The following is a 57,671-nucleotide window of genomic DNA, read 5'->3' on the forward strand; positions in this document are numbered from 1 at the left end:
GAGCACGGGCCACAACGCCGGGCCCCTCGTGGCCGGCGGCCTCGACGACGTCGTGATCGTCCGCACGAGCGCGCTGGACGATGTCAGCGTGGACCCCGAGCGCCGGGTCGTCCGCGTCGGCGGCGGCGCCGTCTGGCTGCCCGCCGTGAAGGCCGCGGCGGAGCACGGGCTGACGGTGCTGCATGGCTCGTCGGTCGACGTCGGCGTCGCCGGCTACACCCTCGGCGGTGGCATGGGCTGGTACGCCCGGAATCTCGGTCTCGCGGCCAACAGCATGACGGCGGTCGAGATCGTGCTGGCGAACGGCGCCCTCGTGCGAGCCGACGCCGACCACCACGCCGAGCTGTTCTGGGCGGTCCGCGGAGGCGGTGGCAACTTCGGCATCGTCACCGCGCTGGAGTTCCGCGCGTACGACTTCAGCACCGCGTACGCCGGCATGATGATGTGGGACGTCGCGATGGCTCCCCGTGTCCTCGACATGTGGCGGGCCTGGGCGCCCGTCGCCCCCGACGAGGTGACGACGTCGTTCCGCATCATGAGGATCCCCCCGGTCCCCGAGATGCCCGACTTCGTCCGAGGTCGCACGATCGTGGTCATCGACGGCGCGGTCATGGCGGACGACGAGCGGGCCGCCGACGTCCTGGCGCCCCTGCGGGCTCTCGAGCCGGAGCTCGACACGTTCGGCCGGGTCCCCACCGAGACCCTCGTGCACCTGCACATGGATCCGGAGGGCCCCGCGCCGGGCGTCATGCGCTCGACGATGCTGCGCGAGCTGGACGACGAAGGCGCGGAAGCGTTCCTCGCGCTGTTCGGCCCGGGCGTCGAGACGCCGCTCATGCTGGCCGAGCTGCGCCAGCTGGGTGGCGCCCTGGGCCGGCCCCACGAGGGAGGCGGCGTGCTGTCGCACCTCGAGGGCGAGTTCGCGTTCCTGTGCGGTGGCATGGCGCCGAGCCCGGAGATCGGTGCCGTGATCGCCTCCGCCGGCGAGCACGCGGTCGCGGCGCTGGAGCCGTGGTCGAACGGTCGGTCCTACCTCAACTTCGCCGAGCAGCCGACCGACGCGCGCAGCGCCTACGCGGCCGATGCGTGGCTCCGGCTGGCCGCGATCCGCTCGGCGGTCGACCCCGACGGCGTGTTCGTCGCGAACCACGCGATCCCGCGCCTGTACGAGAACGGGCAGCCCACCCGCTGATCCGGAGCCGTCCGCGGGGCGACCCGCCCTCCCCTCCCCCCACTTTTGGTACGGGATTCCGCGTCCCGGAACCCCGTGGCCGTAATCCTGTGCCAAAAGTTGGGGAGGACGGCGGCGGTATCCACAGGACGCTCCCGGGTGGTTCCATCGGCGGCGCAAGCCCAGCAGTCTCTCGCCATGGATCCTGTGCCCGACAACCTCCGCGGCCGTCCGTTCACGACTGCGCAGGCCGAGGCGGCAGGAGTCGGCCGCCGCCGCCTGTACGGGTCCGGGTTCCGTTCCCTGCACCCGGGCCGGGGCGTCTGGTGCCTCGCGGACGAGCCCCTGACCTTCCCCCTTCAGCTCGCCGCCGATCGGTTGATCCTGCCGCCCGACGCCGCGGTCAGCCACGTCACCGGGCTGCGGATCTACCTTCCCGAGGCTCTCGGATCGACCCCGATCAGCCCGCGCCACTGGTCGACCAACACGCCCCGGAAGGTCCGATCCGAGCACGTCGTCCTGCACCGGCGCCAAGAATCCCTCTGGACGCAGGAAGTCGACGCCGTCCCGATCCTCGGACCGGACCGGTGCCTCGTCGACGCCGCGATCTCGTTGCCGCTGGCCGACATCATCAGGATCGGCGACGCACTCATCAAGGAGGGCCTGACCGCCGCCGAGGCGTTCACCGAGTTCGCATGGAGCCGGCACCTGCATGGTGTTCGCCGCTCGCGCCTGAGTGCCTGGCGGATGCGCGCACGGGCGGACTCGTTCGCGGAGACCGACGCGCGTCTGGTGCTCAACGTCTGTGGCCTGCCGGAGCCCGAGGTCAACGGCGTGATCGTCGTGCCCGAACGGGTCGAACCGTGGCACGGCGATCTGGTGTTGCGGAAGTGGAAGATCGACGTGGAGTACGACGGTTGGCACCACGAGCGGTCGGCAGCGCAGCGCCGGGTCGACATCCTGCGCCGGGAGTCGCTCGAGGCCGCGGGCTGGCTCGTCGTTGTCCTCACCGCTGACGACCTGCGCAGCGTCACGACTCTCGTCGGGCGCGTATGGCGTGCGCTGGTCGGCCGTGGGTACGAGGGAATGCCGCCGACGTACAACCACGTCGAGCTCGAAGAGCTCCGGCGGGACCCCAAGCCGCCGAAGTGACCGGCTGGCGGCCACCCTCCTCCGTTGCCCCCGCGCGCGACCGCTCCTACCGCGACTTTTGGAACAGGATTTCGCCTCCGCCGGTCCCCTGAGCGAAATCCTGTTCCAAAAGTGGGGGTTAGCGCGGGAGAGAGGGAGCAGCAGGCCTAGAGCAGCTCGATCTTGTACGAGAGCTCCTCGCGACCGCCGGGCGGCAGGATGACGTTGCCCGGCTTGGCCTCGAACTGGCCGTCGAAGTCGTGCGGCGCCGGCAGTCCGCGCCACGGCTCGATGCACACGAAACGCGCGCCGGGGACCGACCACACGGTGATGCCGGTGAACCCCTCCCAGGTGAGCCGCAGCTGACGACCGGTGCCGGAGGAGTACACCAGTCCGCGGCTGGCGACCTCGGGCATGATCACGGCGCCGTCCTCGAACCAGGCGTCGTTGAGCGTCATGACGCGTTCCCAGGCGGGGTTGTCGAACCGGTCGTCGGTCAGCAGGTTGTCGACGACGCGGCGGAACGGGACGGTCTCGGGCTCGTCGAAGCGGATCTCGTGCATCGATCGCGGCTGGTCCTGCTCGAGCGGCCAGACGAACGCCGGGTGCGCGCCGAGCGAGAACGGCATGGGCTCGTCGCCACGGTTCTCAACGGTGTACTGGGTGGTCAGCGTGTGCCCCTCGGCGAGGTAGGTCACCGCGAGCGCGAAGTCGTACGGGTAGTGCTTGCGCGTCTCGTCGTCGGCGACCAACACGAAGGAGGCGCGGTCCTGCGCGCTGTCGACGGCGCTCCAGCCGCGGTCGCGGGCGAAGCCGTGCTGGGGCATCGGGAACGTCTGGTCGCCGACCTTGATCCGGTCGTCGGGCACCCGGCAGATCACCGGGAACAGGACCGGGGCGTGACGCTTCCACGGGTCGTCGCCCGACCAGAGGTACTCGTGGCCGTCGGCGTCGCGCAAGGACACCGGCTCGGCACCGTGGTGGTCGATGGTCGCCGAGACCTGGTCGCCGTGGACAACGAGGGAGGTCATGGGTCGACGGTAGTCAGACCTCGCAGTCGCCCGCACGCGGAGGGCACGATCGCGTCAGCCAGATCACACGGTCAGGCCTTCGATGGGCTGCCGAACCGCGAGCGCTTGCGAGCACCGGTCTCGGGCTCGTATCCGTAGCCGTACCCGTACCCGTAGCCGTACCCCGTGCTGCGACCGCGGCGCTTCTTGGGCTGCGGCGACATGGTGACGACGGTGCCGCACAGGCGGGCGTCCACGCTGGCCAGCCGCTCGATCGCCGAGGCGTACTGGTCGGTCGTGGTCGAGCCGTGCTTGATGACCATGATCGCGCCGTCGGTGGCGGCGGCCAGCGGCGCGGCGTCGGTGACGGGCAGCAGCGGCGGCGCGTCGATCAGGACGACGTCGTACTCCTGGCGCAGCCGGTCGAGCAGCTTGCCCATCTCGGGCGACTCCAGCAGCTCGGCGGGGTTCGGGGGGATCCGGCCCGAGGGCAGCAGGTGCAGCCGCTCGGTGACCTGCTGAATCGCGTCCTCAGGATCGACGCGGCCGAGCAGGATCGTGGTGATGCCAACGCTGCCCTCGAGCTTGAGGTACTCGGCCAGCTTCGGCCGGCGCAGGTCGGCCTCGATGAGCAGTACGCGCTGGCCGCTGTCGGCGATGACCTGGGCCAGGTTGGCGGCCGTGGTCGTCTTGCCCTCGGACGGAACGGCACTGGTGATGACGTAGCACTTGTGGTTGGTGCCGGCGTCGATGAACTGCAGGTTCGTCCGCAGCACGCGGAACGCCTCGACCCGCGGGTGGTGGCCCTTGAGCTCGCGGACGAGCGGGTCCTTGGCGACCTCGCGGTCGTAGTGGATGTCGCCCAACACGGGAACCTCACGACCCGAGACCGAGCTGATCGCGTCGCGCGAGGTGATGCGGTTGTCGGTCATCTCGCGCAGGACCGCCAGGCCGAAGCCGAGCAGCAGCCCCAGCACGAGCGCCAGGCCCAGGTTGCGCGTGGGATTGGGCGAGACGGGCGAGTCGGGGACGGTCGCGCGGTCGACGATGGAGGCCTTGACGGGCGCGTCCTGCTCGCCGTCGGGCGTCTCGAGCTCTCGGACGTAGCTGGTGAACGTCTCGGCGACGGTCTGGGTCAGCTCCTGCGCGCGCTCGGGCGAGGGATCGGTGACCGAGACGGAGAGGACCACGGTGTCCAGCTCGACACTCGTGGTCGTGCGGGCCATCAGATCCTGCGGGGTCTCCTCCAGCTTCAGCTTCTCGACGACACGGCTGGCGACCTCCTCACCCTTGATGAGGGTCGCGTAGGACTTCACGCGCTGCTGGCTGAACTGGCCGCCCTGCTGCAGCTCGCCGCCGGAGTCACCGGCGGGAGTCTTGACGAACATCCGGGCGGTCGACTCGTACTGGGGCGTGACCGAGAGCGTGTAGAAACCGGCGGCGACCACGGCCGTGACGCAGACGAACGCGATCATCAGCCAACGCTCCCGCGCGATGCGCAGGTAGTCCTTCACGTCCATGCGGGCCTCCGGTTTCGGGGAAGTGGGGCGAGGTCGGTGCATCGTCCTCGTCGTGGGGGCGCGGCAGTAGGCTCTCGACCGTGGAGCACCGGATCCTCGTCGTGTGTACGGCGAATGTGTGTCGCTCCCCCATGGTCGCAGCGATGCTGCGGCACCGCCTTGGCGGCCACGGCCCCACGGTCGAGAGCGCCGGCGTCCGGGCTCCCGAGGGACGTCCGATGGATCGGGACTCGGCTGCCCAGCTGACCAGCCGCGGGATCGAGGTGCCGTCCAGCACCGCTCGCCAGCTGACGGCCGAGATCGTGGCGGGGGCCGACCTGGTGCTGACCGCCACCCGCGCCCATCGCGCTGACGTGCTGGACCTGCATCCTCGATCGCTGCGCCGGACCTTCACGCTGCTGGAGTTCGCGGCCCTGGGCGATCTCGTGGATGCCACGGACCTGGCCGGCCTGGTCGCCGGGGCCGCCGGCGCACGGACGCAGGGTCCTCGCAGTGCCGACCTGCGCGATCCGATCGGTCATCCGGCCGAGGTCCATGCCGAGGTCGCCATCCTGGCCGAGACCGCGGTGGCGTCCATCGCGGCCCGGCTGAAGGCCCTCGGCGGTTAGCCCGAACGTCAGCGGCATGCGCTCGGCACCCGGAGGTCGTTGCTGGAGGTGTCGATGCCGGGCGTCTCGAAGTAGCGGCCATCGCCGTCGGCGCCGGGCGCCGTCTCGACCCGCCAGGTCACCGAGATCTCCTCTCCGGGCTTCACCACGAGGGTGCCGTACTGGACCGGCCGGTCCTTGTACGTGACGTCGCTCGAGGCGAGGGACTGCTCGGTGCCATCGATCGTGAACCCGGTGACCTTGCCGCCCTTGGGGGCCAGCAGCCGGTAGGTCAGTAGCTGGTTGCCCTTCTTGGTCCGGTCGCCCTTGCCGGTGATGTACCACGGCGCCTTCTGCGGATCGCCGCTGAACTGGTTGCGGAACGAGGTCGTCACGAGGATGGCCTGTCCGCGGTCGGCGGTGCAGGTGGTGGCCTTGACCCGGGTGTCGTAGCGCAGGTAGTACTGCATCTTGCCTTGACCCGAATCCGTGATGTAGAGGCCGACGTGCGGCGTGTCATCCAGTTGGGCGACGCGCCCGGCGACGGCCGTCCCGGCGACGACCTTCTGGCGGTCCTTGTCGCGGAACCACATCTGCAGGCGGCGCTCCGAGGCGGCGTCCGAAAGCGCGGAGACGATCTTCGTCCAGTCGCCGCGACCGTTCATGACGGCCTCGAACGTGCGGCCGGTCGCGTCCTCGAAGTACGCGTTCTGGTCGTCGGGGTTCTCGTACTCGAGGTAGACACCGTTGAGCAGGCGGTTGAGGGCCGTGTCGGCGGTCAGCTTCTCGCCGCCGTCGAGCTCGACCGCCCCGACACCCTGCAGGACGTATGACATCGCCACGGCGTCGAGGCTAATGACCCCGTCGATGTCGACGCCGTAGGCCTGCTCGCCACGATCGGCCCAGATCTGGGCCACCCGGGGAAAGTCGGGGTTGATGTTCGTGGACCGCACGTCGCGCCCCATCAGCGTGCCGAAAGCGGCCTGCTCGTCCTTGCTGAGCTCGGCGTCGGGCAGTCGCGTCCCGTCAGGGCGGCGGTTCAGCAGATCGGAGGACGACTGCTCACCCAAGGTGATCTTGCCGTTCTCGCTGCTCAACAGCACGTAGACGCCGCCCATCCCGCCGGTGGAGCGGATCTCGGCATTCGTCTGGAACACGAGCAGGTAGTTCTGCTCACCGCCGGCGCCCAGGGACGCCGGAGCCAGCTGCATGACGCGGCTGGCGGCATCGGCCGCACGGTCGGCCTGGTCGACCTGGCGCTGCAGGTCGAGCACCGGGCGCACGAGGGGTCCGAGGAGGCCCTCGGCATCGATCGAGCGGACTTCGGCCGCGTTGCGGTCGAGGACGTCACTGGCGGATGCCAGCGCGGGAGCCAGCGTGGCCAGCGCCTCGACGTCGATCTGTCCGTCCTTGGGCTTGAAGCTCTGGACGGAGAGCGACGAACCGGCTTCGACCAACGGCGGCAGTCCGCGCGCCGCGATGTCGTCGATGGACGCGGAGGTGGTCTGGACCGCCTCGACGTTGCGCCCCAGCCACGGCACCTTGGCCGCGAAGTCCCACATGCCACCGCTGCTGAGGCGGTGCGCCTCGGCCGTGTCGTCCTGGAGTCGCTCGAGCGAAGCGGCGGCGCCCTCGGCGTCGCCGGAAGCCAGCTGGTCCTTCAAGGCGACGGCCTGGTCCTGGGCGCGGAGCAGGCTGCTGGCAACCGTCCTGGCCTCGAGGGCGAAGGGCACCAGCGCAAACACGATGACGGCCAGGCCGAGGCCGATCAGTCCCCACAACAGCGGAGACCGCCACGTCATCCGAGAGAACATGGCGGTCATCCTAGGCACGGCGGTGGGCAGCGCCCACCGCCGTGCTCACGTGCTTCAGGAGGTCTTCCGACGACGGGCGGCCACAGCCACACCGCCACCGACGACCACGAGGCCGGCGCCCAGGGCGAGCAGCTGCCAGTTGTCGCCACCGGTGTCGGCCAGGGCGCCGTCGTTGGTGGTGGAGTCGTCGTTGGCGCCTGCGGCGTCGTCGCCCTCATTGGCGGCGTCGTCGTTGGCATTGTCGTCACCGTTGGCGTTGTCGTCGCCATCGGTGCCGTCACCCGCATCACCGGCCACGACGACCGTGAAGGTCTGCGTGGAGGTCTGGTCACGGACCGCGGCCAACGTGGCGTCAGCGCTATACGCGACGGGGCGGAAAGGGCCCTCGGTCGAGTAGTTGCAGATGACCGTGCCGGTGTACGTGCCCGGATCGGTGGGGGCGGTGAACGACGGGTCGTAGTCGAAGCCGACCGCGTTGGCGCCGTTCTGTCCGTTGAAGGTGGAGTTCCACGCGCACTCGACGTTGGACGTGAAGCTCACGGTGAAGGGCTCACCGGGCTCGGCGGCGGCAGCTCCGCCGTCCTGGACGATGGCCGGATCGCCATAGCCGTCCGACGAGGCGGGGCCCGTGAGAGCAAGCAGGATCATGGCTCCCATGGCGAGCACGAATGAGAATGGGCGGATCAAATTGGCGACCATGTTGGGGTTCCCTCCGAAGCGACATCAAGACGATGTACGACCATGAAAACAGAATCATCCGACGAATGTCGAACGGGGGGGACCCAGCGCACATAGCTACTTTTTAGTAACACTTGTCACACGCGTAACACAAGGTCTGATCAATCACAGTGGCCGTGGGACGCGTCCGGCGTGGTCCGAAAAGCGTCTTATCGTGGGGCGCGTGACAGCGGACGGACAGCAGGAGCGCCTCGCCACCGACCACGGGAGTCGTGCGCCCGCTTCCCGCTCCCTGCCCGACCGGTCGTTCGATGAACTGCGTCGTCGCCACCAGCGGCGCATCGCGGCGACCGACCTCATCGTGCTGCTGTTCGCCGTAGTGTTCTCCGAGCTCGTCTGGCTCGGAACGCAGGCGGACACGATCGCGGCCCGGTTCAACGTCGGCTACACCAAGTTCGGCGTACTGCTGACCCTGGCGTGGTGGTTCGGCCTGCGCCTGGGCCGCACCCGATCACGGACGGCACTGGGGTCCAGCCGGGAATATCAGCGAATCTTCCATGTCACGGTCACCATGTTCGGCGTCCTGGCGATCGCCGCCGTCCTGCTCAAGCTCGACCTGTCCCGCGGGTATCTCGCCATCGCGTTTCCGCTCGGCCTCGTGGGCCTGCTCTTCACGCGACGCGCTTGGCAGAAGTACCGCGAGCGCCAGTTCCGCCTGGGCCGCTACGTGCGTCACGTGATGGTCATCGGACAGGTCGAGTCCGCTCGCGAGATCGCCGGCTGGTTCTCGCGGAACCCGGTCTCGGGGCAGCGCGTCACCGGCGTCTGGCTGCCGGACCAGGAGATCAATCACGACTGGCTGCGGGTCGACGACAACTTCATCCCGGTCCTGGGGACCGCACGCTCGTTGAAGTCGGCGCTCGACATCGTCGAGGCCGATGTCGTGATCGTCTCGGATACTGAGCATCTGGGGCATCACGGGCTGCGAGACCTGACCTGGGAGCTCGAGGAGGCCGGCGTCGAGATGCTGCTGTCCCCGAACCTCCTCGCGGTGACGGGCTCGCGCATCCACATGCGCGAGGTCGGTGGGCTCCCGTTCGTCCACGTCCAGGAACCCAGGTACGCCGAGGCCGGCAACTGGCCCAAGCTGGTGTTCGACCGCGTCGGTGCCGCGCTGGTCCTGCTGCTGGCGTCGCCGGTCTTCCTCGTCACCGCGATCGGCGTGAAGCTGAGCAGCCCCGGCCCGGTGTTCTACCGCCAGGAGCGGATCGGTCGCGACGGGGAGCCGTTCCCGATGATCAAGTTCCGCTCGATGCGCCTGAACGCCGACGCCGAGCTGACGAGGCTGCTGGACGAGCAGGGCACCTCGGACTCGCCCCTGTTCAAGGTCGAGAACGACCCGCGCATCACCCGGATCGGCCACGTCATCCGCCGGTACTCGATCGACGAGCTGCCCCAGCTGCTCAACGTGCTGAAGGGCGAGATGAGCCTGGTCGGGCCACGCCCGCAACGCGAGGCGGAGGTCGCCCTGTACGAGGACAGCCACTGGCGCCGACTACGGGTGCGCCCCGGGATGACGGGCCTGTGGCAGGTCTCGGGTCGGTCGAACCTGACGTGGGACGAGGCGATCCAGTTGGACATGTACTACGTCGAGAACTGGTCCCTCATGGGCGACCTGCAGATCCTGACCCGCACCGTGCGGGCCGTACTGGCCAAGGAGGGCGCGGTCTGACACCGGACCCCGGCACCACGACGAAGCCCCGGTCCAGTGGACCGGGGCTTCGTTCGTGGCAGGGACGGATCAGGCGAACTTCTCGCCCTTCTCGGCCTTCTCGAGCAGCAGCGCGGGCGGGGTGAAGCGCTCGCCGTACTTCTCGGCCAGCTGCTGGGCGCGCTCGGCGAACGCCTTCACGCCGATCTCACCCGTGGCCGACTCGTAGCCGTTGACGTACTGCAGCGCACCACCGTGGACCGGCGGGAAGCCGATGCCGAAGATGGAGCCGATGTTGGCGTCGGCCACCTGGCGGATGACGCCCTCCTCGTAGCAGCGGATCGTCTCGACGGCCATGATGAACGTGAGGCGCTCCTCGATGTCCTCGAGCGGCACGTCCACGTCGTCCTTGACGAACAGGTTCCACAGCTCGGGCCACAGGAACTTCTTGCCGCCCTCGGGGTACTCGTAGAACCCGGCGCCGGCGGCCTTGCCCGGGCGACCGAGCTCGACCAGCTTGTTGACGACCTCGGACGCGGGCGTGACGGGCAGCTCCTTGCCCTCGGCGGCGGCGGCCTTGCGGGCCTCGCCCTCGATCTTCTGCTGCAGCGTCAGCGAGACCTCGTCGGACATTGCGAGCGGCTGGCCCGGGAAGCCGGCCAGCTGCGCGGCGCGCTCGATCGTGACCGGGTCGACGCCCTCGGCCAGCATCTCGACGCCCTCCATCACGAGCGTGCCGAACACGCGCGAGGTGAAGAAGCCGCGGCTGTCGTTGACGACGATCGGGATCTTGCGGATCTGCTTGGTGAAGTCGATCGCACGGGCCAGGGCCTCGTCCGACGTCTTCTCGCCCACGATGATCTCGACGAGCTGCATCTTGTCGACCGGGCTGAAGAAGTGGATGCCGATGAAGTCCTCGGGACGCTGGACGCCCTCGGCGAGGGTGGTGATCGGCAGCGTCGACGTGTTCGAGCCCAGCAGAGCGTCGCCGTTGACGATCGGCTCCAGCTCGGCGAAGACGCTGTGCTTGAGCTCGACCGACTCGAAGACGGCCTCGACGACGAAGTCGCAGCCCTTCAGGTCGGCATAGTCGGCGGTGGGCGTGATGCGAGCGAGGATCTGGTCCTTCTTCTCCTCGGTCAGGCGACCGCGGTCGACCTGCTTCTGCAGCAGGTTGACCGAGTAGCTCTTGCCCTTCTCGGCAGCCTCGATGCTGACGTCCTTGAGGACGACCTCGATGCCCGCGCGCGCCGCCTCGTAGGCGATGCCCGCGCCCATCATGCCGGCGCCCAGGATGGCGACCTTCTCGGCCTTGCGCTCGGCGATGCCCGCCGGACGCGAGCCGCCGGCGTTGATCGCGCCGAGGTCGAAGAAGAACGCCTGCGTCATGTTCTTGAACTGCTGACCGATCAACAGGTCGACCAGGTAGCGCGACTCGATCCGGCTGGCGGTGTCGAAGTCGACCTGCGAGCCCTCGACGGCAGCGCTCATGATGTGACGCGGGGCCTTGTAGGGCGCGCCCTTGAGCTGCTTCTTGAGGTTGGCCGGGAAGCTGGGCAGGAAGGCCGCCAGCTTGGGGTTGCTCGGGGTGCCGCCGGGGATCTTGTGTCCACCGCGGTCCCACGGCTGCGAGGCCGCTTCCTCGTTGCCGGCGTTGGCCTCGACCCAGGCGCGCGCCTTCGACAGCAGCTCGTCGGCCGGGACGATCTCGTCGATCAGGCCGACCTTGAGCGCCTTCTCGGGCTTCATGCGCTGGCCCTGCAGCAGGACGTTCATCAGCGCGTCCTGAATGCCGAACATGCGCACGGTGCGCGTGACGCCACCGCCGCCGGGCAGCAGGCCCAGCGACACCTCGGGCAGGCCGATCTCGTAGCGGCCCTCCGCGGCGATGCGGTGGTGGCAGGCGAGAGCGATCTCGAGGCCGCCACCGAGGGCGGCGCCGTTGATCGCCGCGACGACCGGCTTGCCGATCTTCTCGAGGCGGCGCAGCGTGGCCTTGATGGACTCGACGTTGTCGAAGAGCATCTGGGCGTCGGCCGGCGTGGCCTGCGTCATGAGCTTGAGGTCGCCGCCGGCGAAGAAGGTCTTCTTCGCGCTGGCGATGACGACGCCCAGAATCTCGTCGCCGTTGTCGGCGATCTCCTGGGCGAGACGGTCGACCGCGGCCTCCATGGAGGCGCGATAGGTCTCGTTCATCGTGTTGGCGCTCTGGTTCGGGTCGTCGATCGTCAGGGTGACGATGCCGTTCTCGACCTCGTAGCGCACCGCGTCGGTTGCAGTCATACGTATTCCTTCGTGGTCTCGGGTCGGTCGATCAGATGCGCTCGACGATGGTGGCGATGCCCATGCCACCGCCGATGCAGAGCGTGGCCATGCCGTAGCGCTTCTCGCGGCGCTCCAGCTCGTCGACGAGCGTGCCCAGGATCATCGCGCCGGTCGCACCCAGCGGGTGGCCCATCGCGATCGAGCCGCCGTTGACGTTGGTGCGGTCGTGCGGGAAGTCGTCGAGGTCGCGCATGAGCTTGAGCGCAACGGCGGCGAAGGCCTCGTTGATCTCGAGCAGATCGATGTCCTCGATCGACAGGCCGGCCTTGTCCAGCGCCTTGCGGCAGGCGGGGCCGGGGCCCGTCAGCATGATCGTCGGCTCGGAGCCGATGACCGCGGTGGAGACGATGCGGGCGCGCGGCTTGAGGCCGTGGCGCTCACCGGCGTTCTCGTTGCCGATCAGCACGAGCGAGGCGCCGTCGACGATGCCCGAGCTGTTGCCCGCGTGGTGGACGTGGTTGATCTTGTCCACGTTGACGTACTTCTGCAGCGCCACGGCGTCGAAGCCACCGAGGTCGCCGATGTCGGCGAACGAGGGCTTGAGCCCCGAGAGCGACTCGACGGTCGTGCCCTCGCGGACGAACTCGTCGTGGTCGAGGATCGTCAGGCCGCTGAGGTCGCGGACGGGGACGATCGACTTGTCGAAGTAGCCGTTGGCGATGGCCTTGGCGGCACGCGCCTGCGACTCGGCGGCGAAGGTGTCGACGTCCTCGCGGCTGTAGCCCTCGATCGTGGCGATCAGGTCGGCGCCGATGCCCTGCGGGGCGAAGCCGGTGTCGAGCGAGGTCTTGGGGTCCATCGCCCAGGCGCCGCCGTCAGAACCCATGGGCACGCGGCTCATGGACTCGACGCCGCCGGCGATGATCAGGTCCTCCCAGCCGGACTTCACGCGGGAAGCGGCCTGGTTGACGGACTCCAGGCCCGAGGCGCAGAAGCGGTTGAGCTGCACACCCGCGACCTGCTCGCCGAATCCGGCGGCCAGCACGGCGGTGCGGGAGATGTCGGCGCCCTGGTCGCCCACGGGCGACACGACGCCCAGGACGACGTCGTCGACCGCGTTGGGGTCGAGGTCAGGGTTGCGCACCTTGATCTCGTCGAGCAGTCCGGTGACCAGCGAGATCGGCTTGACCTCGTGGAGCGATCCGGTCTTCTTGCCGCGCCCGCGAGGGGTACGGATGGCGTCGTAGATGAATGCCTCGGTCATGGATGTCCTCACAACGGATGGAAGCGTTGGCGATGATTCTGACACCATTACTGTCAGAGTCGCCACATACCCCCAGTATTCCATCCGGTTGCGCGAATCCAAGCCCCTCGGGAAGAGCGGTTTCCCAAGCCTCAGGACCCGGCGAGCAGGCCCCACACCAGGACGCCCAGCACGGCGACGACGACCGGGATCAGCGTGCCCAGCAGCGGGACGCGCCACCGTGGATGCGCCGTCGCCGCACGCACCGCCACGAATCCGACGCAGGCGCCGGCCGTGTTGGCGGCGAGGTCGATCAGCGACGGGGTGCGATCGACCGGAGCGAGCCACTGCGCGAGCTCGATGACCACGGCGATCGACAACGCTGCCGCGACGGCGGCCCACACGCAGATGCGTGGCCACCAGAACGCCACGGCAAGCCCGACCGGAACGAAGAGGACGGCATTGGCCGAGACCTCCGCCGTCGCGACGACCTGCTCGGGCGTGAGGGTCACCAGGTCGGCGGCCCGTCGCGTGACGGACCAGTCGGCCAAGGACAGGCTGGCGTCCACGTGCCGAGGCCACAACCCGATCGTGGCCAACAGGGCCCCGTACACGGCAGCGAGCGCGATCGTCGGCGCGTGCACGCGGGTGGTGGCGTTCATCCCGTCCAGCGTAGGGATGCGTCCGACCCTGCGAGACGTGACGTTCGTCGCTGGGCGCGGTTGGCAGACCCATGGTCTGGCATTCCGGAGCCGTGGAACTTAGGTGTCGGCCCCAGTCAGGGCGAAGTACTTGCGACGTCGATCCTGACCACGTTCGGCGGGCTTCTCATGAACCATCCCGGTGAGTGACAGTTCTGCCAGAGCTCGCGAGACCTCATCGGGCCGCGCTCCCAGCGCACTGAGGCGTTCACTCTTGAGGAGTTCGGAGGGAGAGGCAGACTGCCGTTCATCCAGTTCGGACTTCACCGCCTCGACGACCCGCGACTTGCGTGTGGCGGCGAGCCCACCGGAGCCGTCGGGACCCAACACATCCGAGCGTGCAGCAAGCATCTCGGTGACCGCCCACATCACGCCCGCGAGGTAGGCGTGGCTCTGGTCGCTCTTCAGCATCTCCGTTGGTCGATTGAGCACGAGGCCGCCGTCCAACTGCTCACGCAGGGCGGCCACCGGCGGCATCGCCGCGCGAATGGCCCCGACGTCGGCCCGCGCAGCCAAGCGCGACAGGTCGATGAGCACATCGACAGCGGGACTGAGGTCGGCTTTTCCTTCCCTGGCGCGAACGACCAAAGCCTCCAGGAGAGACGAAAGATGCGCCACAGGACGAGTCACAGACAAGGCCAAACCCCCGGCGGATAGCAATAGTTGTCACAAGTTGTGTTCACCGTACCAGACCCCTTCGCGTTCCGTGAAGTTGAAGATCCACATTCCTGTGCCGTGTGCCGGGCCCGGCTTGACCTCTGGAAAGCGAAGGACGTCTGGCTCGTCGCGGTACGGACCCGAGAAGACGGCCTCGGCGCGCCCTCCAACAAACCGCTCGGGGTCGGGCTCCGAGCCCCACGCGACCGGGCCGTTCGCCATGATCGCCAAGCCCTGACTGCCAGTGCTGAGGCGTGCCATCACGTTGGCCATCGACTTGGTTTTCGCGCTCATGGTGGGAACGACGAGCAAGTTCACGCCGATGTCGATCAGGGCCTCCACCACCTCACTGTCCAAGGTGTCCAGACAAAGCAGCACGGCCAAGGCCCAGCGATCACTGGCGAAAATGCGAATCTCAGAAGACGTCGTGATCTGCTCCTGCAGTTCGCCGAGATGGGCACCATGCAGTTTCGTATGTGCGACGGCCTGCATGCCCATGCCCTCGCGAGGGAAGAGCATCCGAGCTTCGTTGGTGCAGGTGCTTCCTGGCCCCGTCTCGGTCACCACGCCCGCGATGATGAGCACCGGCTTGGAGAGCATGTCGCGCCCCTGGTCGCACAGGTAGTCCCACATTGATTCAGTGAGCGCGTATTCGTGAAGGACCACGAGGGATGCGCCAGATTGCGTTGCCTTCTCGACCATTCGCGCAATCCGTCGCGCCTGGCGTCGCGGGTCCCGCGGACCCAGGTTTCGATAGAACCTGTCGTCGGTGACGATGGCGTACTCGTCCAGCGTTAGCGTGGGCTCGAGTACGGCCACCACGAACTCATGCAGTTCATCGAGGGCGAAGAGTCGCCCGAACGCGTCCCAGTCCAGCACGAAGCGAAACCTGGAGTGCACGGGCCTGCCCAACGCGAGGTGCGGTGTGGCTTCAAGACCGCGGTGCGGATGACTGCTTGGTCGCGTGTTCATCTCGTGCACGTCGATCCCAGCAACCCCGGGTCGCACGAGTAGCGGATGGGCACCGTCAGGATCGATCTCGAAGTCGAGCTTCGCTCGATGGTGCGGCTCGAACGTCTCCCCCACGAGACCGTCGACCGCCAACGCGAGTGCATAGGCGGTGCGAACTGCCGCCATAGCCGGCGTCACAGCGTTCTCGCTGCGGGCCTGCTCCTGCGCCAGATCCCATAGCGTCGCGACGTGTTCCTTCGCCGCGACGGCAGAGAACCATGCGTCGGACCCCGGAGAGACCCCCGTTGACTCGTGGAGGCGCTCCATGGCGGTCGCGGTGACCTCGGTGATGGTTGACCACGGTTCACCCGGCCGAGAGTCCCAGTCGTCTGGCGCCGGCCGCCACTCGCGGCAGAATTGCAGAAGTTCTCGTTCCACTCGCACCCACGAGGTGCTCAGTAGGTCCAAGTCGCTCAGGTTCTCGAGCAACTCGCACAGCGCGGCCCATGCATCGGGATGACTCACTCCGGGGTTCCCTTCGTTCGATCACATTTCCCGAGAGACGTCGGCTCAGGCGCCGAGTGTCGAAAGACTGTCCCCTGCCACCGACACCGCGTCAAAGGTCATGGTTGACGTCAAGGAGACGCGCCTGCGCGGGCACCAGCCGATCGCCTCCGGACTAGTCTCGGCTTGTGAACGAGCCCGCCGAATCGATCGGCATCGAGCAACTCGCGGAGCGTGTCGGCATGTCCGTGCGCACCGTCCGCTTCTATGCGGGCCGCGGCCTGATCCCGCCGCCGCGCCGCGAGGGTCGCAACGGGTACTACGGGCGTGACCATCTGGCCCGGCTGGAGCTCGTGCGCGAACTGCAGTCCCACGGGTTCACGCTGCAGGCGATCGAGGGCTACCTCGAGAAGATCCCGGCCGACGCGAGCCCGGAGCAGGTCGCACTGCATCGGACCCTGCTGGCGCCGTGGATGCCGGAGCTGCCCGAGACCGTCGAGCGAGGCGCACTCGAGAAGCGCGCCGGCCGGGAGCTCTCCGACGACGACCTCGAGCTGCTCATCGCGCTGGGCGTCATCGAGCCGACACCCGACGAGGACGTCTTCCGTCTCGCGCCTGCGCACCTGGCGGTGGGGATGGGATTCCTGGATGCCGAGCTGCCCATCGATGCAGCGCACGGGGCGCGGAAGCTGATCCTCGCTCACGGGACAGCCTTGGCAGATGAGTTGACGGAGCTGTTCCGCAATCAGGTGTGGCCGCACCTGAAGTCCTCGGGCCAGCCACCCGAGATCATCACGGCGATGATCGAGCGCTTCAAGCCGTTGACGATCCAGGCATTGGTCACGGCGTACGAGCAGGCGGTGGATGAGCAGAAGCGCGAGACGGTCCGGCGGCGCAGCTGACTCGTGTCCGGGACGTGTATCCAGTCCCCGGCTGCCGCCCCGCGACCCGTATCCTCAGAAGCGCACGTTCTGGGGGGCAAGAACAGATTCGTCGTTGACCCCTTCGTACTCGTGACAGTCTCGACCGAGGGGAGTGACAGTGCCGCGGGATGCGACCGGAAGGACTCCCGAGAGGCCTCGCGTTCTGCACGTCGCGGAATCGTTCTCGGCAGGCGTGGGAGCCGCCATCGCCCAGTACGCGGACCGCATGCCCGAGTACGACCACCTGCTCGTCTACGCCGAGCGGGCCGAGTCGCCGATCGAACCCGCTTGGCTCGAGCGCTTCATCGCCGCTGAGCCCATGCGCACGGGCCACGTCTCGCGGATCCTGCAGATCGCGCGATTCCGGTCCCGTCATCGACCTCAGGTCATCCATCTGCACTCCTCGTTCGCCGGCGTCTACGGGCGACTGGCGGTGTCACGCCGCCGAGCGCGGATCGTCTTCACTCCCCACTGCTACGCGTTCGAACGACTCGACCTCAGCGCGGGAGTCCGAGGGGCGGTGCGACTCATCGAGAAGGGGCTCAGCCTCAACACGTCTGTCGTCGCGGCGTGTTCGAAGCACGAGTCAGAGCTCGCCGAGGACCTGGGCTTCAAGACTCATGCGGTGCATGTCCCGAGCATCGTCTCGCCACTGGACCGGGTGCTTCCGGAGAACCCCCCGGTCGTCGCCGCGAGCGGGCGCCTCTCTCCGCAGAAGGATCCTGCCTATTTCCTCGAGATCGCCCGGAGGTTCCGCCGCGAGCACCCGCGGTCCGACGCACGGTTCGAGTGGATCGGCAACACCGATCCTGCTTGGGACCGGGCGTTCGCCGACGCTGAAGTGAGCGTCACGGGATGGCTCCCACGTGAGGAAGCACGCGACAGGCTGGCGCGCGCAAGCGTCTACGTCCACTGCGCTCTGTGGGAGGGCTTCCCCGTCTCGATCCTCGACGCCGTCGATTCGGGCGTTCCCCTCGCTGTTCGCGACCTCCCCTACGCGCTCTCGGTCCCACGGGACAGCCTGTTCAGTGATCCCGAAGAGGCCGTCGCGCTCATTGCGCGGCAGCTCGCAGAGCCCGAGGACCAGCGTTCGAGCGTGCCGTGGAAGGAGTTCCTGGTCGCCCACTCAGCTGAGCGTCAGCGCCAGGGCCTCGAGGTGGCCTACGGGCCGATGGGCACGCCATCGTGAACCGAGTCCCCAGAATCGTCATCGCGAACGCGTACAGCCGCACCAACTCCGGGGACGGCCTGCTCGTCGATGAGTCCGCACGGCTGGCGCTGGAAGCGTTTCCGGACGCGGAGCTGAACCTGATCGCCATGGCTCCTTCGTCGTTTCCTGAGTACCCTCATGCGCTCAACCCGGTCGCGGGGCCGTCCGAGGACATGCCGTGGCATCGGGTCGCACGCGTCTTCCTCACGGGCCTTCCCCATCCCGCGGTTCGTGACCTCCTCCGCGACGCCGATCTCGTCCTTGCGGTCGGGGGCGGATACCTCCGGGCGAACACGCCGGTGGCCGCGCTCAAATCGCTCATCTCGCAGGCGAGTCAGGCACCCCGGGGGGATGCACCTCCCTACATCTATCTCCCGCAGAGCATCGGGCCGTTGCCGCCCAAGGGCCTGCACACGTCCTTCGAGCGCCTCACCCGCGCAGAGCGGGTCTACGTGCGCGACGACCGCTCGCTCGCCGAGTGCCTGGAGCACGGATTCCCGGCTGTGCGGGCCCCCGACCTGGCTGTCATGGCGATCGCCGATCGCTGGTCGGGTTCACCTCCTGACGGGCGGACCCTATCCCGGCCCGCGCGCATCGGCCTCGTTGCCCGGAGCCTTCCGGACCGGCACGGCTACGTCGACAAGGTCCGTCAGCTGGCATCGCTTCCCGGCGTCGAGCTTCTCGTCCAGAGTGCTGGGCGGGGCAACGACGACCCTTCCTTCTACGAGGCTCTCGGCCGGCCCGGCCCGCACCGCACCCTGCAGGAGGCTCTCGCGAGCGCGGATCATCCTGACGTGACCATTTCCGTGCGCATGCACGGGGCCCTGGAGTCCATTCTCGCCGGGATCCCGTCGGTGCATCTCAGCTATGAGCGCAAGGGGTGGGGGGCCTATGAGGACCTGGGCGTCGCCGAGTACGTCCACCATGCGTGGCGCTTCAACCCGGACGTCGTCATGGGACAGGCGCTCGAGATCGCTGCCGGCCCGCACCCCTTCTGGAAGCAGATCGAGGCCAGCATTCCTCGCCTACGTGTCGCCCGCGGCGCGTTGACACGCTCGATCCGCGAGGTGGCAACCCGGGGACGGGGGTCGTGAGGATGGCCGACACCTTCACCGGGAGGCTGAGCGGACGGCTCCTGCTGGGAGGCCTGCCTGCGGTGTTCGCCACCGGGCTGGCATCGTTCACGCCCCTGCTCGGTCTTGGCTATCTCAACGCCTCGACGTATCAGGTGTGGGCGCTCGCCTCGGTTCTCTTCACCGTCTTCCTGGTGTTCGACTTCGGCGCTCCAGTACTGGCGACAAAACTCGCGAGCGAGTCTTCGTTGACCCGTCGCGCGTTCTCCGCCCTGACCCTCCTTTCTGTTGCAGTCCCCATCGGCCTCGGACTCGTCGCGCTGATCCTGTGGCCGGCCTACGCACGAGCGGCCGACATCTCCGATTCCCTCACTGGCGAGTTCGTGGTGACCTTGGCATGGGTCACGGCCGGATCAGTGTTGCGAAGTGTCGGGTCGCTCTTCGCGGCGTCAGCACTCGGCGGCGACCGATTCTCAGCCCGCGCCCTGATCCTCGTGCTCGGATCGGCGACCCAGGCCATCGCGACGTTGGTTGCCCTCGAATCGGGTGCCGGGTTGCATTCGCTCGGGATCGGACTCTTCGCCGGTGGGGTCGTGCAGACGTTCGTCGGACTCGTCACCGAGTGTCGACATCTGGTCCCTGGCGTGGTGCAGGACAACCAAGTGATGGTCCTGATCGGACGTTTCTTTCGCGCGAAGTCTGCGACCGCGGTGCTCGGCCTGACGGTCACGCAGCTCGATCGGTGGGCTCTTGGACTCGTGGCCGCTTCACCGAGCTTCGTCGTCGCCTACGACGTGGCGGCGCGCGTGGGAATGATGCCCAAGATCGCGCTTCTGGCGTTGTCTGCCGGAACCGTCTCCGAAGTGAGCCGACTGAGGACACGCGATGCGGTGACCGACCTGTACCGGACTCTTCTGCGCGGAACGATGGCGCTGTCGATCCTTGGCGCGGTGGGCGCCGTTGCCGTGGTCGCGTGCATCAGCCTCTGGGGAGATGGCACCTCGTCCCTGGGTCTCGCGGTCTTGATCGCGATACCCGTCTGCCTCGGCCACGCGATTCACTGTTGGACCATTCCCGGCGTCAACACGGTCTCCGCGCTCGGAAGTCCCCGTTACGAGCTGCTCTACATGATTCCGCTCGGCGTACTCACGTTCGGTGTCTATCTTGTGGCAGCCGCGACGCACTCTGTGACTCTGTTCGTCATGGGCTGGTCATTGGTGCTGGGCGCCTCCTCGGCCATGTTCGCGTGGCGCACGCCGCGGTTCATCGCGTCTTCGTGGGAGGCGAGAAATGCGCGCTGAGCATGCCGCTGCCTCGTCGCGGAGTCGAGTCCTCACGATGATCGCTGCCGCCGCGGCGATCGGCACGCTCGCGATTCCGGGCAATTACACGGTGCTCCACCCGCGGTTCGCGCTGCTACTGCAGGTGTCGATTCTCGTCGGCGTCGCGCTCGTGGCGGTTGCGGCGATCCGCGGCGTCTCACATCCGGGTTGGCGCCGAGCCGCCTATCCGGCACTCGTGGCTCTCGTGGCGCTGTCTCTCACCGCAGCCGGATCATCCGAGCAGTTCCTCAGCAATCTGCAGACCGTCGCGCCGATCGTCGCGGGCATCGGCGTCGTCGGCGTCATCGGTGTCGAACGCGCCATCAAGACCCTCGGGCTGCTTTCCGTCGCCCTCATGGTGACTCTCGTGCTGGACGCCCTGACCGGCGCCTACCTCGTTCACCAGGTGTTCGGGCCGCCGCGCCACAGCACCGTCATCACGGCGGGGCTTCGTGCTCGAGGGTTCATCGGCCAACCCGTTCCAGCAGCTGTGTTCCAGGTGTCTGTCGCGGTTCTCGGACTGTTCTATGCCATGACGTGGTCCGGCGGACGCGCGTTCATGCTCCGAGGCGCCGCGATCGTCCTGGGCCTGGGCGGGGCTCTCCTCGCCGGAACGAGGTCCGCGCTGCTCCTGCTGGTGATCGGTCTCTTCATGCTGACCGTAGTGTCTGTCGTGCGACGCGGGTCGATCAGTCCAAGAACGGTCTCGACGCTCTCCTTCCTCCTCGCGGGCGGTGTCGCGATCAGCGCTGTCGTCCCCTCGTCGGCCTTCGGGCGGGTTCTCGAATTCGGGGAGCTCCGCGAGACGATCTCGTTCTCGAATCGACTGCGTGCTCTGGATTTCCTGGAGTACTGGACGCTAGAAACGGCACCCGACAAGGTCCTGGGTCACGGCGCGCGCTCACTGCAGACGAGGCTTCAGGACGGCACCATCAGCAATGGCATCTCGACGGTCGACAACATGTTCGTGACGGTCCTGTGGGACTTCGGCGTGCTCGGGGTGGCGGTGTGTCTCGTCGTCGCGTTCATGACGTTTCGAACTGTGTTCTCCCGCCGGAGTTCGCAGATGGAGCGAGCGGCTGCCGCGTCGCTGTCCATTCTTCTGTTGTCATCGCTCTTCTTCGACACCTTCTACACGACGCCTCTTGCGTTCGTCGCGGGCGCGCTCTGGGCGTGCCGTGGCAGCCGCGAGCTCAGTGAGACCGCACCGTCGACGGTCGATGGGGCTTCACGTGGCGCCGCCATCCCCACTTCCGCAGCTGGCTGAGTCGTCCCAGTCGCGTCGAGCGGAGTCTCGAACTCGTCCTGCCCGGAACGAGCACCCCCGCGAGAGTGACGAGAAGCAGATCCAGCCGCGCGAGATAGTCCAGCGCAACGGGCAGGTGCTTCGCCGTCAGGCGGATCGCGGCGTCCACGCGGGCGTCCTCGACCAGTCGCGAGTGACTCTCCTGGGACGACGCTGCCTCGTGCTCGATCCGTGCCGAGGGCACCGCACCCAGACGGCCTCCTGCAGACCTGAACCGGTACGAGAAGTCTGCATCCTCGCCGTACAGGAAGAAGTCCTCGTCGTACGGACCATGCTGGAGAAGCTCGCTCCTCAATCCGAAGGTCGCACCCCCACTGACCTTGCTCACGTCGACGATCTCGCGATCGCCGGACTCCCGCAGGAGTCGACGCTTCTCGCGCGATCTCCTCAACAGGCGGTGGGTCGAGCTCCACCAGAACATCAAGGCATCGATCTGCAGCCCCTGGTTCGGCGTCACCAACCAACCACACAGCACGGTGCCCGGCTCGTGCAGACGCACCAGTTCACCCAGTGCTCGAGGCGCGAGCGCGGCGTCCGGGTTGAGCAGCAGCACGTACTCGTTCGACGCTTCGGCGACACAGCGGTTCGCCGCAACCGCGAAGCCATCGTTCGCCGCCGGGATCCATCGGTCAGTGACGCCCTCGAAGGTGGACCTCAACGGCTCCGAGGAGGAGTTGTCGACCACGATGATCTCGATGTCGCAGCCGATGATCTCCTGCTCGGCGCGGATGGAAGCGAAGCATCGCTCCAGGAGTCGAGGGTCGGTGTCGTACACGACGACACCGACCGTCACGCCCGTCACGAGAGACCTTCCACTGCGCTGGGACCGGTTCTGATGAACCGCTCGACCGCCGTCTCATTCGTCGAATCGCGTGTCACGGAGATCCCTTCGCCGAACGCCGCCTCCCGGCACGTCACGTCTGTCAGTGCTCGCAGGACGCGCGCCAACTGCGATCCGTCATCGAACAACCACAGTGGTCCCTGTGCAGCCAGGTCCCGGTGCACGTCGATGCTGGAGGCGACCACCGGGCGACCACGCGCCCACGCCTCCCACACGACCATGGGATTCAGCTCCCACCGGCTGGGCAGCAGGACCGCGTCGGCGTCGTCGTACACCGACACCATGTCCGTTGAACGTCCCCTGTAGTTGACGCGAACCTGGGGGTGGTCCCATGCTTCCAGGGCTCGCACCACGTGCTCGAGCTCTCCGGTTCCGTAGACATCGAGGTCGAGCGGGACATCGACCTGCTCCAGAAGAGTCTGGAGCAGGTCCACGCCCTTCTGCTCCGCGAGTCTCCCGACGAACACGAGCTTGAGGCGCTCACGCGACACGGGCCGCGGTGGTGCGGTCGCGCTGAACGTGCTGGCGAGTGGGTTGGGATCGAAGCGCGCCTGCTCGGGCGAACAGAAGCCGAACTGAACCAGCTCGTCTCGCGCTCGTGGCGCCGGGGTGGTGACGAGGTCCGCCTGCTGGATAGCACGCCGGCAGAACATGTCCTCGACGCGGCCGCGAAGCCCGGCCCGATCGGTGCTGGGCAGCTGGTGGAAACTCGCAGCGAACTCCCGGTCTCGAAGCAACCGGGAGCAGGACATCCCCAGGACGACGTGGCTGCCGCGGATCAACGAGAAGACGCGTGAGCTCCTGCGCACTTCCTCTCGGATTCGCCAAGCAGCCGCGAGCACACCGCGAGCCGTGCGCGGAAGGTCGAACTCCTCGTAGCTGTCGGCAGCCTCGAGGACGTGCTCGTGATCTCGACACCCGCCGAACAGCACGACGAGCCGGATGGGAGTCGGGGAGGCGCGGTGGATGAGCTCCTCCAGGACCGCTTGGGCGCCTCCGCCCTCCAGCCACGGCACGACGACCAGGACGGGGGTCGGGCTCTCACCGTCCTCGCGACGCTTGTCGGACACACCCTCTCCGATCGAATGGGACTCGTGGTGCAGGCACCGGGCACGATACCCGGGGGCAGATCCCGCGGCGAACTCGTTGCGCCCCGTGGAGGTCTGCGGAGACGACCGGGGCCCGACGTCATGTGGCCGACCGGCAGACCGAGAGACGCGCGGACATCAGCATGACGTCCTCGGTGATGGCCGACAGGATGACCATCGATTTCGGAGCCGTTCTCGGCCGGATCGGGCATTCTCGTCCCCTACCCTTGCCCCATGAAGATCGGTGTCGCGGGTAGCGGTTACGTCGGACTCTCCAACGCCGTGGTGCTCGCGCAGCACCACGACGTGCACCTCGTCGACATCGACCAGGCCAAGGTCGACCTGGTCAACGCCCGCACCTCGCCGATCGAAGACGCGGAGCTCGAGGAGTACCTCGCCTCACGGACGCTGTCGCTGACCGCGACCCTCGACGCGAAGGCCGCCTACGCGGATGCCGACTACGTCGTCGTCGCGACGCCGACGGACTACGACCCCGTCTCGAACTACTTCAACACCTCGTCGGTCGAGTCGGTGGTCGAGATCGCGCTCTCGGTCAACCCGGACGCGAACATCGTCATCAAGTCGACCGTCCCCGTGGGGTTCACCGAAGGCCTCCGGGCGACTCACCCCGGCGCCTCGATCATGTTCTCGCCGGAGTTCCTGCGCGAGGGACGCGCGCTCCACGACAACCTGCACCCGTCACGCATCGTCGTCGGTGACGAGGCAGAGGTCGGCCGCACGTTCGCCGGCCTCCTCGCCGAGGGCGCTGAAGCGCAGGACGTTCCGGTCCTGCTGACCAGCTCGACCGCGGCCGAGGCCATCAAGCTGTTCGCCAACACGTACCTGGCGATGCGGGTTGCCTACTTCAACGAGCTCGACACCTACGCGGCCCTGAAGGGGATCGACGCAGCCCAGGTCATCGAGGGCGTCGGACTGGACCCGCGCATCGGCACGCACTACAACAACCCCAGCTTCGGCTACGGCGGCTACTGCCTGCCCAAGGACACCAAGCAACTGCAGGCCAACTACTCGGACGTCCCGCAGAACCTGATCAGCGCGATCGTCGACTCCAACACGACCCGCAAGGACTTCATCGCGACGGACATCCTCGCGCTGGACCCGAAGGTCGTGGGCATCTACCGGCTCATCATGAAGGCCGGATCGGACAACTACCGCGAGTCGTCCGTCCAGGGGATCATGAAGCGGCTCAAGGCGAAGGGCGTGGAGGTCATCGTCTATGAGCCCACGTTCGCCGAGGGCTCGTTCTTCAACTCCGAGGTCGTGACCGATCTCGACGACTTCAAGCAGCGCGCCGACGTGATCGTCGCCAACCGCAGGACCGAGAAGCTCGCGGACGTCAGCGAGAAGGTCTACACGCGCGACCTCTACGGTCGCGACTGACTCACGCCACGGCGGGGATGCGCACGCGCGCCAGCAGCAGCAGCTGGACGTCCTCGGGGCTCAGCCGGACAGCGGCGCGGACGGACCCGCGGTCGGCGGGGAGGTCGCCCAGCAGGACGTCCATCCCGTCCGAGAGCAGGACGCCGTCGCGGCCGTCGGCCAGCGTGCAGGCGACGAGGTGACTCGGGGCGCTCGGCGTGATCGTCGCGATCGCCATGACCAGGCGCGAGACCACGAGCGCCTCCGGCACGAAGGTGAACCGGCGCCAGCCGTCGGGGTCGACCGACTCCACCAGTGCCTCGGCGTCGCGGCGGAAGTAGCAGTGCACCGACGGGCCGCTGATCGCGGTGATGTCGTCGGCGGTCGTCTCGTACAGGCTGATCGGGGTGATGTCGCCGAGCGCGGCCAGCACCTCGGCCAGGCGCCCCCACAGCAGGCGACCGCCGGGACCGGGCAGGACCTGCTCACGGTCGAGGAACCGCGGGTCGCGCACCGAGCCCGGGATGAACTCGACACCCGGCGCGGCGACCACGTCTGGACTCGAAGCCTGCCACCAGGACGCCATCTGCATCACTCTCCCCTGCAGCGCGGAGTGCGCCGCTACACATGAGACCACGGAGGATGGAGAGTATGACGAGGTTTGAGGAGATTTGTGAGGCTGAGTTGAACTCAGGTTTTCCCTTCCGGTTTCCAGCCTGATCAGCGGTGGGTGACGCGGGCCAGGAAGTCGACGGTCGCGTCGAGGACCCTGCGGGCCTCGGGGCGCGTCAGGTCGAACTGGAACTCGTGGTTCAGCCCAGGGAAGCAGTGCGCCTCGTGCTCGACACCCAGTTCGCCCAGACGGTCGGCCAGCGCACGACCCTGCGCGCTCAGGGGATCGTCGTCGCCCCAGCTCAGCAGGGCCGGCGGGAACGCCGCTGTCGCGTGCTCCACGATCGAGGCCTGCTCGACGCGCGGATCGGTGAAGTCCTTCGTGCCCAGGTACGCCCAGCCCAGGGTGCGCACCAACCAGCCGCCGAACCCGGTCGCGCTCATCGAGGCCGGCGGGTCGTACGGGCCGCAGTGCAACAGCACCCCGCGCAGCTGATCGGTGTCGAGCACCGGCGCGATCCCGATCAGCTCGCCGTACTGCGGATCGGTGGCGACCAGCGCGACCTGCGCCGCGACGTGCGCTCCCGCGGAGTCGCCCGCCAGCACGATCCGGCTCGGGTCGATGCCCAACTCGTCGGCGTGCGCCTGCAGCCACGTGAGCGCCTGGCTCGCCTGGCGCACCGGGACCGGGAACCGGTGGCCCGGTGCCAGTGAGTAGTCCATGCCGACCGCAACGTAGCCGTGCTGGGCGAGCAGTCGCAGGTACGGCGCCGGCTGCGACTTGCCGCCGCCGACCCAGCCCCCTCCGTGCACCCACAGCACCGCGGGCAGCGGCTCGGTGGCGTCGGCGGGTGACCACACGTCGAGCAGCTCGTCCGGGCCGCTGCCGTAGGCGAGGTCCATCCGTCCCTTCACACCCGACGCCGACATGCCCTTGACCTCACCCGTGTCGGTGAGCGAGAAGAGCAGGTTGACGAGGTGGACACCCGGACGAGGGCTCACCTTCGACCACGCGAGGGCCGCACCACCGAGGACCGCAGCGATCAGGGAGGCGCGACGGGCCCACCGGCCCAGGGCTCGAACTGGTTGCACCCGTTGAGCCTACGTCGAACCTGATTCCTCGGACATCAGCGCATCTGACCACGGCGCCCGACTGCGAGATGGACAGTTCGCGACGAAGTGAGCACCAACGCACACCGCCTACGATCGGCTCATGACTGCCGACGCCCCCGCTGCGATCCAGACGGACTGCGTGAGCGGACTTCCCGTCCTGTCTGCCGGCAGGTCGTTCACGACTGCAGATGTGGCGAGCCTTCTCGACGCCGACTGGGAAACGCCGCCCTGCGGCACCCGCGACCTCATGACTCGTGTCGGTGGTTTCGGGTAGCCTTCGAAGCGCGACGGAGCATTACCTCCCGAGAAGTGAGCCCGATACCCGGCCGGACGACCGCGGTGTCGGACTTTGCGTTTCCCTAGACATCGACCACGTCCACGTGGCGCCGCACCATGGTTTTCATCTCGCCGCCGCGAGCCCAAGCACATCCCAGGGCGTCAGCGATCCACAGCAACGGCTCTTCATAACGGCGCTGGTGGTGATAACTGAACAGCGGGTGCTGATGGCCGGCCGACCGCGTACCCGCCATGATCCACGACCGATCCCGCTCGACGACCGAGTCGATCCTGTCCAGCACCACTCGCGAGATCCGGGCACCGCAGGCGTCCGATGCCAGACGCATCAAGCATCGCCGCCTCGAGTCCATCGCTCCATCGCCCTCTCGGGCCCGATAGATCGTGGCACGGAAGGGGATCGCGAGGATCGCGGATGACAGCACGCGCTCGAACCACCTCGCCCGTTCTCATCGCGACACAGATGACCAAGTAGTCCCCGGCTGTCGACTCATCGACGTACACGTGCCCGCCGTGTACGCCTTCCCAACTCACGCGGCAAACCTAGATCTCGCCACTGACGGACGCCTCGCGGTCGCGGCGCCGACGGCGGTGGAACTGCTGCGCTGAGCTCAGCTCGGCTCAGCGCCCAGGTGCACGACGAAGCCGCCGGGATCGCGCACCTGGGCGACGCGCTCGCCCCACGGCATGAGGTCGGGCTCGGCGATGCTGGTCGCGCCGGCCTCGACGGCACCTCTGTAGGAGGTGTCGACGTCGTCCACGTAGATCCACAGCGCGACGCCGACCGGCTCGGTGCGCAGATCCTCGTCGAGGGCGATGCCGAGCTCTGAGTCGCCGATGCGCAGTGCGACGTAGACGTCCCGGTCCCCGGCCGTGAAGGCGTAGGTCCGCTCGGCACCGAAGGCGCCGGCATAGAAGGACTCGAGACGGCCGAGGTCTCGCGTGGTCAGGATCGGGAAGCTCGTGCGTGCCCCCATGAGGTCACGATAGAGCTTCGCGCGTCAGATGCCGAGGGAGCGGCCGACGATCTCCTTCATGATCTCGGTCGTGCCGCCGTAGATCGTCTGGATGCGGGTGTCCAGGTACGCCTTGCTGATCGGGTACTCGCTCATGTAGCCGTAGCCGCCGTGCATCTGCACGCACGCGTCCGCGGTCTTCTTCTGCAGCTCGGTGGTCCACCACTTGCCCGCCGCGGCGTCCTCGATCGTGAGCGTGCCGGCGTTGAGCTCCTCGATGCTGCGGTCGACGAAGACCTGCGCGATGCGCTGCTCGGTCTCGAGCTCGGCCAGCGTGAAGCGCGTGTTCTGGAACGACCCGATCGGCTTGCCGAACGCCTTGCGGCTCTTCACGTACTCGAGCGTCATGTCGATCATCGTCCGGCAGGCGGCCGCGGCGACGACCGAGATCGTCAGGCGCTCCTGCGGCAGCTTCTCCATGAGGTGGATGAAGCCGTGGCCCTCGGTGCCCAACAGGTTCTCGACCGGGACGCGGACGTTGTCGAAGAACAGCTCGGCCGTGTCCTGGGCCTTGAGACCCATCTTGTCGAGATTGCGACCGCGCTCGAAGCCCTCCATGCCGCGCTCGACCACGATCAGCGAGACGCCCATCGCGCCGGCGTCGGGATCGGTCTTGCACGCCACGATGACGAGATCGGCGTTGATGCCGTTGCTGATGAACGTCTTGGAGCCGTTGACGACGTAGTGGTCGCCCTCGCGCACCGCGGTCGTCTTGATGCCCTGCAGGTCCGAGCCCGTGCCCGGCTCGGTCATCGCGATCGCGGTGATCATCTCGCCCGAGACGAACTTCGGCAGCCAGCGCTGCTTCTGCTCGTCCGTGGCGTAGCTGATCAGGTACGCCGAGACCAGGTCGGTGTGCAGGGCGAAGCCGACGCCGCTGGCGCCGACGCGAGTCAGCTCCTCCTGCAGCACGGCGTTGTAACGGAAGTCCGAGACGCCTCCGCCGCCGAACTCCTCGGGCATCATGAAGCCGAGGAGACCCAGCTCGCCGGCCCGCGTCCACACCTCACGGGGGACGATGCCGTCGTGCTCCCACTGCTCGTGGTGCGGGACGACCTCCTTCTCGAGGAAGGTTCGCACCGTCTCGCGGAACGAGTCGTGCTCTTGGTCGAACAGCGTGCGCTGCATTCAGTCCTCCTGCTGGATCGCGACTTTGTTCGCGATCAGGTCGTCGACGTTCTCGATGCCCCATGCGGTGAGGGCCTCGCGGGTACTGGCACCGGGCTTGTCGGGCGCGCGGTGGATGTTCGGCTCCGTCGCGGAGAACCGCGGCGCCGGAGCGGGCTGGGTGATGCCGAACTCGGACACGTACGTGCCCCGCGCGACGTTGTGCGGGTGCTCGTACGCCTCGTCGACGCTCATCACCGGCGCGACGCACGAGTCGGTGGACTCGAAGAGAACGACCCACTCGGCCTGGGTGCGCGTGAGGAACCAGGTCCGCAGCGTCTCGCGCAGCTCGGGCCAGTTCTTCGGGTCGTTGCGGTCGGGCAGCTCGCCGAGGCCGACGGAGGCGAAGACCTCCTGCATCGCGTACCAGAACTGTGGCTCGAGGCCGCCGACGCTCATCCACTGGCCGTCGGAGGTCTCGTAGACGTCGTAGAACGGGACGCCCGTGTCGAGCAGGTTCGAGCCGCGGCGCGGGGACCAGGCTCCGGACTGCTGCATGCTCACGACCATCGAGAGCAGGTGCGCGACGCCGTCGGTGATCGCGGCGTCGACGACCTGACCCTGGCCCGACTGGCGCGCGTGGGTCAGCGCGGCGAGCACGCCGGTGACGAGGTACATCGAGCCGCCCGCGAAGTCGCCGAGCAGGTTCAGCGGCACCTGCGGCGGGCCCTCGGCCCGACCGATCGGACCGAGGCCGCCCGCGACCGAGATGTAGTTGATGTCGTGGCCGGCCCGGTCGGCCAGCGGGCCGCTCTGGCCCCATCCCGTCATCCGCCCGTAGACCAGCTCCGGGTTGCGCTCCATGACGACGTCGGGGCCCAGGCCCAGCCGCTCCATGACGCCGGGCCGGAAGCCCTCGATGAAGATGTCGGCCCGCTCGACGAGGTCGAGCACGACGTCCACGCCGCCGGGCGCCTTGAGGTCGATCGCGACACTGGGCCGGTTGCGGCCCAGGACGTCGCGCTCGGGCGGGGCGACCTGCAGGGCGTTGCCGCCCGGTCGGTCGATCCGGATCACGTCGGCTCCGAGATCGGCCAGCAGCATGGCCGCGAACGGTCCCGGACCGATTCCCACCATTTCGACGACTCGCACCCCGACAAGGGGTCCTGTGGCCTGGCTCACGCGGCCCATTCTGACAGTAAGACTGTCAAGGTCGCAAGCATCCCTCGGATACGCGTCGGTCCCTGCCGCCCCGGACTTGGTCGCGCCATTCACAAGACCGCCCGCGCTGTGGCATGCTGCCATGTGACATGCCAAGTGTCACATCGTTCGAAGACGGTGTGCCGATCCCCGGGAGTCCGATGCTGAGCGAACTGGCATTCACGCGTCGCGGGCAGGGCGACCCACTCGTCCTGCTCCATGGCATCGGCCACCGGCACGCCGCCTTCGAACCCGTCCTCGACGAGCTCGCCCGTCACTACGACGTCATCGCCGCCGACCTGCCCGGACTGGGCGACTCGCCTCCACTGCCCGCCGGTGTCGGCTACAGCGCCGAGAACGTCGCGGCCGCCATCACCGAGAACTTCGCGCTGTGGGGCATCGACAAGCCGCACGTCGCCGGCAACTCGCTCGGTGGCCTGCTGTCGATCGCGTTGGCACAGCGCGGCGACGTGGCCTCGGCGACTGGCCTGTCCCCCGCCGGGTTCTTCCGCCCGTGGAGCCTCCTGCACGCCACGGTGACCCTGCTGCCGCTCAAGCTCGGCTCGTACCTGCCCGCCCCCGTCCTCAAGGCTGCCTCGAAGCTGACCCTGGGCCGATTCCTGATCGGCTTCACGCTCTACCACCGCCCCGGCCGCTACTCGCCCGAGCGCGTCTACGGCGACGCCCTCGCGATGAAGAAGGGCGCGGGCTTCTGGCGCTACTTCCTGCGGTGCTTCCCGCTGGGGTTCACCTCGCCCGAGTCCTTCCGCGGCTCGTGCCTCGTCCCGATCACCATCGCGTGGGGCGACAAGGACAAGATTCTCCACAAGTCGCAGGCCAAGCTGGCCGCCAAGCGCATGAAGGGCGTCGAGTTCGTGACCCTCAAGGACTGCGGCCACGTGCCGATGGGCGACTCCCCCGAGCAGGTCATCGCCGCAATCCGCGCCACGACGGCCCGGGCCGAGCAGGGCGCCTCCTCCGTCGCCTGACCCCTCGCCCCCACTTTTGGAGCAGTTTTACGCCGAAACCGGTCCGCGGGCCATAATCCCGCACCAAAAGTGGGGCGCCGGAGGGCCGACTCAGCGGTGGCGCGCGAGGAAGGCCGCGGTGCGCGGGTCGCGCGGCGCGGTGAACAGCTGCTCGGGCGGACCCGACTCCACGATGCGCCCGTCGGCCAGGAACACGATCCGGTCGGCGCACTCGCGCGCGAAGTCCATCTCGTGGGTGGCCATGACGATCGTGCGCCCCTCGTCGCGCAGGTCGCGGACCACGTCGAGCACCTCGGCCACCAGCAGCGGGTCGAGCGCCGAGGTGACCTCGTCGAGGAGCAGCAGGTCGGGGTCCATCGCGACGGCGCGAACGAGCGCGACCCGCTGCTGCTGGCCGCCGGAGAGCGAGTCGGGGTAGGCATGCGCCTTGGCCTCGAGGCCGACGCGCGACAGCAGCTCGAGGGCGCGCCGCTCGGCGTTCGCCTTGGCGAAGCCCTTCACCCGGCGCGGGCCGATCGTCAGGTTCTGCATCACCGTCATGTGCGGGAACAGGTTGAAGGCCTGGAAGACCATCGCGATCCGGGCGCGCGCGGCGTTCTCGTCGATCGCGGGATCGGTCAGCTCGAGGTCGCCCAGGTGGATGTCGCCGTCGTCCGTCAGCTCGAGCAGGTCGACGCACCGCAGCAGCGTGGACTTGCCCGACCCGGACGCGCCGATGAGGCACACGACCTCGCCCCGGTCGACGCTCAGGTCGATCCCGTCCAGGACGGTGTGGGCCCCGAACGCCTTGCGGACTCCTTCGATGCGCAGCATCAGCGGCCGCCTCCCTGCCGGCGCATCGACCGGATCGTCAGCCAGTCCGTGAACCGGGCCAGCGGGATCGTCACCACGATGAAGAACAGCGCGGCGACACACAGCGAGGTCACGTTGAACGTGTTCGCCTGGTAGACCGATGCCGCGCGCAGCGCCTCGACCAGCCCGATCGTCGAGACCAGCGCGGTGTCCTTCTGCAGCGACACGAAGTCGTTCATCAGCGGCGGCGTCACGTTGCGGACCGCCTGCGGCAGGATCACGCGCGTCATCGTCTGGCCGTAGCCCAGACCGAGCGCCCGCCCCGCCGCCCACTGCGTCGGGTGGATCGAGAGGATGCCGGCCCGCAGCACCTCGGCGACGTAGGCACCGTAGCTGAGGACGAGAGCGATCGTGCCCAGCCAGAACAGGCTGGTCGGGATCCCCGCCAGGCCGAGCGCCGGGAAGCCGAAGCCGACCAGCATCACCACCAGGATCGTCGGGATGCCCCGGAAGATGTCCGTGTAGGCGGCGGCCAGGAACTTGAAGGGCGCCATCGCCGGCGACGGGATCACGCGGATGACCGCGATCAGCAGCGCCAGCGGGAGCACCAGCAGCTCGACCGTGAGGAAGAGGCGCACGTTGAGCCAGAACGCGTCCAGGATCGCGGGGAACGACTCCCGCGCGTGGTAACCGCTGAAGTAGACCTCACGCACGCGCGGCCAGCCCGGCGCCTGGGTGATGAACCAGGCGGCCAGACCGAGCACGAGCACGCTCGAGACGGTGCCCGCGACCACGCGCCGCAGCGTGCGCTGGCGCCGGTAGGCGTTGCGCTGATGCTGGCGCGTGGAGACGGTGGGGCCGGAGCCCGTGCGTGAGGTCACCGGGTCACTTCAGGACGGGAACGTCCTGCGAGGTCGCCAGCCACTCCTGCTCGAGGTCGGCGAACGTGCCGTCCTCGGTCAGGGCGGTGACGGCCTCGTCGACGCACGGGGTCAGCTTGCTGTCCTTCTGCAGGAGCAGGCCGAATTCCTCGGGCTCGTCGCCCGCGTACTCGAACTGGCCGGCGATCTTCGCGCCGTCGATCTCGGCGGCGACGAGGTAGAACGCCGTCGGCAGGTCGGCGACGATGCCGTCGACCTGGCCGTTGGTCAGCGCGAGCGCGGCCTTGGTCGTGTCGTCGTAGACCAGCGGGGCGTCCTGCGTGCCGAGGCTCTCGATCGCCTTCAGCGAGGTCGTGCCGATCTGGGCGCCGAGGCTGGCGGTGGCGAAGTCCTCGAGGCTGTCGACGTCGGCGAACTTCGAGTCCTCCAGGACGATGATCGCCTGGTTGGCGGAGTAGTACGGCTTGCTGAAGTCGACCGCGTTCTTGCGCTCCGCGGTGATCGAGACCTGGTTGATGTCGAAGTCGAAGTTCTTCTTGCCCGGCTGGTACGCGGTGTTGAACGGGACCTTGGTCCAGACGACGTCGCCCTTCTCGAAGCCCATCTGCTCGGCGACGGCGTACGCGACGGCGGACTCGAAGCCCTTGCCGTTGCTGGGCTCGTTGTCGGCGAACCACGGCTCGAAGGCCGGGTCGTCGGTGCCGATCGTCAGCTTGCCGTCGGTCGTCAGCGGCAGCTGGTCGACCGCGCACTGCGAGGCCGAGGCGGTGGAGTCGGACTTCGCGTCGTCCGAGTCGTCGGCGGGCGCGCACGCGGCCGCGACGGAGAACATGAGCGCCAGGGGGACGGCGAGCAGGGATCGCTTCATGGGCACATCTTAAGTGGCGCGATTCTGCGCGCTTCATCGCTCCGCGCCTCGCGGCTCCCGCGCCCGCTACCGGGTGTTCGCCGCGCCCGCCGTCCCCTCCCCTCCCCACTTTTGGAGCGGGATTCCGCTCTGAGGGCCCATCAGGCCGCAATCCCGTTCCAAAAGTGGGGGAGATCGGACCGCCGAGGCACGCCGACTATGCGATTCGTTGCATATAAGGCCCCGAACGTTCTATCGTCCTCGCATGGCCCTCGACCACGCGATCCTCGTGTCCCTGCACGAGCGCGCCGCCAGCGGCTACGACCTGGCGCGCCGGTTCGACGCCTCGATCGGGTACTTCTGGCCGGCCAGTCACCAGCAGATCTACCGTGTCCTGGCGCGCATGCAGGAGGCCGGCTGGGTCGAGAGTACCCTGCAGGAGCAGGACGGCCGCCCGGACAAGAAGACCTACGCGATCACCCCCGACGGCGAGGCCGAGCTCGACCGCTGGGCCGCGGGAGCCACCGGCCGAGAGGCGATCCGCAGCGACTTCGCGGTGAAGCTGCGCGCCTTCCGCGACCCGGAGGCGATCGCGCTCGACACCCGCGCCAGGCGCGCCGACCACGTCGCGCGGCTCGCCGCCTACGAGGCTAGCGAGGCCCGCTTCTACCCGAACCCCCGGGCCCTCGAGGGGAACGACCTCGGCTCGTGGCTGGCGCTGCGCGGCGGCATCAGCACCGAGCGCCGTGGCATCGAGTGGTGCGACGAGATCCTCACTGCCCTCGAAGGGCGCGGATCCCGATGACGAGCACGATGATCCCCAACGTCATGGCGGTGACGATCAGCACGAGGTGCACCCAGAAGAACGCCTGGGGATCCTGCCACTTCTCGGGCCCACCCCAGGCGCGGTCGTCGTCGACGATGGCCTTGAAGAAGCGCGGCCAGATGACGACGTTGAACACCCCGGCCGCGATCAGCAGCCACGCAGCGAACTTTCCGATCACCCCACCAGTGTCCCAGTCGAGGAGAACCCACCCATGAAGGCCTTCCGAGATCTCGTCGAGAGCAGCATCGCCACCGGCAAGATGGTCGGCGTCGACAGTCTGCTCGCCGACGACGTCGTGTTCCGCAGCCCCGTCGCGTACAAGCCCTACCCCGGCAAGGCGATCACCACGGCGATCCTCAACGGCGTCTCGCGCGTGTTCGAGGACCTCCACTACGTCGGCTCGATCGAGGAGGAGAACCGCAGCGCGCTGCTGTTCGAGGCCAAGATCGGCGACGTCAGCATCCACGGCTGCGACTTCATCACCACCAACGACGAGGGCCTCATCGACGAGTTCACCGTCATGGTCCGGCCCATGTCCGGCGCGAAGGCGCTCATGGACGCGATGGCCGCACAGTTCCCGCAGATCGAGGCCGACGCCAAGGCGTACCTGGAGCAGCAGGCATGAGCGAGCGCCAGCGAGCGAAGGTGACTCCACGAATGCCGGCACTGCCAGACTGTGCCTTCTCCAAGGCGGTGCCGGCATGAGCGAGCGCCAGCGAGCGAAGGTGACTCCACGAATGCCGGCACTGCCAGATTGTGCTTTCTCCAAGGCGGTGCCGGCATGAGCCAGCACGAGCACCTGCTGAGCCCGCTCGACCTCGGGTTCACGACGCTGCGCAACCGCGTCGTGATGGGCTCGATGCACACCGGCCTGGAGGACCACGCGAAGGACCTGCCGAAGCTGGCGGCGTACTTCGCCGAGCGCGCCAAGGGCGGCGTCGCCCTCTCGATCACCGGCGGGTTCGCGCCCAGCTGGCGCGGGTGGCTGCTGCCGTTCGGCTCGGAGATGTCGCGCAAGCGACACGCCGACAAGCACCGTCTCGTCACCGACGCGGTCCACGAGCACGACGGCAAGATCGCGCTGCAGGTGCTGCACGCCGGCCGGTACGGCTACTCCCCGTTCAAGAAGGGGGTGTCGTCGGTGAAGTCGCCGATCACCCCGTTCAAGGTCTCGCCCATGTCCACGCGCGAGGTCGACCGCACGGTGAGCGACTTCGCGAGGTCGGCCGCGCTGGCCAAGCGCGCGGGCTACGACGGCGTCGAGATCATGGGCTCCGAGGGCTACCTGATCAACCAGTTCATCACCGCCCGGACGAACGACCGGACCGACGCATGGGGCGGCTCCGCCGAGAAGCGGATGCGGTTCCCGATCGAGATCGTCCGCCGCACGCGCGATCTCGTCGGCGAGGACTTCATCGTCCAGTACCGGATCAGCCTGCTCGACCTCGTCGACGACGCGCAGTCGTGGGACGAGACGGTCGAGCTGGCGCGGGCACTCGAGGCCGAAGGCGTCACGATCTTCAACACCGGCATCGGCTGGCACGAGGCGCGGATCCCGACGATCGTGACGAGCGTCCCGCGCAACGCGTTCGCGTGGGTGACGGCCAAGCTGCGCGCCGAGGTGTCGGTGCCGGTCGTCGCCTCGAACCGCATCAACTCCCCGGACGACGCCGAGCAGATCCTGGCGCGCGGCGACGCCGACCTGATCTCGATGGCCCGGCCGCTGCTGGCCGATCCCGACTTCGTCGTGAAGGCCGCCGCCGGCCGCGCCGACGAGATCAACACCTGCATCGCGTGCAACCAGGCGTGCCTGGACCACACGTTCAAGAATCAGCGGGCCAGCTGCATGCTCAACCCGCGTGCGGGTCACGAGACCGAGCTGGTGCTGCTGCCGACGCGCACCTCGAAGCGGATCGCCGTCGTGGGCGCGGGACCGGCCGGACTGGCCGCATCCGTCGAGCTCGCGGGCCGCGGTCACGAGGTCGAGCTGTTCGAGGCGCTGCCCGAGATCGGCGGCCAGTTCCGGCTCGCGATGCAGATCCCCGGCAAGGAGGACTTCGCCGAGACGATCCGCTACTACTCGGTGCTGCTCGAGCGGCGCGGCGTGAAGGTGAACCTGAACCGGTGGGCGTCCGTCGACGACCTGCGCGACTTCGACGAGGTCGTCCTCGCGTCGGGCGTCGAGCCGCGTGTGCCGGCGATTCCGGGCGTCGACCACCCGTCGGTCGTGACCTACCAGCAGCTGATCCGCGACCAGGTCGTCGCCGGCTCCCGCGTGGCCGTCCTCGGTGCCGGTGGCATCGGCTACGACGTGTCCGAGTTCCTGCTGCACGACCCGCACGAGTCACTCGAGCACTGGATGGAGCGCTGGGGCGTCACCGACCCGGCCGTCGAGCGCGGCGGGCTGACGACCAAGGTCCAGGCGCCGCCGCGGCGCTCGGTGACGCTGCTGCAGCGCAAGGCCTCGACCTTCGGCAAGGACCTGGGCAAGACGACCGGCTGGGTACATCGCACGACGCTGAAGGACTCGGGCGTCGAGTTCGTCGGCGGGGTCCGTTACGACCGGATCGACGACGCCGGCCTGCACGTGACGATCGGGGCCGACGGCGACTCGCCCGAGTCGGGCGTCATCGAGGCCGACACGATCGTGCTGTGCACCGGCCAGGAGTCCGTGCGCGACCTCGTCTCGCCCCTGGAGTCCGCCGGCGTCTCGGTGCACGTCATCGGCGGCGCCGACGTCGCCGCCGAGCTCGACGCGAAGCGCGCCATCCGGCAGGCGACCGAGCTGGCGGCGCGGCTCTGACGGTTTCCCCGGTTAAGTAGGTTCTCCCGCACTTCACGAGGGTTGCGATCCTCGTGAAGTGCGGGCAAACCTCGTTCAGTCGTCGTTCGCGACCTCTCGGTCCGAGCCCCGCGCAGTTCGTCAGCTCGGCCGAGCGTGTTGCCGCGCACAGCGCGACTGAGCGAGGTTTCCTGTCACTTCTCGAGGGTTGCGATCCTCGTGAAGTGACAGGAAACGCACTTAACCGGGGAAACTGTCACGCCCGGCGAGCAGAATGTCTCCATGGCCAAGCGGATCGTGCTGCTGCGAGCGGTGAACGTCGGGGGCTCGAAGCTGCCGATGGCGCAGTTGCGCGAGGTGGCCGAGCAGCTGGACGCGACCGACGTGTCCACGTTCATCGCGTCGGGGAACCTACTGTGCGACGTCGAGGATCCGGAGTCGTTCGATCGAGCGCTGGAGCAGGCGATCCAGGAGCGGTTCGGGTTCTTCCGCGAGGCGATCAGCCGCTCTCCCGAGGAGCTGCGCGAGGCCCGCGCTGCGCACCCGTTCGAGATCGACATCGAGACCCGGGCCAACCACATCTACTTCCTGCTGCGGCCGCCGTCGCCCGAGCAGGTGCAGGTGCTGCTCGGCCGCGGGCTTCCCGACCAGCTCGACGTCATCGGCCGCGACCTGCACATCCGCTATGCCGCGGGAGTCGCGAACACCAAGCTGACGCCCGCGCTGATCCTCAAGACGTTGGGCAGTCACGGAACCGGACGTAACCTCAACACTGTGGAGAAGTTGATCGAACTCGCCCATGAGTGACTGGTTCGACCGGCGCTGGCTCGTCCTGACCGGCGCCGGCGTCAGCACGGACTCGGGCATCCCCGACTACCGCGGCCCCGACGCCGTCCCGCGTCAGCCGATGACCTACCAGGACTTCCTCGCATCGCCGACGAACCGTCAGCGCTACTGGGCGCGTGCCCACCTCGGCTGGAGCCGGATCGGCAGCGTCGAGCCCAACCACACGCACCACTTCCTGGCCGATCGCCAGGACGAGCTGGTCGGGCTGATCACGCAGAACGTCGACGGACTGCACGAGAAGGCCGGGTCGCTCGACGTCGTCGACCTGCACGGGCGGCTCGACCGCGTCATCTGCCTCGACTGCGGCGACGTCACGGGCCGCTCCGAGATGGAGGCGAGGCTCGAGGCGTTCAACCCCGGCTGGACCGAGCAGGACGTCACGCTCAACCCCGATGGCGACGTCGAGCTCGAGGACACCGCCGACTTCGTCGTGGCACCATGCACCCAGTGCGGCGGCCGGCTCAAGCCCGACGTCGTGTTCTTCGGCGAGTCCGTGCCCAAGCCCAAGGTCAACCACTGCTTCGACCTGGTCGACCGGGCCGGCAAGGAGGACGCCGCACTGGTGGTCCTGGGCTCGTCGCTGCAGGTGATGAGCGGCCTGCGGTTCGTGCGGCGAGCCGCGAAGGACGGCGTCGAGGTCGTCATCATCAACCGGGGGCCCACCCGCGGGGACGAGCTGGCGGACGTACGGATCGACGACGGGGTGGCGGAGACGCTGCGGCGGCTCAGCGGGCACTGAGGTCCGCCGGAGCGACGGATCTTTCGACACTTGCGTCGCCAGAGCGACCGGAACGTCGAAAGATCCGTCCCCCTCGGCGGAACGTCAGCTGAGCTGGCGCAGGCGCACCGTCTCGGGCAGCGAGGCGAGCTCCTTGAGCACGTCCTCGCCGACCTCGGCCGAGACGTCGGTGACGACGTAGCCCAGCTCGCCACGGGTGGCCAGCTGCTGGCCCTCGATGTTGACGCCGTGGTCGCCCAGGATCGTGTTGATCGTGGCCAGCACGCCCGGCGCGTTGGTGTGCACGTGCGCGAGGCGGTGGCGGGCCGGGTCCGTGGGCAGGTTCAGCTCGGGGAACGTCACCGACAGGTTCGTCGTGCCGGCCTTGGCGTACGCGCGCAGCTTGGAGGCGACGAAGCGGCCGATGTCCTGCTGGGCCTCCTCGGTGGAGCCACCGACGTGCGGCGTCAGGATCACGTTCGGCACGCCACGCAGCTCGTTCTCGAACGGGTCGCCCTGAGCCTTCGGCTCGATCGGGAACACGTCGAGCGCGGCGCCGGCGATGTGGCCCGACTCGAGGTGCCGGCGCAGCGCCGCGGTGTCGACCGCGATGCCGCGCGACAGGTTGAGGAACAGCGAGCGCGGCTTCATCGCCTTCATCTGCTCGTCGCCGAACAGGCCCGCGTTGCCGGGACGGCCGTCGACGTGCAGCGACACGACGTCCGCGGTCGCCAGCAGCTCGTCGATCGTGGCGCACTTCTTGGCGTTGCCCAGCGCGAGCTTGTCGTCGATGTCGTAGAACACGACCGACAGGCCGAGCGCCTCGGCGATGACCGAGAGCTGGCTGCCGATGTTGCCGTAGCCGACGATGCCGAGCGTGCGGCCGCGCACCTCGTGGCTGCCGGCGGCCGACTTGTTCCAGACGCCGTCGTGCATCGCCGTGGACTTCTCGTGCAGGCGGCGCGCGAGCGAGATGATCTCGGCGATCGCCAGCTCTACCACGCTGCGCGTGTTGGAGTACGGCGCGTTGAAGACAGCGACGCCGTGGCGCTTCGTGGCCGCCAGGTCGATCTGGTTGGTGCCGATGCAGAAGGCGCCGATCGCCAGCAGGTCCGGCGCGTGCTGCAGCACCTTCTCGGTGATGTAGGTCGTCGAGCGGATGCCGAGCAGGTGAACGCCCTGGATCGCCTCGATCAGCTCGTCCTCGGTGAGCGCGGAGCTGCGCGTCTCGACCTGGTAGCCCTTGTTGCGCAGGAAATCGGCACCGTCGGTGTGGATGTTCTCGAGGAGCAGGACCTTCACGTCCTGGTCGTCGATCGTCGTCATCGGTGCGTGGACGTCAAGGTTCATGGTCATCATCGTCATCGTGTGTGGCCTCCGGGTCAGCGGTCGATCGGGCTGACGCGGGGCCCAGGCGAACGGTCCCGTAAGTCGTGCTGCCCGATCACTCCCTGGTGGTAACCACCTCAACGCCAGTCGTGAACGAACTGTTCCATCCTAGCGGCCCGCCGCAGGCCTCGCGGAGTCGTCCGTACGGCGGTCAGTCGCCCGCCGGGCGCGTCATCTTCTCGATGACCTCGGCGGGGATCTCCTGGTCGAGGTTCGCCAGCCGGACCTGGCCCTGCGCGATGAGCCTGCCGTCCTGGTTCAGCGAGTCCAGGTGCCACAGCTGCTGCGTGCGGCCGCGGTGGATCGGCGTGGCCGTGACGGTGATGGTGTCGCCGTTCTTGGCCTGGCGCAGGAAGTCGGTCGAATTGTTGGTGCCCACGACGACGCCCTTGGTGCCCAGCCAGACCTGGCCGGCCATGCTCGCGGTGGACTCGTGGACGGCGCAGTAGATGCCGCCGTGAGGGATGCCGAACGGCTGCAGGTGGTGGTCGGTGATCGTGAATCGCACCACGACCTTGTCGGCCGTCACCTCGACGTGCTCGACACCGAGGAGTCCGTCCAGTCCGGGAAGTTCGCTCATGCTGGGACTCTAGCCACGCGTGATCGGGACCCGACACGCAGTGGCACAGGACACACATGCGGAGTTGATTCGGATACCCCCGGGGGGTACCTTCGAGGTATGGAACACACGCACCCCGGTTACTCCGATGACAAGGCCGCAGTCCTGAAGCGGCTCGCCCGCGTCGAGGGACAGGTGCGCGGCATCAACCGCATGGTCGAGTCCGACACGTACTGCATCGACGTGCTGACCCAGATCAGCGCGACCACCAAGGCCCTCGAGGCCGTCGCCCTGAAGCTGCTGGACGAGCACCTCGCCCACTGCGTCGCCGACGCGGCTGCCAAGGGCGGCCCCGAGGCCCAACTGAAGATCAAGGAAGCGTCAGACGCCATCGCGCGCCTGGTGAGGAGCTGAGCATGAGCACCACGAACACGTACGACGTCACGGGCATGACCTGCGGACACTGCGCCGCCGCCGTCACCTCGGAGGTCGAGACGATCGACGGCGTCGAGGACGTCAAGGTCGACGTCGAGTCCGGCAAGGTCGTCGTCACGAGCCTCGCCCCGTTGGACGAGAAGGATGTCGCCGCCGCCATCGACGAGGCGGGGTACGCACTGGCGCGCCCCGGCGACCTGCCGCTGCTGTGATGACCACCCAGACCGACCCCACCGTCTACCGCCTCGACATCGGCGGGATGAGCTGCACCTCGTGCGCCGCGCGCATCGAGAAGAAGCTCAACCGCCTCGACGGCGTCGAGGCGACCGTCAACTACGCCACCGAGAAGGCCACCGTCCACGCGCACGGTGACATCGACCCGCAGTCGCTGGTCGAGACCGTCGAGAAGACCGGCTACTCGGCCAACGTCCACGACCCGCACGTGGGTCACCAGGCCCACGGCGGCCTGCACTCGGCCGAGTCGATGCGCAAGCGGCTCATCGTCGCGGCGATCCTGACCGTCCCGGTCATGGCGATCTCGATGATCCCCGCCCTGCAGTTCGACGGCTGGCCCTGGCTCGTGCTGGCGCTGACCACGCCGGTCGTGCTGTGGTGCGCGTACCCGTTCCACTGGTCCGCCGTGCTCAACCTGCGCCACGGCGCCGCCACGATGGATACGCTGATCAGCATGGGCGTCACGGCGGCCTACGTCTGGTCGCTCGTCCAGCTGTGGCTCGGCGTCACGGGCCACGGCGTCGACCACGGCCACTACTACTTCGAAACCGCCGCGGCCGTCACGGCGTTCATCCTGGCCGGGCACTACCTCGAGGCCACCGCGAAGGGGCGGTCCAGCGCCGCCCTGCGCGCCCTGATGGATCTGGGTGCCAAGGAGGTCACCATCCTGCGCGACGGCCGCGAGTCGCAGGTGCCGATCGAGGACCTCCACGTCGGCGACACCTTCGTCGTGCGGCCCGGTGAGAAGATCGCCACGGACGGCGACGTCGTCGACGGCGCCTCCGCGGTCGACGAGTCGATGCTCACGGGCGAGTCCGTCCCCGTCGAGGTCACGACGGGCGACACCGTCACCGGCGCGACCGTCAACCAGTCCGGACGCCTCGTCGTGCGTGCGACCGCCGTCGGGCAGGACACCGCGCTGGCGCAGATGGCCCGCCTCGTCGAGGAGGCCCAGGAGGGCAAGGCCGAGGTCCAGCGCCTCGCCGACCGCATCTCCGCCTGGTTCGTGCCCGGCGTCATCGCGATCGCGGTCGTGACGCTGCTGGTGTGGCTCCTGGTCGCGCCGGGCATCGGCGCGTTCGAGGCCGCGGTGGCGGTCCTGATCATCGCCTGCCCGTGTGCGTTGGGGCTGGCCACGCCCACCGCCCTCATGGTCGGCACGGGACGCGGGGCCCAGCTGGGCATCCTCATCAAGGGCCCGCAGATCCTCGAGTCGACCCGCGCCGTCGACACGATCGTCCTGGACAAGACCGGCACGATCACCACGGGCACGATGGCCGTCAGCCACGTCGATCCGGCGCCCGGCGTAGAGGAGGCCGACCTGCGTCGCTTCGCCGCCGCGGTCGAGGCCGCCTCGGAGCACCCCGTGGCTCGCGCGATCGTGACACTCGCCGACCCCGAGCCCGTGAGCGACTTCCGCAACCACGCGGGCCAGGGTGTCGAGGGCGTCGTGGACGGCCACGTCGTGCGCGCCGGACGTCCCGGCTGGGTGGGCGCCGAGGACCGGCCCGACCGCACCGGCACCGTCATCGGCGTCTCGCGCGACGGCCAGGTGCTGGGCACGATCACCGTCGCCGACCAGGTGAAGGAGACCTCGCGTCAGGCGGTGGCCGACCTGCGCCGGCTGGGCCTCGAGCCGATCCTGCTGACCGGCGACAACGAGCGCGTCGCGGCGTCCGTCGCCGCCGAGGTCGGCATCGATCGCGTGCACGCCGAGGTCACCCCGCAGGACAAGCTCGACGTCGTGCGCGAACTGCGCGACCAGGGCCGCGTCGTGGCCATGGTCGGCGACGGCGTCAACGACGCCGCCGCGCTGGCCGGCTCCGACCTGGGCATCGCGATGGGCACCGGCACCGACGTCGCCATCGCCGCCAGCGACCTGACGCTCGTGCACGGGGACCTGGCCACCGCGGTCACGGCCGTGGAGCTCTCGCGGGGGACCCTGCGGACCATCAAGGGCAACCTGTTCTGGGCGTTCGCCTACAACGTGGCCGCGATCCCGCTGGCCGCGCTGGGCTTCCTCAGCCCGATGATCGCGGGCTTCGCGATGGCCGCCAGCTCGGTCTTCGTGGTGACGAACTCGCTGCGGCTGCGGCACTTCGGTCGCTGAGGCCGAGCGCGACTTCGCCGTCTGCGGACGCCCCGGCCGCCACTTCTGGAACGCGATTCCCTTCCGATCACTCGATCCGGGGGAATCGCGTTCCAAAAGTGGGTGGAGGGCGCAAGGAACGAGGCGGCGCCGCAGCAACGGTCGTACCGACGTGAAACGATGCCGGGGTATCGCGGTGGCCGGATCGGGCCGGTGCCGCCCAAATGAGGGGAACCCATGAACTTCCGCAAGCCTGCTGCTGCCCTGGCGGCCGTCGCCCTGTCCTTCGGCCTCACCGCGTGTGGCGGTGGCGGCCAGTCCGTCGACGAGGCGTGCAAGGTCGCCGAGACCGAGGTCAAGGACGCGATGGGCGACATGAGCTCGATCGATCCCTCGGACACCGACAAGGCCACCGACACGATCGCGTCGATGAGCAAGGCCCTCGACGACACCGAGAAGAAGATCGAGAACGACAAGGTCAAGAAGGCCGTGGGCGACCTGTCGACCGAGTTCGGCAAGCTCGAGACCGCGTTCAGCGACCTGAAGGACGCCGGCCAGGACACCGAGAAGCTGACGGCCGTCTCCGAGCAGATGAGCAAGATCTCGACCGACGTCCAGGCCAAGGGCGAGAAGCTCGACGAGCTCTGCGGCTGACATCGCCGATCACGACGCCGTGGAGTCCTGTGGACTCCACGGCGTCGTCATGTCCGGGGTGCACGCCCGGACTACCCTGACCGTATGTCCGTCCTGACTGTCTCCGGTTCCCTTTCCGTGCGCGACCAGATCGAGATCGTGGCCGACGCCGTCGCGACCGTGAAGGTCGTCGACCACGAGGGCGAGGTGCTCGGCGCGACGGCCGTCCACGTCGAGGAGCTCCCGGCCGAGTTCTCGGTCTCGATCGATCCCGACCTCGTCGCCGGCGACCTGTTCGTGTGGGCGTTCCTGCGCAACGGCGGTGCCGGCTGGGGCACGCTCGAGCTGGTGCCCGCCGACGTGCCCTCGATCGAACTGACGCGGATCGAGCTCTGACGACGTGCCTCGACCGGGCACGGCCGCTGTCACGCACCTGAGCGACGCGGAGATCGCGGCCGACAACCGCCCGGTCCTGCGTCGCATCACGACGCTGCTGCGGCCCTACCGCACCAAGATGACCGCCGTCGCGGTCATCGTCGTCGCGTCGGCCGTCCTCACCTCGATCGTCCCGTTCCTCACGCAGGCGGTCTTCGACCGTGCCCTGTTCGGCGACGGCGGGCCCGACCTGCGCCTGCTCGGCTGGCTCGTGGCCGGCATGTGCGCCCTCCCGATCCTGGCGTCACTGCTGAACATCGCCCAGAACTGGCTCACCTCCACGATCGGCAACTCGGCGATGGCCGACCTGCGCAGCGAGCTGTTCGCGCACCTGCAGAAGATGGAGCTGGCGTTCTTCACCACGACCAAGACCGGGGCGATCCAGTCACGGCTGGCCAACGACGTCGCGGGCGTGCGCACCGTGCTGACGGACACCGCCACGTCGATCCTGCAGAACACCGTCACCGTCACGGCGGCGTTCATCTCGATGGTGATCCTGTCGTGGGAGCTGACCATCCTGACCCTGATCCTGATGCCGCTGTTCGTGTGGCTGCAGCTCAAGGTCGGCCGACGCCGCCAGCAGCTGGCACGCCGCACGCAGGAGAGCCTCTCGGAGATGACCGCCATCACCGAGGAGTCGCTGAGCGTCTCGGGGATCCTGCTGGCGAAGGTGTTCAACCGCAGCGAGTCCGAGGCCGAGCGCTACCGCCGCGCGAACCTCGAGCAGACCCGGCTGCAGGTCGAGCAGGCGATGACCGGGCGGTTGTTCTTCGCCACTGTCCAGACGTTCTTCGCGATCACGCCCGCGATCATCTACCTCGCCGCCGGCTTCATCATCGCCGGCCGCCTGCCCGGTGGCGCCGAGTCGTTGACGGCAGGCACGCTCGTCGCCTTCACGACCGTCCAGGCCCGCCTGCAGATGCCCCTGCTCCAGCTCATGCGGGTGTCGCTCGACGTGCAGACCTCGCTGGCGCTGTTCCGGCGGATCTTCGAGTACCTCGACCTCGTGCCCGCGATCGTCGACCGCCCCGGCGCGCGCACCGTCGACCCGAACGAGCTGCGCGGCGAGATCGAGTTCCGCGACGTGTGGTTCCGGTACCCCGAGCCGCGCTCGCTGACCGGCCAGGGCAGCCAGGACCGTTTCGAGGAGTCCTCGGGCCCCATCGACGCCGCGTCCACCGCCACCGACGAGGCCTGGGCCCTCTCGGCCCTGTCCTTCACGATCAAGGGCGGCGAGCTGGCGGCCATCGTGGGCCCGTCCGGGTCCGGCAAGACCACCGCGACCTACCTCGTTCCGCGCTTCTACGACGTCGACCGCGGGCAGGTGCTGATCGACGGCATCGACGTCCGCGACATCGCGCTCTCCTCGCTGGCGGACTGCGTCGGGATGGTGACGCAGGAGCCCTACCTCTTCCACGGCACGATCCGCGAGAACATCGCGTACGCCCGGCCCGGCGCCACGCCCGACGAGATCGTCGCCGCCGCCGAGGACGCCAACATCCACGACCGGATCATGAGCTTCCCCGACGGGTACGAGACCGTCACGGGCGAACGCGGCTACCGGCTGTCCGGCGGCGAGAAGCAGCGCATCGCGATCGCGCGCGTCCTGCTGAAGAACCCGCGCATCCTCATCCTCGACGAGGCCACCAGTGCGCTCGACAACGAGACCGAGCGCCTCGTGCAGGAGGCGCTCGAGCGTGCCACCAGCGGCCGGACGACCCTCGCGATCGCCCACCGGCTGAGCACGATCCAGAACGCCGACGTCATCTTCGGACTCGTCGACGGACGCGTCGTCGAGCGCGGGACCCACCATGAGCTGGTCGACGACGAGGACGGCCTGTACTCCCGGTTGTACCGCGAGCAGTTCTCGGTGCGGCCGCAATCGCTGGAATCGCAGCAGGCCGGAGCCACGTCCGGCTCGTTGCGTGCCGACGTGTGCCTCTGACACGACGATCGGCGGGCAGGGGGTGATGGCCCTCACGCCCGCGGACTGCCACAATCTGGCCCATGACCGTCGCGTACGTGTGCGTGGCAGCACTCCTGGTGCTCTCGGTCGCGGCGGTCCGACACGGACGGCCGGCGATCTCGGTTCCGGCCGTCATCACGGTCCTCGCGACCGCCGGCTGGAACCTCACGCGCGCCGTACGAGGTCCCGAGGACCACGGACCCAGCCTGATCGCCGCCATCAGCATCCTGACCGTCGAGATGGCCGCCGTCAGCTTCTTCGTGCTGTGCCGACGCCTCGTGCTCGGTCGCTGGCGCGGTCCCGCGTGGATGTGGATCGCCATGGTCTGGTTCAGCACGGCGACGTTCGTCGGAATGCTGCCGGCGATGGGGATCATCGCCGAGGGACAGGACTACCGCGAGAGTCCGGTGTTCCTCGCGCACCTCGTCTACAGCTTCGGGTTCCTCGGCGCGGCGGTGCTGACGCTCAACATGCGCCAGCACGACCAGTCGCGCCACGTGCGGCGGTTCATCATCGCGGCCGAGACCGCGGCCCTGCTGACCGTCACGTTCCAGGTCGTCGAGCCGAGCCTGACCTCGATCATCGCCGCGGTCATCGCGCTGTTGGCCGTGTGGACCACGGCGCACCCCGGCGAGTGGTCACGCTCCGCGTCCCGCGCCGACCGCCTGCTCGACTCCATCGGCGTCTTCATCTTCGTGGTCGACTGCGACGGGAGGCTGCGTGACTGGAACGGCCCGGCCGCCAGCCTGCTCGAGCTCACCGGGACGCAACCCAAGCGTGGGCTCAACCTGTCGAAGACCCTCGGGATCGCGCCGACCTTCGTCGACGGCCTCGCGATCCGGCTCGAGATCCAGCACGGCACCCTGCGCACCGCGCTGTCCGTCCACCAGGTCGACCCGCTGGCCCGCAACGGCGATCTCGTCCTGATGTTCCGGCCCGTACGGTCATCGGTCGAGAGCTCGTCGTTCCCGGTCGTCTCGGGTGAGCTCCAGGGCCACGACCCCGCCACCCAGACCCTGGGCCGCAAGGCCGCGGTCGAGCTGCTCCAGCGCTCCGCCGAGGACGGCACCCCGGTCCTGCGCCTCGAGGTGACGTCCCGGGCCGATCGCCGGCCCGACGAGGTCATGTTCCTGCTGGCGCGCCGCATCGAGGCCCGCAGCGTCGAGGAGGGCTGGCCCGAGATGGCGCTCGCCCGCCTCGACACGTGGACCTTCGTGGGTCCGCTGCTCGATCCCGACCGCATCATCGGACGACGCGCCCGCTACGACGACCTCGGTCTCGACGTGAACCTCTCGGTCCACCGCCGCCTGCCATCAGAGTCGGCGGCCGCCTTCACCCGGCGCGTCGAGGAAGACCTCGAGGACGGCACGGCGACCGCCCAGGGAGGCTGAGCACGACGACGCCCGCGGGCCGAGTCCGGCGACTCGGCCACGCGGGCGCGATGATCGATCAGGCAGCCTCGTCGTGGCGGCGACGACGCGCGGCGCCCACCAGGCCCAGACCGAGACCGACCGCGACGACACCCAGGGCGCCGACCGCGACGGCCGGTCCACCGGCATCCGCCAGCTCCCGCTCGCGGGGCTCCCGCTCGCGCGGCTCCCGCGGGGTCTCGACCTCGTCCACCTCGGCCTGCGTCTCGACCACCGACTCGACCTCCTCGGACAGGACCGACGTCGTCGTGCCGCCGACCGGGTCCTCGCCGTGGGCGGTTGCCGTGTCCAGCACGGAGCCGTTCTCGACGTCCTCGTCGGTGACCACGTACGGGTCCGACATCGTGCAGGTCGCCGTCCCACCCGGCGCCAGCGTCGTGGGCCTGCAGGTGATCGTGATGCCCTGCTCGGCCAGTCGATCGTCCGAGATGGCCACGTTCTGCAACGTGATGTCGCCGGTGTTGGTCACGGTGTAGGTGTACGTGATCTCGTCACCGGTGTCGGTGTGGCGGTTCCGGTTCGTGTCCTTGACCTCCACCTCGGTCGTGAGGGTCAGCTTCGGCGACGCGACGGGCGCCGCCGTCACGACATCGGACTTCGCGGTGACCGCGTCGCCGGTGCGGCGCACGGTCGCGTCGACCGTGGCGCTGTTCTCGATCACGCGGTCCTGGACGTCGCCGGCCGTCACGGTGTAGCCCTTCGCGCCGACACACGTCGTCGCCTGCTGCGGCGCCAGGCTCGGACCGCCGGGACCCGAGGCCGAGGCCGCGATGCCGAGTCGGCCGAGGGGCGTCGGGCACTCGACCGCGATCCCCTGACCCGCCAGGCGCGCGTCGCGCACCGTGACGCCGTCCAGCGTGACGTTGCCCGCGTTCGTGACGTCGAAGGCGTAGAACACCAGGTCGCCGGCGTTCATCCTGCCGTCGCCGTTCACGTCCTCCCGCGAGGAGATCCGCGTGACGATCGCCAGCTCGTCGGTCGACTCCAAAGGCGTGACCAGCTCGTCCGAGGCGGGCGATGCCACGGTGGCGCCGGCCGGTGGCTGGGCGGTGGCGGTGCCGCGGGTCGTGACGTGGCCCGCGTCCACCTGCGCCTGGGTGACCGGGACGGGCACCGAGACGCAGGTCGCGGTGTCGCCGGGCGCCAGCGTGCCCGGGACGCAGGCGATGACGGTGCCGAGCGTGTCGGTGACCACCGCGTCGCGCAGCGTCACGTTGCCCGTGTTCCTCACCTCGTACGTGTAGGCCACGGTGTCCCCCGCGCTGTCGCGACCGTCGTGATCGGCGTCGGCCAGCACGCCGGCCGCGGCGTCGGTGATCGTCAGGGCGGGAGCCGCCTCGAGGTCGACGACCGTCTCGGCGGACTCGTCCTCGACCGGGTCGCCGGACGGGTCCTGACCGACCGCGGTGGACGTGTTGTCGACCTCGCCCGCGTCGATGTCGGGCTGCGTGACCGGGTAGGTCGCGACGCAGGTCGCCTTCTCGCCGGGCGCCAGCGTGGTGACGTCGCAGACGTACGTGTTGCCCAGCTCGTCGCTCGCCTCCACGTGGTCGACCGTCACGTTGCCCGTGTTCTCGATCGTCACGGTGTACGTGACCTCGTCGCCGGCCTGCTCGGGCGAGCCCGTGGGCACGACCGTCGTGGTCAGCTCGGGCGACGCCGGGATCGTCGTGGTGACCGGGTCCGACTCGTCGTCGACGGGGTCACCGGACGGGTCCTGACCGCCGGCGGTGATCGTGTTGTCGACCTGGCCCGCGTCGACATCGGCCTGCGTGACCGGGTGGGTCGCGACACAGGTCGCCTTCTCACCCGGCACCAACGTGGTGACGTCGCAGACGTACGTGTTGCCCAGCTCGTCGGTCGCCTCCACGTGGTCGACCGTCACGTTGCCCGTGTTCTCGATCGTCACGGTGTACGTGATCTCGTCGCCCTCGGCCTTCGGCGAGCCATCGGCCTCGACGGTCGTCGTCAGCGCGGGGGCCGCCAGGATCGGCTTGCGGACGGTGTTGGAGGCACCGTCGACCTTCGCGTCCGCAGGGGTCGAGCCGGTCGCCTTCGCCTGGTTCTGGACCTCGGCGCCGTCCACGTCCGCCTGGGTGACCTGGTGGGTGGCCGTGCAGGTCGCCTTCTCGCCCGGCGCCAGCTCGGTGACGTCACACGCCAGCGTGTTGCCGAGCGCGTCCGTCACGACGAGCTCGTCCACCGTCACGTTGCCGGTGTTCTCCACGGTGTAGCCGTAGGCGATCTCCTGGCCGTTCTTCGTGACGGTGTTCGCCGACTGGGTGAGCACGACGGTCAGGGCGGCGCCCGGCGCGATGGTCACGGTCGCCTCCGCGGAGTCGTCCGTGACGGCCGCGTCCTTCGGGCCAGTGCCCGCGCCCGTCGCCGTGTTGGCGACCGTGCCGGCGTTGACCTCGGCCTGCGTGACCGTGTCGTTGGCGACGCAGGTGGCGGAGGCGCCCGGCGCGAGCCCGGTCACGTCGCACGTGTACGCGTTGCCCAGCTCGTCGGTCACCTCGACGGTGTCGACCGTGACGTTGCCGGTGTTCTTCACCGTCGCGGTCCAGGTGATCTCATCACCCTTCTTCGTCGGGGAGCCGGACGGGACGAGGGTCGTGCTGAGCTCGGCCTCGGCGGCGATGGGGGTGTCCACGTCGTTCGAGGCGTCCTCGACCCCATCGCCGGCGGGGTCGGCGCCGGCAGCCTTGCCGGAGTTCACGACCGTGCCCGCATCGACCTCGGTCTGGGTGACCGTGTGCACGGCCTCGCACGTGGCGCGGGCGCCGGGCGCCAGCTCGGTGACGTCGCACGTGTAGGCGGTGCCGAGATCGTCGACCACGGTGAGGTCGTCGACCGTCACGTTGCCGACGTTCGCCACCGTCATCGTGTAGGTGATCGTGTCGCCGGCGTTCTTCGGCGTACCCGAGTCGAGCAGCGTCGTGGTGAGCTCGGCGTTCTTCGCGATCGACGTCGTGACCTCGTCGCTGCCGTCCGAGACGCCCTCGTCCGACGGGGTGAGGCCACCACCGGTCGCGGTGTTGTCGACCTCGCCCGCGTCGACGTCCGCCTGCGTGACGGCGTACGTCGTCGTGCACTCGGTCTTCGCGCCCGGTGCGAGCGTCACGGCGTCGCACTCGTACGTGTTGCCGAGCTCGTCGGTGACCTTCAGCGTGTCGACCGTGACGGCGCCGGTGTTCTCCACCGTGGCCGTGTAGGTGATCTTCTCGCCCTTCTTCGTCGGCGTGCCGGAGGCGACGACGGTCGTCGTCAGCTCGGCGGCGCCCACGATCGTCTTGGCGACCTGGTCGGAGTCGTCCTCGACCTCGACCTGCGTGGGCGTCAGCGCCGTCACGGACGCGGTGTTCGCGACCCGGCCGGCGTCGACCTCGGCCTGCGTCACCGTGTGGGTGCGCGAGCAGATCGCGGTCCAGCCGACCTGCAGCGAGGTCCCGCACTCGAACTCGCGGCCCTGGGTGTCCGTGACCCTGAGGTCGGTCAGCGTGACGTTGCCGGTGTTCTGGACGGAGTAGGTGTACAGGACGCCCTGGCCCGCCTGGGTGATCGTGCCGGCGGACTGGCCGAGGGTGATCGTCACCGCGCCGTTCGCCGCGATGGCCTTCTCGACGAGTGCCGAGTCGTCCTCGACCGGCTTCTGCGACGGGTCCGTGGCGGTGCCCGTCGCGGTGTTCGCGACCTTGCCCGCGTCGACCTGTGCCTGCGTGACCGTGTGGGTCGTGGTGCAGGTGGCCTTCGCCCCCGGCGCCAGCGTGGCCACGTTGCAGACGTAGGTGTTGCCGAGGTCGTCGGTGACCTTCACCTGCGTGACGGTGACAGGGCCGGTGTTGGTGACGGTCGTCGTGTAGGTGATCGTGTCGCCGGCCTTCGCGGGCGTCCCGGACGCGACGACGGTGGTCGTCAGCTCGGCGGGAGCCACGATCGGCGTGACGACGGTGTTGGACCTGAGCGAGGCGACCGGGCCGTCCTTCAGGGTGAGGGCGCTCGCGGAGGCCACGTTGGTCACCTGGCCGGCATCCACGTCACCCTGGCGGACGGCGTACTTCGTGGTGCAGGTGGTCGATTCGCCCGGCGCCAGACTCGTCACCTCGCACTGGTAGGCGACGGGGAGGTCGTCGGAGGCGGTGAGCTGCTTGACCGCGACGTTGCCCGTGTTCGTGACCGTCAGCGTGTAGACGATCTCGTCACCCGCCTTGGTGGGCGAGCCGGACGCCGCGAGCGTCGCGCTGAGCCTGCGGGCGACGAAGAGCGCCTTCTCCATCCTCAACGAGTCACCGGACACCTCCACCGCCTGCGGCGTGGTGGCCCGTCCCGTCGTGGTGTTCACCACGGCGCCCACCTCGAAGTCGGCCTGCGTGACCGTGTACTGCGACGTGCACACGCGCGAGGCGCCGGGGGCCAGCGGGCCGGTCTCCGGGCAGGTGATCGAGGTGCCGAGGGTGTCGGTCAGCGAGACGCCCGACAGCGTGACGTCGCCGTTGTTCGTGACCGTGTGCGTGTACGTGATCGTCTGGCCGACGGTCGAGATGAGGTTCGTGCTGTGCGCGAGGGCCACCGTGATGCCGGCGTCCGCGGCGATCGGCGTGGCCGTCTTGCCGGTCGACGACGTCGACGCGGGGACGGGGGTGCCTCCCGGGCCCGTACCGGTGGCGGTCGCGGTGTTGACGACGGTGCCGGCGTCCACGTCGGCCTGCGTGACCGTGTAGGCGGCGGCGGTGCACGTGACCGAGGCGGCGGGGGCCAAGGACCCGGTCGGGCAGCTGACGGCGCCGACCAGCGGGTCCGTGACCGCGACGCCGGTGACCGTCGTGTTGCCCGTGTTGGTGACCTTGAACGAGTAGGTGACCTGGTCGCCCACCTTGGTCGGGGTGCCCGACGCGGACTTGACGAGGGTGAGCTCGGAGAGGCGCGTGAGCGGCGTGACGGTGGACCGCGACGAGTCGCCGTCCCGCGACAGCGAGACTCCGGACGGCGGCGTGCCGACCAGGTCGGCGGTGTTGTTCACCGTGCCGGCGTTCACGTCGCCCTGGGTGACGACGTAGTCGTCAGCGGTGCAGTTCGCGGTGGCGCCGGGCGCCAGCGTCGACGGCGAGCAGGTCTCGCCGGTCACCAGGCCGTCGATCACGTTCACGCCCGTGACCGTCGTGTTCCCGGTGTTCTCGACCGTGAAGGAGTACGTGATCCTGTCGCCGGCCTTCGTCGGGCTGCCGGACGCGGACTTCACCAACTTCAGGCGCGCGGTCCGGTTGACGGTGGTCGTCGTGCTGGCGGTGTCGGTGACGGCCGCGCCGGTGGAGGGAGTTCCCGTCACGGTGGCGGTGCTGCCGATCGATCCGGAGTCCACGTCCGCCTGGGTGGCGGCGTAGGCGCTCGAGACCGAGCAGGTCGTCGACGCGCCCGCCGCCAGGGTCGTGGCCGCACACGTGATCGTCTTGCCGGCCAGCAGCGGGTCCGTGACGACGATGTTGCTGAGCGGGACGTTTCCGGTGTTCGTGACGCCGAAGGAGTAGGTGATCGTGTCACCGGCCTTCTGCGGGGTGCCCGAGGCGGTCTTCGTGAGGTCGATCCTCGGATCGTTCGGCGTGTTCGTGAAGGTGCACACGACGTTGGCGTTGACGCCCTGGGCGTCCGCCTTCGGCACGGTGAGGGTGCCGGACGTGCCGGTGCCGGACGTGATCACGGCCCGGGTGTCGACGTTGATGCACTCGTAGGTCGACTGGTAGTCGCCCAGGCTCGTGTTCGCGTTGCCCGCCGTCTCGCGGAACGTGTACGTGGCGCCGGGCAGGACGAGCGACGGCCCGGCGATCTCGCTGGGGTTCAGCTGCAGGCCGGTGTCGGTGCCGGCCGTCGTGCCGGTCAGGGTCGTGAGGTTGTCGCCCGCGAGGCTCACGGTGAACTGGTCCGTGGCCTTCTTGCGCGCCACGACGTCCTTGACCACGTTGTCCATGACGCCGGGGGTCGCGCACGAGCCCAGGTCGTTGTACGCCCGCGACGTCGCCAGGGTCGCCTGGCTCGTGCCGTTGGTCGGACGGAGGCGGTACAGGTTGCTGCCGCCCTGGACGTAGATGTAGCCGTCCGAGCCGAAGGCGATGCCGGGGTAGGCGGTGCCGTTCGCACCGAGCGTCGTGATCTGGGTGCCGGTCTGTGCGCCACCCGTCGTGAGCTGCGCGGCCGTGAAGCGCATCAGGCGGTTCGTGTAGCCGCTGTCGGTGGACGAGAACTCGACGTAGGCGTTTCCGCGGGAGTCGAACGCGAAGTCCGTGCTGACGCCGTTGAAGCCGGGCGTCTGGGTCGTCATGACGGGCGTGGCCGCGAGCGAGCCGCCGGACGTGCCTAGGGGAATGCGGAAGAAGCGCATCGTGGTGTTGTCCGTGCGCGTGGTGGAGAACCAGTAGTCGCCAGTCTCGGGGTTGATCGCCCCGCCGACCACGAACTCGGAGGTCGAGAGGCCGGTGATCGTGCGGTACGCGGCAGTCTGGCCGAACCTGTAGAGCGTGGCGGTGCCGCCCGACTGCGCCGACATCGCGTAGAGCTCGCTGCCCCGCGGGACGACGGCGACGCTGTTCACGCTCGCCGGGAAGTCGCCCACCTTGGTCTCGGTCACGCTGGTGGCACCGGGAACGAGCTTGTACAGGCCGGTCCCGTTCGTGCCGTAGAGCGCGTCGGCGCACTGGTAGTCGCCCTCGGCGGCCTGCACCGGGGCGGTCTTGGTGACCGCGGGGAGCACGGCCAGCAGGCCGGCAATGAGCAACGCCGAGAAGAAGTACGAGAAGATCCGGCGCGGGAGGGAGTACGTCACAGCTGACTTTCTGGTCACAGGATTCAGGAGTTCTTGAGGACGCGGCGGACGCACTGCAGGCCGTCCTCGTCACCGTCGTGGACGTCGGCGACCTTGACGGCCGTGGACTCACCGGCGGCCAGGTCGTGGGTCGAGGTCTTCTCACCGACGACGGCGTTGCCCTTCGCCTCGATGACGGTGAACGTCACCTCGAAGGTCGCCTTCGCGTCGGTGGTGTTGGTCAGTCGTGCCGTGCCGCGCCAGGCGCCGTCGCGCGGCCGGCAGTCGACGTCCGTCAGCATCTCGACGGCTCCGACCGGCTGCTCGAGCGCGGAGTCCTCGGACCCGCTGGGGACGGTCGAGGTGGCCGCCGGGGGGATCGCCTCGTCGGCTGGCTCATCGCCAGCGCCGCACGCGGTGGTGCCGAGCGCGGCGACGAGAGCGAGCGCCCACAGGGCGCGGCGAGGACGCGAGAGCGTCGGCATGGTGCTCCTCCGAGCGCCCGAGAGGCGCAGACCCGAGATGTGCGATCGCCAAGGGAGGAAGGCGACCTCACCCAGAATGACGAAGGAGCACGGCCTGGTCGCGGCTGCGGAGCGAAGAGAGTCCCAAAGAACTACAGGGTGGGTTACAAAGTGTCATGCCGCGCGTCACATGCAAGGCCTGAGGCCCCACATGTCACACCAGTCCCGCCGTTTCCCGGCACGACCGGACGACCGACGTCAGAGTGCCAGACCGACGTACTTGGTCTCGAGGTACTCCTCGATGCCCTCGTCGCCACCCTCACGACCGAAGCCGGAGGCCTTGAGCCCACCGAACGGAGCGGCCGGGTTCGAGACGACGCCCTGGTTGATGCCGACCATGCCGGTCTGCAGGCCCTCGTACACCTTGATCGCGCGGGCGTAGCTCTGCGTGAACGCGTAGGCGACCAGGCCGTACTCGGTGTCGTTGGCCATCTCGATGGCCTCGTCGTCGTCGGTGAACGTGTAGATGGGGGCGACCGGGCCGAAGATCTCCTCGCGCCACACGCGCGCCTCGGTGGGCACGTCTGCCAGCACGGTCGCGGGATAGAAGTAGCCGGCGCCGTCGGGGACCTCGCCGCCGGTCAGGACCGTGGCTCCGTGCTGCTTCGCGTCGTCGACCAGCTCGGCGACCTTGTCTCGCTGCTTCGCCTCGACGAGCGGACCCGCCTCGGTCGCGGCCATCTTCTCGGCGAACCTGCGCGCGAACTCGTCGGCCAGCGACGCGTGGACGATGAAGCGGTTGGCCGCCGTGCACGCCTCGCCGAGGTTGCGCATCTTCGCCAGCATCGCGCCGTCGACGGCCTTGTCGAGGTCGGCGTCCTCGAACACGAGGAACGGCGCGTTGCCGCCCAGCTCCATCGAGACCTTCAGGACGCCCTCGGCGGACTGCTCGATGAGCGAGCGACCGACCTCGGTCGAACCCGTGAACGTGAGCTTGCGCAGCCGCGGGTCGCGGATGATCGGCTCCATCACCTCGCCCGTGCTCTTCGTCGTGACGATGTTGAGGACGCCCTCGGGCAGTCCGGCCTCGACCAGGATCTCGGCCAGGCTCAGCATCGTCAGCGGCGTGAGCGACGCCGGCTTGACGACCATCGTGCAACCGGCCGCGATCGCGGGACCGATCTTGCGCGTGCCCATCGCCAGCGGGAAGTTCCACGGCGTGATCATCAGGCACGGCCCGACCGGCTGCTTCAGCGTGAGCAGGCGGGTGGCGCCGTTCGGTGAGACGGCGTAGCGGCCGTTGATCCGCACCGACTCCTCGGCGAACCAGCGGAAGAACTCGGCGCCGTACGCGATCTCGGCCTTCGACTCGCTGATCGGCTTGCCCATCTCGGCGGTCATCTGCTCGGCCAGCTCGTCGGTGCGCTCGGTGATGAGCTCGAACGCGCGACGCAGGATCTCGCCCCGGTCACGCGGGGCGGTGCGCGCCCACTCCGGCTGGGCGGCGACGGCCGCGTCGATGGCCGCCTTGCCGTCGGCGACGGAGGCATCGGCCACCGTCGCCAGGACCTCCCCCGTGGCCGGGTTCTCGACCTCGAACGTCGCGCCACCCTCGGCGTCGCGCCACTGACCTGCGATGAAGAGCTGGTTCGCCATGGGCTCGACGCTACTACTCCCGGGCGGAGTCCTCGATCTGTCACACTCTCGCCATGATCGGGACCCTGCGCGGGTGGATCAGGCCGACCCTGCCCGGCCTGACGGGAGCGCTCGTGTTCGCGCTGGTGTCGCTGACCCCCTCGTTGTTGCCGCGTCCGGCGTTGTTCCAAGGCCTCGTGACCGGCGTGACCGCCGCGATCGGGTACGGGTTGGGGGTCGCCCTCGCGTGGATCTGGCGCGCGTTCGCCGACCGCGGGCCTCGTGAGCCGCGACCCCGCCACTGGCACGTCCTGCTCGGCGTCGGTGCGGTGGCGCTGCTCGTCGCGGACTTCCTCAGCGTGCGCCAGCAAGATCGCGTCCGCTCCCTGATGGGCCTGGGCGACGCGAGCACGTGGCGGCTGCTGACCGTCCCGCTGATGGGCGTCGCGATCTTCCTGCTGCTGTTGATGATCGCCCGCGGACTGCGCCGCGCCGCTCGC

The 57,671-nt window shown here is 68.8% G+C and carries 50 protein-coding genes and 1 riboswitch (1 of these 51 running past the window's edge); of the genes, 24 read left to right on the forward strand and 26 right to left on the reverse strand.

The genetic code is table 11. From position 1 onward, the window contains the following. Together RT323_RS04030 and RT323_RS04035 are read left to right on the forward strand one after the other, a co-directional pair. On the forward strand, nt 1-1,192 hold a 1,192-nt coding region (locus RT323_RS04030; RefSeq protein WP_313405218.1), incomplete at its 5' end, for an FAD-binding oxidoreductase. Nucleotides 1,193-1,369: 177 nt separating this feature from the next. After that, nucleotides 1,370-2,323: a hypothetical protein gene (locus tag RT323_RS04035; protein ID WP_313405219.1), complete on the forward strand. Its 954-nt coding sequence runs from the start codon at nt 1,370-1,372 to the stop codon at nt 2,321-2,323. Between the two features lie 146 nt (nt 2,324-2,469). Here the strand turns inward: RT323_RS04035 and RT323_RS04040 are convergent, their stop codons facing one another. Both RT323_RS04040 and RT323_RS04045 read right to left on the reverse strand, forming a co-directional pair. Continuing rightward, a complete protein-coding gene (locus tag RT323_RS04040; protein ID WP_313405221.1) occupies nt 2,470-3,333 on the reverse strand; it encodes an aldose 1-epimerase family protein in 864 nt (287 codons plus the stop codon). A gap of 71 nt (nt 3,334-3,404) precedes the next feature. Beyond that, nucleotides 3,405-4,832 (reverse strand): polysaccharide biosynthesis tyrosine autokinase, encoded by a 1,428-nt coding sequence (locus RT323_RS04045; RefSeq protein ID WP_313405222.1) that lies wholly within the window; start codon nt 4,830-4,832, stop codon nt 3,405-3,407. Nucleotides 4,833-4,933: 101 nt separating this feature from the next. On the opposite strand from RT323_RS04045, the gene RT323_RS04050 reads away from it, so the two are divergent. Beyond that, a complete protein-coding gene (locus tag RT323_RS04050) occupies nt 4,934-5,440 on the forward strand; it encodes a hypothetical protein (RefSeq protein ID WP_313405317.1) in 507 nt (168 codons plus the stop codon). A gap of 8 nt (nt 5,441-5,448) precedes the next feature. Here the strand turns inward: RT323_RS04050 and RT323_RS04055 are convergent, their stop codons facing one another. Both RT323_RS04055 and RT323_RS04060 read right to left on the reverse strand, forming a co-directional pair. After that, nucleotides 5,449-7,233 (reverse strand): DUF4012 domain-containing protein, encoded by a 1,785-nt coding sequence (locus RT323_RS04055; RefSeq protein WP_313405224.1) that lies wholly within the window; start codon nt 7,231-7,233, stop codon nt 5,449-5,451. Nucleotides 7,234-7,287: 54 nt separating this feature from the next. Beyond that, entirely contained in the window at nt 7,288-7,881 is a 594-nt protein-coding gene (locus RT323_RS04060) for an LPXTG cell wall anchor domain-containing protein (RefSeq protein ID WP_313405225.1), read from the reverse strand. Nucleotides 7,882-8,134: 253 nt separating this feature from the next. On the opposite strand from RT323_RS04060, the gene RT323_RS04065 reads away from it, so the two are divergent. After that, a complete protein-coding gene (locus RT323_RS04065) occupies nt 8,135-9,643 on the forward strand; it encodes a sugar transferase (protein WP_313405227.1) in 1,509 nt (502 codons plus the stop codon). 69 nt (nt 9,644-9,712) lie between these two features. On the opposite strand, the gene RT323_RS04070 is transcribed toward RT323_RS04065, so the two are convergent. The 5 genes from RT323_RS04070 to RT323_RS04090 form a co-directional block, all read right to left on the reverse strand. Beyond that, nucleotides 9,713-11,905, reverse strand: a complete 2,193-nt coding sequence (locus RT323_RS04070; protein ID WP_313405229.1) for a 3-hydroxyacyl-CoA dehydrogenase NAD-binding domain-containing protein — start codon at nt 11,903-11,905, stop codon at nt 9,713-9,715. A 31-nt stretch (nt 11,906-11,936) separates the two neighbouring features. After that, entirely contained in the window at nt 11,937-13,151 is a 1,215-nt protein-coding gene (locus RT323_RS04075; RefSeq protein WP_313405231.1) for an acetyl-CoA C-acetyltransferase, read from the reverse strand. A 131-nt stretch (nt 13,152-13,282) separates the two neighbouring features. Beyond that, nucleotides 13,283-13,792, reverse strand: a complete 510-nt coding sequence (locus RT323_RS04080; RefSeq protein ID WP_313405233.1) for a VanZ family protein — start codon at nt 13,790-13,792, stop codon at nt 13,283-13,285. A gap of 99 nt (nt 13,793-13,891) precedes the next feature. Further along, the gene (locus RT323_RS04085) at nt 13,892-14,368 is read right to left on the reverse strand and encodes a hypothetical protein (RefSeq protein ID WP_313405235.1); all 477 of its coding nucleotides are present in this window, start codon (nt 14,366-14,368) and stop codon (nt 13,892-13,894) included. A 129-nt stretch (nt 14,369-14,497) separates the two neighbouring features. Further along, nucleotides 14,498-15,964 (reverse strand): hypothetical protein, encoded by a 1,467-nt coding sequence (locus tag RT323_RS04090; RefSeq protein ID WP_313405236.1) that lies wholly within the window; start codon nt 15,962-15,964, stop codon nt 14,498-14,500. A 167-nt stretch (nt 15,965-16,131) separates the two neighbouring features. Here RT323_RS04090 and RT323_RS04095 point away from each other — a divergent pair, with 167 nt between their 5' ends. The 5 genes from RT323_RS04095 (at nt 16,132) to RT323_RS04115 (ending at nt 21,738) form a co-directional block, all read left to right on the forward strand. Further along, on the forward strand, nt 16,132-16,845 hold the full coding sequence (locus tag RT323_RS04095; protein WP_313405238.1) for a MerR family transcriptional regulator: 714 nt from the start codon (nt 16,132-16,134) through the stop codon (nt 16,843-16,845). Nucleotides 16,846-17,059: 214 nt separating this feature from the next. Next, nucleotides 17,060-18,055 carry a glycosyltransferase gene (locus RT323_RS04100; RefSeq protein ID WP_313405240.1) on the forward strand — a complete coding sequence of 332 codons (996 nt, stop codon included), beginning with the start codon at nt 17,060-17,062 and terminating at the stop codon, nt 18,053-18,055. Further along, on the forward strand, nt 18,052-19,170 hold the full coding sequence (locus tag RT323_RS04105; RefSeq protein WP_313405241.1) for a polysaccharide pyruvyl transferase family protein: 1,119 nt from the start codon (nt 18,052-18,054) through the stop codon (nt 19,168-19,170). Before RT323_RS04100 ends, RT323_RS04105 begins: the two co-directional genes overlap by 4 nt. Before the next feature lie 2 nt (nt 19,171-19,172). Beyond that, on the forward strand, nt 19,173-20,450 hold the full coding sequence (locus tag RT323_RS04110; protein ID WP_313405242.1) for a hypothetical protein: 1,278 nt from the start codon (nt 19,173-19,175) through the stop codon (nt 20,448-20,450). Between the two features lie 37 nt (nt 20,451-20,487). Beyond that, entirely contained in the window at nt 20,488-21,738 is a 1,251-nt protein-coding gene (locus RT323_RS04115; protein WP_313405244.1) for a hypothetical protein, read from the forward strand. Here the strand turns inward: RT323_RS04115 and RT323_RS04120 are convergent. Then, nucleotides 21,665-22,579 (reverse strand): glycosyltransferase, encoded by a 915-nt coding sequence (locus tag RT323_RS04120; protein ID WP_313405246.1) that lies wholly within the window; start codon nt 22,577-22,579, stop codon nt 21,665-21,667. The genes RT323_RS04115 and RT323_RS04120 overlap by 74 nt on opposite strands. Next, nucleotides 22,576-23,688, reverse strand: coding sequence for a glycosyltransferase family 4 protein (locus RT323_RS04125; protein ID WP_313405247.1), 1,113 nt, complete (start codon nt 23,686-23,688; stop codon nt 22,576-22,578). The genes RT323_RS04120 and RT323_RS04125 overlap by 4 nt, the downstream gene beginning before the upstream one ends. 252 nt (nt 23,689-23,940) lie before the next feature. Here RT323_RS04125 and RT323_RS04130 point away from each other — a divergent pair, with 252 nt between their 5' ends. Further along, the gene (locus RT323_RS04130; RefSeq protein ID WP_313405248.1) at nt 23,941-25,107 is read left to right on the forward strand and encodes a nucleotide sugar dehydrogenase; all 1,167 of its coding nucleotides are present in this window, start codon (nt 23,941-23,943) and stop codon (nt 25,105-25,107) included. A gap of 1 nt (nt 25,108) precedes the next feature. Here the strand turns inward: RT323_RS04130 and RT323_RS04135 are convergent, their stop codons facing one another. The 6 genes from RT323_RS04135 to RT323_RS04160 form a co-directional block, all read right to left on the reverse strand. After that, the gene (locus RT323_RS04135; RefSeq protein WP_313405250.1) at nt 25,109-25,672 is read right to left on the reverse strand and encodes a hypothetical protein; all 564 of its coding nucleotides are present in this window, start codon (nt 25,670-25,672) and stop codon (nt 25,109-25,111) included. A 134-nt stretch (nt 25,673-25,806) separates the two neighbouring features. After that, entirely contained in the window at nt 25,807-26,790 is a 984-nt protein-coding gene (locus tag RT323_RS04140; RefSeq protein ID WP_313405251.1) for an alpha/beta hydrolase, read from the reverse strand. A gap of 380 nt (nt 26,791-27,170) precedes the next feature. Then, nucleotides 27,171-27,434 (reverse strand): hypothetical protein, encoded by a 264-nt coding sequence (locus RT323_RS04145; RefSeq protein WP_313405253.1) that lies wholly within the window; start codon nt 27,432-27,434, stop codon nt 27,171-27,173. Nucleotides 27,435-27,716: 282 nt separating this feature from the next. Beyond that, entirely contained in the window at nt 27,717-28,082 is a 366-nt protein-coding gene (locus RT323_RS04150; RefSeq protein ID WP_313405257.1) for a VOC family protein, read from the reverse strand. Nucleotides 28,083-28,106: 24 nt separating this feature from the next. Continuing rightward, nucleotides 28,107-29,249, reverse strand: a complete 1,143-nt coding sequence (locus tag RT323_RS04155) for an acyl-CoA dehydrogenase family protein (RefSeq protein WP_313405259.1) — start codon at nt 29,247-29,249, stop codon at nt 28,107-28,109. After that, nucleotides 29,250-30,380 (reverse strand): CaiB/BaiF CoA-transferase family protein, encoded by a 1,131-nt coding sequence (locus RT323_RS04160; RefSeq protein ID WP_313405261.1) that lies wholly within the window; start codon nt 30,378-30,380, stop codon nt 29,250-29,252. It abuts the gene before it with no gap. 209 nt (nt 30,381-30,589) lie between these two features. Here RT323_RS04160 and RT323_RS04165 point away from each other — a divergent pair, with 209 nt between their 5' ends. Beyond that, nucleotides 30,590-31,417, forward strand: a complete 828-nt coding sequence (locus RT323_RS04165) for an alpha/beta hydrolase (RefSeq protein WP_313405263.1) — start codon at nt 30,590-30,592, stop codon at nt 31,415-31,417. Between the two features lie 90 nt (nt 31,418-31,507). On the opposite strand, the gene RT323_RS04170 is transcribed toward RT323_RS04165, so the two are convergent. Genes RT323_RS04170 through RT323_RS04180 form a run of 3 tightly spaced genes read right to left on the reverse strand, consistent with a single transcriptional unit; the run spans nt 31,508 to nt 33,958 of the window. Continuing rightward, complete coding sequence (locus tag RT323_RS04170; RefSeq protein ID WP_313405265.1) at nt 31,508-32,230, reverse strand: amino acid ABC transporter ATP-binding protein; 723 nt, start codon at nt 32,228-32,230, stop codon at nt 31,508-31,510. Next, on the reverse strand, nt 32,230-33,090 hold the full coding sequence (locus RT323_RS04175) for an amino acid ABC transporter permease (RefSeq protein ID WP_313405267.1): 861 nt from the start codon (nt 33,088-33,090) through the stop codon (nt 32,230-32,232). The genes RT323_RS04170 and RT323_RS04175 overlap by 1 nt, the downstream gene beginning before the upstream one ends. 4 nt (nt 33,091-33,094) lie before the next feature. Next, a complete protein-coding gene (locus RT323_RS04180; RefSeq protein WP_313405269.1) occupies nt 33,095-33,958 on the reverse strand; it encodes a transporter substrate-binding domain-containing protein in 864 nt (287 codons plus the stop codon). Nucleotides 33,959-34,202: 244 nt separating this feature from the next. Here RT323_RS04180 and RT323_RS04185 point away from each other — a divergent pair, with 244 nt between their 5' ends. Continuing rightward, entirely contained in the window at nt 34,203-34,742 is a 540-nt protein-coding gene (locus tag RT323_RS04185) for a PadR family transcriptional regulator (protein WP_313405271.1), read from the forward strand. On the opposite strand, the gene RT323_RS04190 is transcribed toward RT323_RS04185, so the two are convergent. Continuing rightward, nucleotides 34,711-34,941, reverse strand: coding sequence for an SCO4848 family membrane protein (locus RT323_RS04190; RefSeq protein ID WP_313405273.1), 231 nt, complete (start codon nt 34,939-34,941; stop codon nt 34,711-34,713). The genes RT323_RS04185 and RT323_RS04190 overlap by 32 nt on opposite strands. A 33-nt stretch (nt 34,942-34,974) precedes the next feature. Between RT323_RS04190 and RT323_RS04195 the strand changes: the two genes are divergently transcribed. The 4 genes from RT323_RS04195 to RT323_RS04210 all read left to right on the forward strand — a co-directional run bounded on the left by RT323_RS04195 (nt 34,975) and on the right by RT323_RS04210 (nt 39,130). Then, nucleotides 34,975-35,388 carry a nuclear transport factor 2 family protein gene (locus RT323_RS04195; RefSeq protein WP_313405275.1) on the forward strand — a complete coding sequence of 138 codons (414 nt, stop codon included), beginning with the start codon at nt 34,975-34,977 and terminating at the stop codon, nt 35,386-35,388. Between the two features lie 156 nt (nt 35,389-35,544). Continuing rightward, a complete protein-coding gene (locus RT323_RS04200; protein WP_313405277.1) occupies nt 35,545-37,566 on the forward strand; it encodes an NADPH-dependent 2,4-dienoyl-CoA reductase in 2,022 nt (673 codons plus the stop codon). 261 nt (nt 37,567-37,827) lie between these two features. Continuing rightward, nucleotides 37,828-38,352 (forward strand): DUF1697 domain-containing protein, encoded by a 525-nt coding sequence (locus RT323_RS04205; RefSeq protein ID WP_313405278.1) that lies wholly within the window; start codon nt 37,828-37,830, stop codon nt 38,350-38,352. Beyond that, nucleotides 38,345-39,130 carry a Sir2 family NAD-dependent protein deacetylase gene (locus RT323_RS04210; RefSeq protein WP_313405279.1) on the forward strand — a complete coding sequence of 262 codons (786 nt, stop codon included), beginning with the start codon at nt 38,345-38,347 and terminating at the stop codon, nt 39,128-39,130. The genes RT323_RS04205 and RT323_RS04210 overlap by 8 nt, the downstream gene beginning before the upstream one ends. 84 nt (nt 39,131-39,214) lie before the next feature. On the opposite strand, the gene serA is transcribed toward RT323_RS04210, so the two are convergent. Both serA and RT323_RS04220 read right to left on the reverse strand, forming a co-directional pair. Beyond that, nucleotides 39,215-40,459 (reverse strand): phosphoglycerate dehydrogenase, encoded by a 1,245-nt coding sequence (gene serA, locus RT323_RS04215; RefSeq protein ID WP_313405281.1) that lies wholly within the window; start codon nt 40,457-40,459, stop codon nt 39,215-39,217. A 51-nt stretch (nt 40,460-40,510) separates the two neighbouring features. Further along, a riboswitch (ZMP/ZTP riboswitch) is annotated at nt 40,511-40,599 on the reverse strand. Between the two features lie 50 nt (nt 40,600-40,649). Further along, nucleotides 40,650-41,078, reverse strand: coding sequence for a PaaI family thioesterase (locus tag RT323_RS04220; RefSeq protein ID WP_313405283.1), 429 nt, complete (start codon nt 41,076-41,078; stop codon nt 40,650-40,652). Between the two features lie 99 nt (nt 41,079-41,177). Here RT323_RS04220 and RT323_RS04225 point away from each other — a divergent pair, with 99 nt between their 5' ends. The 7 genes from RT323_RS04225 to RT323_RS04255 all read left to right on the forward strand — a co-directional run bounded on the left by RT323_RS04225 (nt 41,178) and on the right by RT323_RS04255 (nt 48,240). Beyond that, nucleotides 41,178-41,471 (forward strand): metal-sensitive transcriptional regulator, encoded by a 294-nt coding sequence (locus tag RT323_RS04225; RefSeq protein WP_313405284.1) that lies wholly within the window; start codon nt 41,178-41,180, stop codon nt 41,469-41,471. A gap of 2 nt (nt 41,472-41,473) precedes the next feature. Further along, a complete protein-coding gene (locus RT323_RS04230) occupies nt 41,474-41,704 on the forward strand; it encodes a heavy metal-associated domain-containing protein (RefSeq protein WP_313405286.1) in 231 nt (76 codons plus the stop codon). Next, a complete protein-coding gene (locus tag RT323_RS04235) occupies nt 41,704-43,836 on the forward strand; it encodes a heavy metal translocating P-type ATPase (RefSeq protein ID WP_313405288.1) in 2,133 nt (710 codons plus the stop codon). The genes RT323_RS04230 and RT323_RS04235 overlap by 1 nt, the downstream gene beginning before the upstream one ends. A gap of 216 nt (nt 43,837-44,052) precedes the next feature. After that, the gene (locus RT323_RS04240) at nt 44,053-44,469 is read left to right on the forward strand and encodes a hypothetical protein (protein WP_313405290.1); all 417 of its coding nucleotides are present in this window, start codon (nt 44,053-44,055) and stop codon (nt 44,467-44,469) included. 84 nt (nt 44,470-44,553) lie between these two features. Continuing rightward, nucleotides 44,554-44,844: a YbaY family lipoprotein gene (locus RT323_RS04245; RefSeq protein ID WP_313405291.1), complete on the forward strand. Its 291-nt coding sequence runs from the start codon at nt 44,554-44,556 to the stop codon at nt 44,842-44,844. A gap of 4 nt (nt 44,845-44,848) precedes the next feature. Beyond that, a complete protein-coding gene (locus RT323_RS04250; protein ID WP_313405292.1) occupies nt 44,849-46,828 on the forward strand; it encodes an ABC transporter ATP-binding protein in 1,980 nt (659 codons plus the stop codon). 62 nt (nt 46,829-46,890) lie between these two features. Then, nucleotides 46,891-48,240, forward strand: a complete 1,350-nt coding sequence (locus tag RT323_RS04255; RefSeq protein ID WP_313405294.1) for a PAS domain-containing protein — start codon at nt 46,891-46,893, stop codon at nt 48,238-48,240. A gap of 58 nt (nt 48,241-48,298) precedes the next feature. Here RT323_RS04255 and RT323_RS04260 read toward each other — a convergent pair whose 3' ends face one another. From RT323_RS04260 to RT323_RS04270, 3 genes are all read right to left on the reverse strand, one after another. Then, on the reverse strand, nt 48,299-55,093 hold the full coding sequence (locus RT323_RS04260; protein WP_313405296.1) for a hypothetical protein: 6,795 nt from the start codon (nt 55,091-55,093) through the stop codon (nt 48,299-48,301). Between the two features lie 23 nt (nt 55,094-55,116). Then, on the reverse strand, nt 55,117-55,557 hold the full coding sequence (locus RT323_RS04265) for a hypothetical protein (protein ID WP_313405298.1): 441 nt from the start codon (nt 55,555-55,557) through the stop codon (nt 55,117-55,119). Nucleotides 55,558-55,794: 237 nt separating this feature from the next. Beyond that, nucleotides 55,795-57,192, reverse strand: coding sequence for an NAD-dependent succinate-semialdehyde dehydrogenase (locus RT323_RS04270; protein ID WP_313405300.1), 1,398 nt, complete (start codon nt 57,190-57,192; stop codon nt 55,795-55,797). A 53-nt stretch (nt 57,193-57,245) separates the two neighbouring features. Here RT323_RS04270 and RT323_RS04275 point away from each other — a divergent pair, with 53 nt between their 5' ends. Next, nucleotides 57,246-57,671, forward strand: partial view of an alpha/beta-hydrolase family protein gene (locus RT323_RS04275; RefSeq protein ID WP_313405301.1) — the start only. 1,248 nt of this gene lie beyond the right edge of the window; the window shows 426 of its 1,674 coding nt (coding positions 1-426); its start codon is at nt 57,246-57,248; the stop codon falls past the right edge of the window.

The sequence above is a fragment of the Aeromicrobium sp. genome (assembly GCF_032084975.1).
Lineage (GTDB): Bacteria > Actinomycetota > Actinomycetes > Propionibacteriales > Nocardioidaceae > Aeromicrobium.

Excerpts from the sequence above, each read along its gene's own strand:
- RT323_RS04220 (WP_313405283.1), bottom strand. The coding sequence starts at position 41,078 with ATGAGCGAACTTCCCGGACTGGACGGACTCCTCGGTGTCGAGCACGTC.
- RT323_RS04045 (WP_313405222.1), bottom strand. The coding sequence starts at position 4,832 with ATGGACGTGAAGGACTACCTGCGCATCGCGCGGGAGCGTTGGCTGATG.
- RT323_RS04080 (WP_313405233.1), bottom strand. The coding sequence starts at position 13,792 with ATGAACGCCACCACCCGCGTGCACGCGCCGACGATCGCGCTCGCTGCC.
- RT323_RS04245 (WP_313405291.1), top strand. The coding sequence starts at position 44,554 with ATGTCCGTCCTGACTGTCTCCGGTTCCCTTTCCGTGCGCGACCAGATC.
- serA (WP_313405281.1), bottom strand. The coding sequence starts at position 40,459 with ATGAACCTTGACGTCCACGCACCGATGACGACGATCGACGACCAGGAC.
- RT323_RS04060 (WP_313405225.1), bottom strand. The coding sequence starts at position 7,881 with ATGATCCTGCTTGCTCTCACGGGCCCCGCCTCGTCGGACGGCTATGGC.
- RT323_RS04225 (WP_313405284.1), top strand. The coding sequence starts at position 41,178 with ATGGAACACACGCACCCCGGTTACTCCGATGACAAGGCCGCAGTCCTG.
- RT323_RS04180 (WP_313405269.1), bottom strand. The coding sequence starts at position 33,958 with ATGAAGCGATCCCTGCTCGCCGTCCCCCTGGCGCTCATGTTCTCCGTC.
- RT323_RS04185 (WP_313405271.1), top strand. The coding sequence starts at position 34,203 with ATGGCCCTCGACCACGCGATCCTCGTGTCCCTGCACGAGCGCGCCGCC.
- RT323_RS04270 (WP_313405300.1), bottom strand. The coding sequence starts at position 57,192 with ATGGCGAACCAGCTCTTCATCGCAGGTCAGTGGCGCGACGCCGAGGGT.
- RT323_RS04265 (WP_313405298.1), bottom strand. The coding sequence starts at position 55,557 with ATGCCGACGCTCTCGCGTCCTCGCCGCGCCCTGTGGGCGCTCGCTCTC.
- RT323_RS04165 (WP_313405263.1), top strand. The coding sequence starts at position 30,590 with ATGCTGAGCGAACTGGCATTCACGCGTCGCGGGCAGGGCGACCCACTC.
- RT323_RS04070 (WP_313405229.1), bottom strand. The coding sequence starts at position 11,905 with ATGACTGCAACCGACGCGGTGCGCTACGAGGTCGAGAACGGCATCGTC.
- RT323_RS04130 (WP_313405248.1), top strand. The coding sequence starts at position 23,941 with ATGAAGATCGGTGTCGCGGGTAGCGGTTACGTCGGACTCTCCAACGCC.
- RT323_RS04205 (WP_313405278.1), top strand. The coding sequence starts at position 37,828 with ATGGCCAAGCGGATCGTGCTGCTGCGAGCGGTGAACGTCGGGGGCTCG.
- RT323_RS04235 (WP_313405288.1), top strand. The coding sequence starts at position 41,704 with ATGACCACCCAGACCGACCCCACCGTCTACCGCCTCGACATCGGCGGG.
- RT323_RS04200 (WP_313405277.1), top strand. The coding sequence starts at position 35,545 with ATGAGCCAGCACGAGCACCTGCTGAGCCCGCTCGACCTCGGGTTCACG.
- RT323_RS04240 (WP_313405290.1), top strand. The coding sequence starts at position 44,053 with ATGAACTTCCGCAAGCCTGCTGCTGCCCTGGCGGCCGTCGCCCTGTCC.
- RT323_RS04150 (WP_313405257.1), bottom strand. The coding sequence starts at position 28,082 with ATGGGGGCACGCACGAGCTTCCCGATCCTGACCACGCGAGACCTCGGC.
- RT323_RS04055 (WP_313405224.1), bottom strand. The coding sequence starts at position 7,233 with ATGTTCTCTCGGATGACGTGGCGGTCTCCGCTGTTGTGGGGACTGATC.
- RT323_RS04255 (WP_313405294.1), top strand. The coding sequence starts at position 46,891 with ATGACCGTCGCGTACGTGTGCGTGGCAGCACTCCTGGTGCTCTCGGTC.
- RT323_RS04110 (WP_313405242.1), top strand. The coding sequence starts at position 19,173 with ATGGCCGACACCTTCACCGGGAGGCTGAGCGGACGGCTCCTGCTGGGA.
- RT323_RS04115 (WP_313405244.1), top strand. The coding sequence starts at position 20,488 with ATGATCGCTGCCGCCGCGGCGATCGGCACGCTCGCGATTCCGGGCAAT.
- RT323_RS04035 (WP_313405219.1), top strand. The coding sequence starts at position 1,370 with ATGGATCCTGTGCCCGACAACCTCCGCGGCCGTCCGTTCACGACTGCG.
- RT323_RS04170 (WP_313405265.1), bottom strand. The coding sequence starts at position 32,230 with ATGCTGCGCATCGAAGGAGTCCGCAAGGCGTTCGGGGCCCACACCGTC.
- RT323_RS04210 (WP_313405279.1), top strand. The coding sequence starts at position 38,345 with ATGAGTGACTGGTTCGACCGGCGCTGGCTCGTCCTGACCGGCGCCGGC.
- RT323_RS04040 (WP_313405221.1), bottom strand. The coding sequence starts at position 3,333 with ATGACCTCCCTCGTTGTCCACGGCGACCAGGTCTCGGCGACCATCGAC.
- RT323_RS04145 (WP_313405253.1), bottom strand. The coding sequence starts at position 27,434 with ATGCGTCTGGCATCGGACGCCTGCGGTGCCCGGATCTCGCGAGTGGTG.
- RT323_RS04135 (WP_313405250.1), bottom strand. The coding sequence starts at position 25,672 with ATGGCGTCCTGGTGGCAGGCTTCGAGTCCAGACGTGGTCGCCGCGCCG.
- RT323_RS04075 (WP_313405231.1), bottom strand. The coding sequence starts at position 13,151 with ATGACCGAGGCATTCATCTACGACGCCATCCGTACCCCTCGCGGGCGC.
- RT323_RS04155 (WP_313405259.1), bottom strand. The coding sequence starts at position 29,249 with ATGCAGCGCACGCTGTTCGACCAAGAGCACGACTCGTTCCGCGAGACG.
- RT323_RS04195 (WP_313405275.1), top strand. The coding sequence starts at position 34,975 with ATGAAGGCCTTCCGAGATCTCGTCGAGAGCAGCATCGCCACCGGCAAG.
- RT323_RS04230 (WP_313405286.1), top strand. The coding sequence starts at position 41,474 with ATGAGCACCACGAACACGTACGACGTCACGGGCATGACCTGCGGACAC.